Genomic DNA, 57,671 nt, shown 5'->3' with positions numbered 1-57,671 from the left:
ATCTCTTCATGCTGAAACAAAAATGACATACAATCTGGCACTAAAAACGTAACACCCTGAAACGAAATCGTTCGAGGTTGATAGCGTGGTACGGTACCAAATTTGGCCATTAAGCCCAACAATTCGCGCGCTTCTGGAGTGCGAATATGGTGGAACGGGTATTTTAAGAAATATTTTAAGGCAAATAACATAGCTTGGAATGCGTGATTATGGAGTTATAAAAACCTCTTTTTTAAATCAAAACTTATTTTTTCATGACGTACTTAAACGCCTCACAATAGTTTTTAATCACTACGTGAATATTCACCTCATTTTTGATGATATCGCCAGAGCGTAATCCCATTTCCTTGGTTTTTTCTGGATTACTCATCATACTTTCAAGCTTTTGGTACAAATCTTCGGCATCTCCATTTTTGAAGATATAGCCGTTATATCCATCACGAACGAGCTTTTTCTCGGTACCATCTGCCACTGAGCAAATAATTGGTTTATCAAAACACATTGCATCGTTGATAGACAAACCGCCCATTCCTGCCAACACATACACCAATGAAGCATTGAAATATTGCCCCAACTGTGTCATTTCGTACACTGCTCCAGCAAATTCGACACTTTCTTCTATCCCTAAATCTTTGGCTTGTTGTTTGAGATTATCTAGCTCAGGACCCGTACCTACAATGGCTAATTTGGCAATAGGAAACTTTTTGAGCAATTTGGCAAATACGTCCATCAGTAAATCCACACGTTTCCATTTTACTAAGCGTCCAACGTGCAAAAGTCGTAGAGGATTATCTGGCAAAACGGTGTTTACTCCTTCGATTTTCGCTCTTTCGTTGAAGATAATATCCGTATCTGGTGAATTATAAATTACAAAAATCTTCTCCTTAGGCACGCCATAACTTCCAAAAACCTCAATAGCTTCCTCGGTATAATCCACGTGAGCATCTACCATGTTAAAAGCTCTTTTGTAAGTATATTTGAGTAGGCTATACTTCAGTTTGAATGCCAAACTGGAAGGTTTCAATTCCGTTTTCAAGGTTTCGGTTACGGCACCACCTTTGGCATAGTAATCGAGCGCTTCTTGAAATTTTGGGATATTAAAAGGAATCTCTTTCAATATCAATTTGATACCCATGCTACGGATTTTCCAAAGCAATAAAGGATTATAAACAAAAGTCAAGATATATGGCCAAATCGTAACAATTACATCTGGTTTTTCGGCCTCAATTGTTTCCAGAAAATTCTTAAAAAACGGCTTTCCCCAAGCAGTTTTGTACTCTTCCAAAAAGTGTACCTTAAACTCAACACCATCTAAGGTTTGATGCACCCCAGCGCCCACACTTTTCCCTTGGCTTTTAGGAGCAATTACTACAATCTCTTGCCCTTCTACCTGATTGAGGCGATTGAGTACCAAATTATAATAATGGGGCAATCCACCAAATGTGAATAATATCTTCATATTGTTAGCTTTAGCTATTTGATCAATTTTAGTTTACGTAAAATACCCATCACGGTTTTGTTAGCATCTTCGGATATTTTGAAATACAATACGCCTCCTCCAAATACAGCACAAATCAATAAGGAACGTACTGCCACTGTCATCATTATCCCTACCAATCCAGACCCTAACGTAGGAATAAGCGTTGCCAAAAAATAGGTCAATATAAACAACCCTAAAACTTTTACAGTCGCCGAAGTAAATGGTTGCAGTTTGAGTTTGAATAAAATAAAGAAATATTTCGTAGCATTGTATACCACTACCGAAGTTAGCGCTGCCAGCGCTGCGCCATTGAAGCTGTAAATAGGGATTAAAATCAAGTTTGTCACGATAATCAACACTGCCAACAACACATAAAAGGCCAAATCGTAGCGATAGTATTTCGAATTGATTAATATTTCCGAATTCAATCCAGTAGCCATATCAATCACCTTGCTCATACCAAAGAAAAATACCACCCAACGACCTTGCGAATAAATATCTGCTTTGGGTAGAAGTTGAAAAATTTCGTCTACATTACACCAAATCCCAAGAAATAAAAAGCCTCCTACAATAAACAAGACAAGAGAGGATTTTCGGTAAATTTCCTCGATATGTGCCATATCATTTTTCTGCCAAGATTCTGCTAACAAAGGCAAACTGATAGAAGCAATGGCATTGCGAGGAATGGCAATTACAAGGGCTATTCTGGAAGCAATATCAAAAATCGCTGTTGTATTTAACCCTCCATCGTAGGCGGGTAACATGATTTTTTCGACATGTTGAATCAAGGTAAAACTTGCTCCAGCTAATAATACCCACAAACCATATTGGTACATTTCCTTGAATAAGGGACTCTTATAAATGTTCCAATCAATGGTCAAATATAGCTTCCCAAGTATTTTGATATACGCAAACAAAGCAATAATGCCAAGTATGTAGGTTACTACTGTAATACCAATTAATTGTTCGAAAGAAATATAACCTAATCCAAAAAGAATAACTAACAAACCGTTGGACAAACGCAGTCCTAGCTCCCGAATAATAGCAGGTACTACTATACGCAAATGTACTTTTGCATAAGCTTCTAACACCGAAATATAAGCAATACAAAAAGTCAGTGGTAACATATAATAGTAATACTGACTCAGTAGTGGCGACTTGCTTTCGTAAATTCCGTTGAAAACCGATTGTAAACAAAGATATAGAATTGCGAAGATGCCTAAACCTACCAATGGGGTTACCAATAAAAAACCTAAAAAGCCATTATGTCGTTTTTCGTCATCTGCAAAACGATTGAAATAGCGCGTAGCAATATGTGGCACCCCAATTTGGGCAAATGAAGCAAAAACTGTTGTAAAGCTGACCATAGCCGAAGCATACAGACCAAATTGTTCTTGCGTCAAAAATTTATTGTAAATAACAAGGACGTTCAATACCCCCACAGCCGTTCCTACATAGGTAACGATTGAACTTTTTAATCCTTGACGAATAATAATGCCCATAATTTATTGAGTGATTTAGTGAGTAGGTTATTTAGTGATTAAAATGCTTATTTTTAATACATTTATCACTTATTACCACTCTTAAACTTCTTTACAAAACGACCAAATTGGAATTCAAATTTCCTTATTTTACTTTCTCGCTACTAGCTTTTTATTGCTATACGGCCTGTGTAATCTATGCGATTTAACAACAATGAACCGTTGAAATACTCATCAACTGCACGTTTACATCCTTCCCAGTGACCATAATCATCAATGACCAAAACTCCTTTTTGAATCAATAAAGGATACAAATATTTCAACTCATGAGCGGTAGACTCGTACCAGTCTGTATCCAAACGCAACAACGCAATCGGTGCATCAGGCATCGTAGCAGGAATAGTATCTTCTACTTTTCCTTTTACAAAATGTACCAAATCTTGAGGGTATCCTGTCGAACGCATATTGTTTTGAACATCATTTAGGTCGGCCAAGCACCATACCGAATTTTGTTTATTCTCCACATTTTGCTCCATCAATTCCTTGGCCTGTCCACCACGAAAATCCACATCGTCGGCTGTTGGCTCAGACATACCTTCATAGGTGTCATACAAATACAGTGAACGGTTGCTCACGCCCAATTCCTTTAGTGTTAGCGCAATCATCATCGAGCTACCTCCTCTCCAAACACCACATTCCACAAAGCTACCAGCAATATTATTTTTGACTATATAAGTAACAGCGTTATACAAAGCATACATACGTTCGATGCTAGTCATGGTGTAAGGCTGGCAAGCCTTCAAGATTTTTAAGAACGTAGGATCATTGATAAAATCCTCTTCTTTTTGCACTTTGGCAATTTTATAGCCAAACGGTTTTAACAATTTGCTAATCATAAATTTATTGGAGTAAACGGAAATGGATTGCGAGCTCTATCGCTCAGAAAATATGTGAATCTATTGTGTCTATTTTGAAAATAGCCGCCAGATGATTTCTCATGGCGGCTACATACCCACATAAAGCCTACAAAAATAGACAATCTAATCATAAAATGCTACTTTCTAAACCTTCGTAGAAATATCATTTTTCCAATATCTCTCTCAGCGTATCAACTCTTTTCGACATTTCGTAGTAATCCTCCATGTGTTGGCGAGCGCTTCGCCCCATTTGCCCACAGAGTTCTGGATTATTAATTAGCTGAGTCATGTAATTTGCCATTTGTTCCCAATCTCCTTCATTCACTAGGAAACCCGTTTTTTCGTGAACCACAGCATCTTTGATACCTGCATGATAGGTACTTACAATTGGTAATCCAACGGCCGAAGCTTCCAGAATTGATACAGGTGTGCCTTCTGAATCGCCATTTGGCGCAAACATCGAGTGTTGTACAAAAACTCTTGCAGTTTTCAGTAAATCTATAATCTCTGTAGGTCTTTTTACTCCTAGTAATTCAACCTGAGATTCTATTCCCAACTCTTTTATTAAAGCTTTTGCCTCATCCCAAAGCTCCCCCTCTCCTATCATTTTTAGTTTGGCATCTGGCACTGTTTGCAACACCTTATGAAAGGCCTTTATAGTTGAAAAAGGTGATTTTTTAGCCGTAAATCTACCCACTGCCATGAATATCTTATCGTTGTTCTCAGGCTTACCCAAGGAAAACAAACTCGTATTGACAAAACAAGAATTGAATATTACCTTGTCAGGATCTGCTCCAAACTCGATTAACTTATTTCTCATATCTCTAGACACTGCAATTATACCTTTCACCGTCTTGAACATCTGCTGATAGGCAGGCAAATACTTGTCTAATGTCGCTTTGTCGTTTGCATCAAATCCATGAAAGTGTACCACTAATCCAACATTAGCCTTTACACAAGCATCGTTGATTGTTGCGCCCATAGGTCCATATTGAGCCAAGACAACATCTATGTTGTTTTTGGTTAAATATCTGGCTAAGAAAAACGTATAAATTTTATGATATAAACTAGGTAGCACATTCCTCAAACCTCCTCGTACATAAAGAATATTGAAAGGAAAAGGAAGAAAGGATACATCGTTTTTATCAAGAGAGGGATACCAACCTTCATAAATCGTGATTTTAGGTTGCAGCTGTTCTATTTGGTCATGGATAAAAGTTTCACTAAATCGAAACTTATTAGGATATGCAAAGCAAAGGTTCATTATCTATCGGCTATTAAAAATGTACACTCGAAAACAAAAATAGAAGGATAATATTTATCCTTCTATCTTGTTTTAATATTAGTCGTATTAAAACTGGATTTTGAATCTCTTTTATCAATTTAGGAAGTACTAAGTAATCGTGCAGAATGAGAGTTATTTATGTGTTTAGGCACTAGGCAACAGGCGCAAGGCAAAGAGTATTAAAATATTTTTTAGTAACCACAGCCATGCTTTTTTCCAAAGCCCACCGCCGAAAGCCGATACCTGAAAGCCTAAAGCACAATCTTAAATTTTATTTTGCATGATAACTTATAACTGATATACGATTAACAAATAACTTCTTTCTATTTAGTTTGATGAAAGTTGACCTATTTCCTCTGCTGACAAGGCACGTTTATATATTTTCACTTCATCAATGGTACCAATAAATCCTTGTCCAGTATGTCTATTCCCCACATAAAATCTTTGAGTTCCATAGCCATATCCAGCAGATTTTCCCTCTACGGGCAAACTTCCAATTTGCTTTCCATCTATATAGGCCTTAAAGTTATGCCCATCACGAGTAAAAGCTAAATGCACCCACTTTTGGGCAACCATAGAAGACAATGTATCCGGTGTGACTACCAAATTACTACCATCTTCGTTGTAGCTGGTCAAAGCCCAACCCGAAACGCCATAATAATTGTTAGATATATTGACAAGTTGATCTCCTCCCGAAGAACCTATGGACATAGCTGTCCTAATAGTACCTTCTGTTGGAATAGATTCAATCATAGCCCAGAGCGACACCGTAAAATCGTTTTTAATAGCAGGCTTTGGAAATTCAATATAAGAGTTTCCATCAAAGTAATAAGCGCTATTGGCATTGCCATTTTTATCATCTGTCAGTCGAGCACGGTAAATACTGATAGCATTATTGGTTCCTTTCAAATCATTCGTGTTTCCATTAAATGAATAATATGAAATAAAGTCTTTGGGACTTAAATCTGAGTTTTTACACCCAAAAAACATAATAATAATGGAATATAGTGAATAAATTTCATGAACAAGAATGAGATTTAATCTCAGAGCTAAGTACCAATACTACCTTTTCTTCGCTACCAACACGTATGTACAAGCATCTTTATCAATAGTATCTTGCGCTGTAATTTTATCAAAAAAGATAATCTGAGGTTGCATAATAATAGCCAAAAGAGGACGAAGAAATTTGGGAAGTTTAAATAATAACCCGTCCTGAAATAGTTGGAGTCCCATCGCTGCACGACCAATAATACCTTTAAAATACACTACTTCAAAGCCTTCATCTTCTACAATTTTGCGCAGACCTGTTGATGTCCAGCGCCAAAAATCTGTTGGATCAGGGTGAAACATCCAATAACCATGCGTACTCAAAATTAATAGTCCATCATTTTTTAAAACACGATGTGCTTCTTGTAAATACTGCTTGGGATCCACGACGTGTTCAAGTACTTGTGTCGAAAGCACAACATCAAGCTTCTCGTCATCGAGCTGGATAGCGCCTGTTGGAGCAATGTGAATATCTGCAATAGGGTTAAGTTCAAGGTCAATACCCAAATATTGGGCTACAAATGGAGCTACGATTGGCTCATAAGGCTTATTGCCACAGCCGTAATCTGCAAGGGTAAGTTTCTGAGGACTTTTGGCCAAAAACAATTGGACAACCTCCTCGATTTGTGCGCGCAATTTACGCAAGTAATAATAACGAGCGGCCATTCGCCCAAATAATGAGGGATATAGTCTTTCTATTCCAGCTTCTCTTTCAGTCATCATGATTGGTTTCAAAACTCATTGGATAGGGTTTTCTTTCAAAATTTACCTTTCTCTCAATAAGTATAAAAATCGCTTAGTCTATGTTGGTGATTAGATGTTTATCAAAGTCAGAAACGTAGTACTCATGCCTTTCAAAACAATTTGCAAAGCTACTAAATTTTGCTGTTTAAAAGCAAAAAGCTCCCAGTAGAACTGAGAGCTTTGATATTTGTCCAAATTGTATTAATCTTTTTATTTTAAAAATGCCTTCGCTTCGGCTGTTGTCGACTTATACTCTGCCAATTTCAAACATTTCTTTACATATTCTTTGGCTTTATCTTGATTGCCTTCTCTACGAGCAATTTTTGCCAAACTCAAATATGCCAACGCATGATAATCTTTCGTAAATCGCTCATCATAAGGCATTTTAACTCCTTTTAGTAAATATGCTTCTGCTTGGTCGTCTTTATGCTGTCTTTCTAGTTGGATTCCTTTGAAAATCGTTGCGGCACATTGAAACATAATACCTTTTTGCTTTTGAAGTTTGGCCACATAATCGTCGGCTTCATCAAATTTGTTTAAGGCTGTCAATATTTCAGCTCTTTGCATTTGATACAACAAATTGTCTGGAAATTTTTCTATCAACATCGAATTATAATGCAATGCTTTGGCTGGCGTGCCTTCGTATTTCATATATACATAACCCGCGTAAAAAGTCGCTTCGTTTTTCACAAAAATAGTTTTGCGTGTCGCCAAGTCTAGTTGCTGTAAGCCAAGCTTTTTATTTCCATCTGCAAAAAAGAACATGAAAGGCTTAATCAAGGCGTGAGTTTCGGGATATTCAACTCGATAATAGTTGTAGATACCCGAAGAAAACAAAAATTCTGGTTGTTTATCTGTCCACTCTAGGCCTTTTTTCAGATAACTATAAGCCTTTTTGGCTACCCCGACAGCCTTCATAAACTCCTGATTATCGGCATCATAAGCCGCTATATACCCAAGTGTTGCCAATTCAAAAAAGTTGGCTTCTATATCATCATCATCTTTGTCGAGCATTGCTTCTGCCAAAGTACGACTCTGAATCAGGTAGTTTAAATACACTTTTTGCTGTGCTGGATAGTCTTTCAATGGAAAATATTGAAGTTCTGTTTGCAGTGCCATTAAGGTATAAGAAACAGGATGATTAGGATAACGAGCTCTAATTTTCTGGAAGATTTCTGTTGATTCTTTAAAATCATAAGAATACATTTTTTCTAAACCTGCCTGAATTTGGTGACGAACATTAGTATCGTTTAAAATTTGAGCTTTTGAGATGTTGAAAGAGATGCTTAAGAGTAAAAGCAATGTGATAAATTTCTTCATAAGTTTTTGGTTGCGTATTGATGCAAGTAATCAATCTATACTACGACGATAAGGTTAGCAATATATGTGGTAAAGTCTTTTAATACAAATCAAACCGATTTATGTACATTTGTGTTTACTATTCAATTAAGCCAAGGCAATTTGCTTTGAGTCTTAAAAGATTGTTTTGTCTTTATTTTCGACCAGACCCTTGTTCGTCAAACCACAGAGAGAACCACAAGACTTGGGTTATACTCATACTCGGCATATATGATAAGCTATTCACATTTTATACTGAACAACGGACTTAAAGTTTACGTTCACGAAGATCATTCTACTCCCATTGCAGCAGTAAATATTTTGTATAATGTTGGCTCGCGCGATGAAGACGAAAACAAAACGGGCTTTGCTCACTTGTTTGAACACTTGATGTTTGGTGGCTCCAAAAACATTGCGAGTTATGATACCCCACTACAACGTGTGGGTGGCGAAAATAACGCTTTTACTTCGCCAGATATTACCAATTATTATATCACACTTCCTTCAGTGAACCTAGAAACGGCCTTTTGGCTCGAATCAGACCGTATGCTTTCGCTTTCGTTCGATCCAAAAGTTTTAGAAGTGCAACAAAAAGTAGTAATTGAAGAGTTCAAACAACGCTATTTGAATCAGCCTTACGGTGATGTTTGGCTCAAACTTCGTCCTTTGGCATACACTACTCACCCGTACCGTTGGGCTACGATTGGAAAAGAAATTTCGCATATCGAAAATGCAACTATGGACGATGTACGAGAGTTTTTTTACAAACATTATCTACCAAATAATGCCGTAATGGTTGTGGCAGGAAATGTGACATTGGAACAAGTAAAACAATTAGCTAAAAAATGGTTTGAGCCTATTCCAGCAGGTAATGTAACACCACGAAACTTACCTCAGGAACCACGCCAATTGGCAGCTCGTTTTCTGGAAACAAACGCTAAAGTACCTCTAGATGCTGTTTACAAAGTATTCCATACTCCTGCCAGATATGCGGATAATTTTAATGCGGTAGATTTGGCAAGTGATATTTTGGGACGTAGTAAATCATCAAGATTATACAATAAATTGGTGAAAGAAAACCCACTTTTCAACTCTGTAAATGCTTACGTTACGGCATCGCTCGACCCTGGTCTATTGGTTATTCAAGGTAATCTTAATAGCGGTGTTAGTATTGAAGAAGGTGATGCTGCTATTCAAGAAGTATTAAACGACTTTTTATCTCAGCCAATTGATGAAGAAGAATTGACAAAGGTAAAAAATCAGGCTGAGTCAACCTTGGTTTTCTCGGAAGTAGAACTTCTGAACCGTGCTATGAATTTGGCTGTGGCGGCCAATGCAGGCGACCCAGAGTCGGTCAACCAAGAAACAGAAAAAATTCAAGCTGTCAACGCCGAACAATTGTCGACATCAATCAAAGATGTTTTAAGACCAGAAAATTGTTCAACGTTATACTATCGCTCAGAGGCATAAAATATTACATACTGGTAATAAGGGATAATGCTCTTATTACCTTTTTCTTAAATATTAAAACATGAAAATCAGAGTAGGACAAGGATATGATGTTCACCGCCTTGAAGAAGGTCGTGATTTTTGGTTGGGAGGTATCAAGGTTCCTCATACACATGGTGCAGTCGGACACTCAGATGCCGATATTGCTTGTCACGTAATTTGTGATGCACTTTTAGGTGCTGCCAATATGCGTAATATTGGGTATCATTTTTCGGATAAAGACCCACAATGGAAAGGCGTTGATTCCAAAATATTATTGGCACGAGTGATGGAAATGATTCGGGAAGCAGGTTGGGAAGTCAACAACATAGATGTGACTATTATCTTACAAATACCAAAGTTAAACCCTCATATTCCAGAAATGAAAAGAGTATTAGCCGAGGTAATGAAGATTGACGAGGAAGATCTTTCTATCAAGGCTACTACCTCAGAGCATATTGGTTTTGTAGGTCGTGGTGAAGGAATTGCAGCCCAATGTGTAGCGTTAATTAAGAAGTAGTTGTGAATTTGAAGTATCTATTTCGGATATCGGATGTGGGATTTTGGAAGTGTGAGCTTATATGTTTTAAAAAAACGAAGGTCTTTTTCTTTATTTCCGAAATCAGAAATCCCAAATCTGAAATAAAACGTAAGGCTTTAATTATCAAAATTTTACATTCATAACAAGATTAACACTGATAGGCATTAGGCAAAAAGCTTCTATGAATTCATGAGAAATATTTTCGGAAAGCCCAAAGCTGAAAGCCGAACGCTAATTGTCTGAACCCTTATCTCTTAAAATATTGTTAACTAAAAAACTGTTTCTCATGAAATTCTATAAATATCAAGGCGCTGGAAATGATTTTGTCGTAATTGATGACCGCGATAAAAGCTTTCCTGTTTCTCAAGAATTAATAGCTAAAATGTGTCATCGTCGTTTTGGTATCGGTGCCGACGGTTTGATGCTTTTGCAAAGCGATGAGCAATATGACTTCCGCATGGTCTATTTCAATTCTGATGGTACCGAAGGTTCAATGTGTGGCAATGGTGGACGTTGCTTGGTGCGTTTTGCGCATGATTTGGGCGTTATTGGCGACCAAACTACGTTTATTGCCATCGATGGAGAACATGAGGCTTCGGTAAACCCTGATACTATTTCATTGAAAATGATTGATGTAAAAGGTGTTGAAAAAACTGAAAGATACGACTTTATGAACACTGGTTCTCCACACTATGTTGAATATGTGGATAACCTTGCGGAATATGATGTTTATTCACATGGTAAAGGTATTCGTTACGGCGAGCCTTTTGTGAGTAAAGGTGGAACCAATGTCAACTTTGTCGAAGTTACAGGTCCAAATGCTCTTTCGGTACGCACTTATGAGCGTGGCGTTGAAGACGAGACCTATGCTTGTGGAACAGGCGTGACGGCTTGTGCTTTATCTGCAAATCTTCGTTTAGGATTTGAAAATGCCATCGACGTAAAAGTCTTAGGAGGCGATTTAAGAATTGAATTTACCAAGACTGGCGAAGATAGCTTCGAAAATGTTTACCTCATCGGTCCAGCAGTAAAAGTATTTGAAGGAGAATATTAGGAAGTATGAGTGATGAATTGTGAGAGATGAGTCTTCCCAAGTTTTAAGGTTGGGTTTATTCTCCTAATTTTTATCAAAAAGCGGTTGGAAAATATTTTCCAACCGCTTTTTTGATGCTACTATGCTAGATTTTACTCAGTTTGAGTTGACTCATTTTGCTTTATTCACCTCTAAAAACGACATACAAATACCCATCATAGCATTTGCCGTCTTTGAGGATAGACTTTGGTTGAATAGACTCCAATTGATACCCGCCTTTCTCTAGCACTTTTTGCGATGCTTTGTTCGTATCGAACACCCCTGCAAAAATTCGTTGAATCTGTGGGAAGTGTTCAAATGTATAAGCTGTCATTTGCTTGAGTGCCTCTGACATAATTCCTTTTCCCCAATATTCTTCTCCTAGCCAGTAACCTATTTCGGCTTGGCACGCATGAATATCTTGCCCCAAAATTATACCTATACATCCCACTACAGCATCATCGACACATATGGCCAACGAAGTGTAGGGTGGTTTTTGACTTTTGTTAAAATCAATCCACCAAATTGCATCGTCATGTGTATAGGGACTAGGAAAAATATTTCTCAAGTATTTGGCGACATTAGGGTTATTGGCGTATTTTACCAATGCATATTCGTCTCCCTCCCGAAATGCTCTAAGCGTAAATATTGTGGACATACAACTATTAGGGGGTTTCTTTATTTCTTTAACGACTCTACACCTTTCGGAACGATTCTCCTTTTACTAACAAATATTTCAATTACTTTTCGAAAATACATATATTCAGGATTAGTATTTGCTAGACTTTCATGTAATAGCTTGTGATAAAATGCCTAAAAGTAGTTTGCAAAACTCATTTCCCATTATACCATGTCAAAAAATCGTAAACCTGCCAAACCCGTTATTCAGCCCAAGCCTTCAGAAGCAAAACCTGATACCAATATTACTTCTCATACCTCCAAGACTTGGCAATTGTATGTAGGAATTACCCTACTCTTAGTCGTAGTATTTATTGCTTTTGCAGGTGGATTTAATCATCAATTTGTAGACTGGGATGACCATGTATACATCGAAAATAATTATTTGGTAACCCAGCCTTCAGGACATTGGCTAGAAACTTGGCAGAGCCATGTAGCACTCAACTATCACCCACTTACGATTTGGTCATTGATGCTCAACGCCAGTATTTGGGGAAGTACTTCAGCCAAGTCATTTATCGTAACCAATTATCTCCTTCATAGTATCAATGTATTGTTGGTAGGATATTTAGCCTTTTTACTTAGTAAAAAGAATAAAATAGTTGCCTTGTGGGTAGCCCTCATCTACGGAGTTCACCCTATGCGTGTTGAGTCTGTAACGTGGATATCTGAGCGCAAAGACGTCCTCTATGGACTCTTTTTTTGGGCTACTTGCATTGTGTATGTACAGTATTTGCAAACAAACAAAAATGCCAAATTAGTCTGGACATGGGTACTATTTGTTCTATCCTGTCTCTCAAAAGCGCAAGCAGTGGTACTTCCTATGGTTTTGTTATTGTTGGACTATTGGTACGACAGAAAATTTGACCCTAAAGTATTGTTAGAAAAAATACCATTCTTTATGGCATCGTTGCTATTCGGACTAATCGCTACTAATATTCAAGCAGGAGGCGACTTTCATGGAATGATTCATGCCATTGGTGAACAAAAATCAGCCTTGGATTTGAAAGTATTTACCATTGGCGAACGCCTTCAGTTTGCAGGATACGGTTTTATGATGTATTGCTATCATCTATTTTTACCACTACAACTTTCTCCTTTTTATCCTTACGAAAGTACTGGCGCTCACGTGCAATTTTATACTGTAGGACTAGTTTTCACGATTATTGTACTACTATTGGCAGGAGGATTTTACAAAAAAAGTAAAGCTTTCTTCTTTGGAATAGCCTTTTTTACGATAACGGTGGCTCTAGTTTTGCAATTCATTTCAGTGGGTGCAGCTATTATGGCCGATCGGTATACCTATATCCCATATTTTGGTTTGTTATTTGCGGTTGCGCTCGGCTTGGTATATATCCAACAAAAGTCACCACAAATTGGGCAAATCGTATGGACAATAGCCTTTTTATTTGGTGGTTTTTGTTTTGTCCAGACCAAAGCACAAGTGGGTGTTTGGGAAAATACTGGCACCTTGTTTAGTACTATTATTCAGCGCTATCCTGATGATTATCGTGCTTATTATACCCTAGGGAAATATCAAGGCGAAAAAGAAGGAAAATTAGAAGAGTCTATCGCTAATAACCTCAAGGCTATTGAACTAGGCTATAAAGGCGATACTGGTCCTTGGGAAAACTTAGGAACGGCTTACGGAATCAAAGGTGATACGCCTAGAGCATTGCAATATTTTGACGAAGCCATCAAGAGAGGTACTAAGTCAGGCGAGACTTATATGAACCGAGGAATTGCTTATTTTACGCTTCAACAGCCCCAAAAAGCTATTCCCGATTTTGAGAAATCCTTGACCATGCCAAATCGGAAAAAAGCGCAAGCATTGACCATGTTAGGAGCTTCTTATATTTCAATAGGCAACCCCAAGAAAGCACTGGAAGTATTAAATGAACTCATCAAATCAGAACCACAGGTAGATTATTCGGCTTATCTCAATCGAGGTATTGCTCATCAGCAATTAGGACACAATACGGAAGCCGAAGCTGACTATAGAATTGTTTTAGCACAACAACCCAACAATGCTGTAGCGTTACAAAATCTTAAAATAATGGGCAAATAAGAGTGTAGAGTTGTTACTTGTCCTTGCCTAAAGAGTAAAGTTTGTTTATCCCGTGAAATAACTTTACTCTTTTTCTCCCTTTATCTATTGTGATAGTTGTTATCTTTAGCCAATTCAAACTTTCTTCTTGTTGTTGACACTCTCTCCATTAGAATTTTACTCAAACAGATTTAAAGAAATATTTATCTAATTCTTGTTGTAAATCACATTTTGTGTCTTACTTTCCTGAAAAATATTGGTTCTAAGTAACATAAAAGTAGTTAGAAAAGCGTTTTGTCAAGGGAGCAAACACTACATAGATATGAATAAAATATACCTTCTTACACTTTCATTGGTACTCTTGTTGGGAAAGTCAGGATATGGACAGTCATTTTTATCTTTTGGTAAAAATAAATCTAGAAGTACAGAAAGTAAACTCTACGAAAAGCACTCTTCTGTAGCGTTTGGCTTAGGAACTAGTCATTATTATGGTGACTTGGCGCCTTATTATCGTATCATTCCTTCTTTCACTCAAGATATCAGATGGAATATAGGTGCCGAATGGGAGCGCTATCTTTCTCCACGCTGGGGTGTTCGAGTAGGTTTATCATGGGTGCGCATTGCTGGCGATGACAACAAGTTTCAGGGTGTAGCAGGAATGGAAAATTTTTTTATGCGAAATGCCCATTTCAGAAACGATGTAAAAGAATTATCTGTGGTTGGTGTATATCAATTAGCCAAACAAAATCGTAATTATCGTGCTCGTACCAAGCTTATGCCTTATTTGTTTGCAGGTGTTGGGGTATTTCATCATAATCCTATGGCAAAAGCTCCTCAAGGCATTAGTATTCCAGCGGGACAATGGACTAGTCTTCAGCCTCTTGGTACAGAAGGACAAGGATTACCAGGTTACGATTCTCCTTACAAACTTATTTCGATTAGTATTCCTGCGGGTATAGGGATTAATTATAAAGTAAATCAAAGTTGGGATTTTGGAGTAGAGTTTAGTCTAAGATACACACTCACTGATTATCTCGACGACGTGGGTGGACCTTATGTCTTGCCGCAAGATGTTCAAGACCCCAATACCTTGGCATTCAGTCACAGAGAGTTAGAAAGCACATCCATCACTACGGGACGTGACCGTCTACCCGAAATTCGTCAGTGGTTTGTCAATGCAGGTTTGTCAACCTATGCAGACCCCAATTCGCCCATCAATCCAAGAGATGCGGCGGTATTTTACAGTGGTAATTCGCGTAATGCAACAGGAAAAATTAACGACAGTTTTTTAATGACTCGTATCAAGCTAGTTTATCACTTGATACCAGCAGTAAAATGTCCTCCATTGAGATAAAAAGTCTATTTTTTTAGCATAAAGGCGTTTTAGAATTAAAGTTCTAAAACGCCTTTATTTTTGATAAAAATCGTTGATAAAATCTCGAAGATTATGATTTTTAGTTTGTTTTTGAAGCTAAAACGCTTAATTTAGTGTAAGCAATCGGCTCGATGAGCAGAGTACTGTGACCCGAAATGTGAGGTCGGTGTGTTGATTTTAATAGATTTTTCAAGATTAATAGACTATATCCTTCGTAGTGTTATTGTATTTCTGCCTCTTTCCTGTCTAAATGCCTTAATTATTAACCCAAAAACAATCACAATTCAAACCACTATTCATAGAAGTGATGAGTGAAGAGTATCTATCATATAAAAGTTTGTACGAGTCGTTTTTTTGCTTTTCAATAAAATTCTCATTTCTCAAATTTTTATATGTAGTGTATTTCTATATGGTTAATTAGGGTTGTACAAAGGATTTCAAACTATTGTAGACTTGGGATTTCTGATTTCGGAAATAAAGAAATATACCTTTATTTTTTTACAAAATATAGAGGATTATACTTCCGAAATCCAACATCCGATATCCGAAATAAACAGTTTCATATCCCTTCGTACAGTACTATATGGTTAATAACTAATTTCTGTTAACGCTTTTCCACTTTAGTCCCCCAACTGTGTTAATATGTCCGTAGAAGCTGTAGCGATAGACTTAGAATTAGAAAAGAAGGAAATCCTTAAACGGTACAGAAAATTACTCGCAAGTGCCAAACCCTATCTTCGTGATAATGATGCCAAGTTAATCAAACAAGCATTTTTGATGTCGGTCGAAGCGCATAAACACATGCGTCGTAAATCTGGAGAACCTTATATCTACCACCCCATTGCGGTAGCGCAAATTTGTGTGGATGAGATAGGGCTCGGAGCTACGTCGATTATTTGTGCTTTGCTACACGATGTAGTAGAAGATACGGAGGTAACACTCGACGAAATTTCAGAGCAGTTTGGTTCCAAGGTTGCCAAAATCATCGATGGATTAACCAAGATTTCAGGCGTATTCGAACATGGTTCTTCTCAACAAGCAGAGAACTTCAGAAAGATGTTATTGACGCTATCTGATGATATCCGTGTGATTTTAATCAAACTTGCCGATCGTCTGCATAATATGCGTACACTCACAAGCATGGCACGCGATAAGCAACTGAAAATCAGCTCAGAAACATTTTATCTGTATGCTCCTCTTGCACACCGCTTGGGTTTACACGCTATCAAGTCCGAGCTAGAAGACCTTTGTTTAAAATATACTGAACCAGAAGTCTACAAAGAAATTGCGAAAAAGCTCAAAGAAACGAAAGCATCCAGAGAGAAGTTTATTCAAAGCTTTATCCGACCTATTGAGAAAGGGCTTCAGGATATGAATTTCAAACATGTCATAAAAGGACGTCCAAAATCGATTTATTCAATTCATAATAAACTCAAAAAAAGCAATGTACCTTTTGACGAGATATATGATTTGTTTGCTGTTCGAGTTATTTTAGATGTTCCCAAAGAACAAGAAAAAGCAGCTTGTTGGGCGGTATATTCAATGGTAACTGACCATTACAAACCCAACCCCGACCGTTTGAAAGACTGGATTTCCAATCCCAAATCCAATGGTTACGAGTCATTGCATACTACTGTAATGGGTTCAGGTAAAAAAGGTCGTTGGGTAGAAGTACAAATCCGTACTACACGAATGGATGAGATTGCTGAAAAAGGCTTCGCCGCCCACTGGAAATACAAAGGAAATGATACTCGTACCAATAAAGCTTTTGAATCGTGGTTGTCGCAGATTCGCGAAGCCTTAGATTCTTCTGACAAAGCCCAACAATCAGCAGTGGAATTGGTCGATGATATTCGTAGTAGTTTGTATAATGAAGAGGTATTTGTTTATACGCCCAAAGGAAAACTGGTCGTTCTTAAAGACGGTGCCACAGCTTTAGACTTTGCCTTCGAAATCCACACAGAGGTTGGCGCTCGTTGTATTGGAGCTAAGGTCAACAATAAGTTAGTGCCATTGAGTTACAAGCTCAAAACGGGTGATATTATCGAATGTATGACTTCGGCAAAACAAAAACCATCTGAAGATTGGTTAGGTTTTGTGGTAACTACCAAGGCAAAGTCACGCATTAAAGACTATATCAAAGAAGCTAACAAACAGCACGTCATTGTGGGGCGTGATATGGTAGAGCACCGTTTGAAAATTCTTGGTATCAATGTACTCACCTTAGAGGTAACCAACCAGCTAAGAGCATATTTCAATGCCAAAGATGCCAACGACTTATTCTATCGTTTTGGAAAAGGTTATATCCAACTAGACGAACTAAAACGTTGGAAGTCTGACCGAGAATCGCATGAGCGTAAGCAAGCTGCGAAGAGTATTCAGGAGCCTTTAACCAATACCAAAAACTTGGTAAAAGAGCTCAAGAAACTTCATGGCGACCGCAAAGATGCCGATGCTTTATTGATTGGAGAGGATATGGATAAGATTGATTACACATTGGCAAAATGTTGTAATCCAATCGCAGGTGACGATGTATTTGGTTTTGTAACTATCAACGAGGGTATCAAGATTCACCGAACGAGTTGTCCTAATGCCCCCGAATTGTTGTCACGGCATGGCGACCGCGTCCTAAAAGCCGTGTGGGCATCTAAGATAGAAATGTCTTTTGTGGCACATTTGATTATCAAAGGAACCGACCGCATGGGTTTGATGAACGACGTTACGAGAGTAATTTCTCAAGACTTACAAGTCAATATTCAAAACCTTTCTATTGGCGTAAAAGATGGCATTTTTGAGGGTAAAATTGCTTTAATGGTCAATAACACAGCACATCTAGAAAAATTAGTAAGCTCGTTAGATCAAGTAAGTGGCGTTGTGGAAATCGAGAGAGGGGAATAAATAATATTTCGGATTTGAGAAGTTGGATTGCGGATTTAGAAAACCTTAAATCCGCAATCTTATATCCCATATTAGTACTGTATAAAGGATTTCTAACTATTGCAGATTTGGGATTTCTGATTTCGGAAAAAGTAAAATACCTTGATTTTTTCAAAATATAAATAAAAAGGTAGGTTACATTTCCGAAATCCAACATCCAACATGCGATATCCGAAATAGATAGTTCTTACAATCTTTTGTACACTACTAATCTACGATACTGACTAAAGCTTTCTGATAAATTTCCATTTTAATCTGAAATTGAGTTATTTTGTATAAAGAATAGATTTAGTCTAAAATTGAATCTTCATGAATTATTGAGTGTTTAGTTTTTGGACATTGAACCAGCTTTTCATAAACTAATCACCGAAGCCATTAAACAATGCCATCAAACGCTAATTTGGAGGCTGTAAAGAAAATTTTTACAGCATATCTTGAAAATAAAGGGCTGAGAAAAACGCCAGAACGCTTTGCGATTTTGGAAGAGATTTACTCACGTGACGACCATTTTGATGTGGAGGAGCTTTATATTTCGATGAAGAATAAGAAGTATCAGGTTTCGCGTGCAACTGTGTATAATACCTTAGATGTATTAGTAGAATGTGATTTGGTATCCAAACATCAATTTGGTAGAAATATTGCACAATACGAAAAATCTTATGGCCGTCGCCAACACGACCACTTGATTTGTACTGACTGTCACCATGTAACTGAGTTTTGCGATCCACGTGTCCAAACCATTCAGTCGATGGTGGGCGAAATGCTACAATTCAATGTGATGCACCACTCTTTGATTTTTTATGGTTCATGTACCAAAACGGATTGTGAACATAAAAAAGCTCTTCAACAACAGCTTTCTGTTAATGGCGAATCTGACCATTAGAAAAGAATTCTCTGGAGTATCGTAAGTATAATACCTCAGAGAATTCTCAAATTTCCTCTATAGATAAGGGCTTTTCCTAATAAGATTAATTATCTTTGCCTTTCATTTCGTACCGCAGGCAATGGCCTGTAAAATTTCGTAACTCTAAATACGGGCGTAGCCTGTGATACCAAGTAATAAAAATGGCAGTAGATGTATTGTTGGGTTTGCAGTGGGGCGATGAGGGTAAAGGTAAAATCGTTGACGTTTTAGCTCCTAAATATCAAGTTGTTGCCCGCTTTCAAGGTGGCCCTAATGCTGGACACACATTAGAATTCGACGGATTCAAACATGTTTTGCATCAAATTCCTTCGGGAATTTTTCGTCAAGAGGTTCAAAACATCATCGGTAACGGTGTGGTTCTTGACCCAATCATCTTCAAAAAAGAAATCGATGGTCTTGCAAAGTATAATTTGAGCTTGCAACAAAACCTCGAAGTTTCAAAAAAGGCTTCTATTATCCTTCCTACTCACCGCTTGCTAGATGCAGCTTACGAAAAAGCTAAAGGTGACGCTAAAATCGGATCTACTTTAAAAGGTATCGGTCCAACTTACACAGACAAAATTTCTCGTCAAGGTTTGCGTGTTGGAGATATTATCTCTCCAAACTTTAAAGCAAAATATGATGCGCTTGTAGCTCGTCATAAGGGTATTTTGGATGTTTATCAGTTTGAATATGATTTGACTGCTGCTGAACAAGAGTTCTTCGAAGCGGTTGAATTTATGAAACAATTCAACTTGGTAGATTCTGAATACTCTGTGAACAACGCGTTGACAGAAGGAAAAACAATCTTGGCTGAAGGTGCTCAAGGTTCTTTACTTGATGTAGATTTTGGTTCATATCCTTTCGTAACATCTTCAAACACTGTTACTGCTGGTGCTTGTACAGGTTTGGGCGTTGCTCCAAAAAACATTGGTGAGGTTTACGGTATCTTCAAAGCTTATGCTACACGTGTAGGTTCAGGCCCTTTCCCGACGGAATTGCTTGACGAAGTAGGTGAACGTATGCGTCAAGAAGGTCGTGAGTTTGGTTCAACTACAGGTCGTCCTCGTCGTTGTGGCTGGATTGATCTTCCAGCATTGAAATATGCGATGATGATCAATGGCGTTACGCAATTAGTCATGATGAAGGTTGACGTATTGAATATTTTCGAAGAAATCAACATTTGTACGGCTTACAAATTGCCAGATGGTACTATCACTGAGCAATTGCCTTACGATTTAACAGATACACAAGTAGAGCCTATCTACGAAACATTGAAAGGGTGGAACACGTCTTTGGCTGGCTTAAGAACTTTCGAAAGCCTTCCTGCTGAATTGACTGGCTACATTGCTTTCTTGGAAGAAAAATTAGGCTTGCCAATCAACTTTATCTCGACTGGTCCTGACCGTGATGAGTGTGTGTTGAGAGGTGCATTAGCTTAAGCTATTGGCTTTGGGCTTTTAGCAGTCAGCTAATTAACAAATTATAAATGCTGAATTGCGAGTGGTAAATTGTGAGTGTAAAATATTGATAAACAGAATTTTACACTCACAGTTTCCCTCTTACAATTCAGCATTTATGTTTTATATACAAACCATTTTGTTTCTAAAAATGAAATTCATATTCTCAATAATCACTCATACACTCAATCACAAATCACTAAATCAACAATCACTCAATTAGAAATTTAGAAATTTTTATGTAGTTGTAAATACTGCAACAGCATAATGGTTTTTCCGTCTTTGATTTCTCCTGTTTTCACCATATTAATTGCTTGCTCAAAAGGTAACTCTAGTACATCAATTTCTTCATCTTCAACTCCCCCTCCTTCATTTGCAACGTCTTCTTGTGAATATTCAGCAATAAAGAAATATAAAATTTCAGTTACCGAACCAGGACTCATGTAGGCTTCAAAAACTTTTTCTACTTCCGAAATACGATAACCCGTTTCTTCCTCAGTTTCTCGCTTGATAGCTGTTTCTGGTTCATCTTGGTCGAGCAAGCCTGCACAAGTTTCAATAAGCATTCCGTCTTTGTTGCCGTTAACATAGGTCGGAATTCTAAACTGTCGGGTCAAAATCACCGTTTTTTTCTGACTATTATACAAAAGAATGGTAGCGCCATTGCCTCGGTCATAAACTTCACGAGATTGTGTTTCTATTTTACCATCTTTGCGCTGATATTCAAAAGTGTATTTTTTTAAAATGTACCAATTGTCAGACAAAAGCTTTTCGTCGATAATTTTGATGGATGAAGTCATAAAATCGATTTGATTATTTTTGATTGAAAATGATTATTTTTGATTAATCGTTCAAAACAACTAAATTTTCCATGAATTACCAACTCCGCAAACAGCTTATTTTACAAACGGTCGAAGAAAAAGGCTCAGTGGAAGTCAAAGACTTAGCCGATTTGTTACAAATTTCTGAGATTACAGTACGAAGAGACCTAGCGACTTTGTCTGAGCAAGGTCTTTTATATCGCACACATGGCGGAGCGATGAAAATGAGTTTGGTACAAACACCCACGAGTTTTGCCAACAAGTCCACCAGCCGCATGGCGGAGAAGGACTATATCTGCCAAAAAGCTAGTCAATTAATACAAGAAGGTGATGTGATATTTCTAGATTGTGGCAGTACGGTGTCCCGTTTGTGTCAGTATATCAAACATAAACGCATCAAAGTCATCACTAATTCATTGCCAATTGTGTATGAGCTAATGGGGACTGAGGTATCTGTCAATCTTATCGGTGGAGAGCTAGATGCCGAGCGACAAGCTATTCATGGAACAATTGCCTTAGAGCATATCGCTCGTTATCAGGCCAATAAGGCATTTTTAGGGATCGATGGCATATCATTGGCGAGAGGCTTGAGTGCTGCCTCCGAAAAGGAAGCGAGCATTGCAACAGCCCTTGCCCAGCACGCCCAAGAAGTCATTTTGTTATGCGATGCCTCCAAGCTTGAAAAAGAAGCCTATCTACAATTTGCCTCCTTCGATATGCTCGATGTATTGATTACTGATGCCTCAGCGGATAAGGCTTTATTGGCACAATATGAGCAAAAAGGCTTGAAAATTATTGGTTAGTATCTCAAGAAGTAGAGCTTTTCTAAAAAGCTATTCCGATATTTGTATATTGATTAGAGATATACCCACATTCTCTAGTCCCATCACTTTTTCTCGAGTCATATGGATAAATCTTTTTTACAATATCTTTTTTCAGAAGACATTATTTACAAAATTCCTGCTGATGCAGCCAATAAACAAGACCTTGCTGCTCCTGTTGTAAAAGTACCTGAAGAGATTCAACCAGAAAAAGTACAAAAAACTGTAGCTCCGCCAACACCTGCTCCTGTAGCAAGTGTGCCAGACTTTATTCCATATAATCCTAAAAATCAAGTATTAATTTTGGTCGATAATATCAATCAAGAAGAAATGGAGCTTTTGGGGAAAATCTTGGGAGCAGTTCAATTGCAAATCAACCAAGTAGACTTATTAGACTTATCAAAAGTGGGCGATACAAGTTTAAAGAATATTTTGACTCAAAAATCACTTCGACAACTACTTACTTTTGGCGTATCATTATTCAGAATACAATTAGAAATTCCACTCACACCCTATCAGATTAGAGAAGTGCAGGGCGTAAGATTTTTGTATTCGGATGCTTTAGGAGAAATAAAAGACGACGTAACACGCAAAAAAGCCCTCTGGTCAGCCATGAAAGCATTTTTTGCTTAACAATAAAAGCGTTTTGAGCGAAAAATATCTCACTCAAAACGCTTCATTTTTACAACATTTTACCATTCCATTCGTGGCATTGGACTTACATCCTGACCACAAAATTCACCTTTTTCAGCTTTGAAATGCGCTGCCATCGCAATCATCCCAGCGTTGTCGGTACAGTATTGAAATTGAGGAATATAGACATTCCAACCCAGTTCATCTCCTAGTCGCTGTAACTCAGCACGCAAGCCTGAATTGGCCGAAACGCCACCTGCAATGGCAATATCCTTAATTTTATATTGCTTAGCCGCTTTTTTGAGTTTTTGAAGCAAAATTTTAATTAAAGTATGTTGCATCGAAGCACAAATATCCTTGATGTTTTCCTCAACGAAATTTGGGTTCTTGGCAGTTTCTTTCTGTAAAAAGTACAAAAATGCCGTTTTGATTCCAGAGAAAGAATAATTCAAGCCTTGCATTTCGACAGTCGGAAATTCAAAACGTAATGGATTACCTTCTTTGGCATACTTATCGATAAGTGGTCCACCTGGATACGGCAAATTCAATAGTTTTGCGGTTTTGTCGAAAGCCTCACCAACAGCATCGTCTTGGGTTTCGCCAATAATTTCCATGTCGAGAGCCGAACGAACAAACACAATTTGTGTATGACCACCGCTAACGGTCAGACAAAGGAATGGAAACTGAGGCTTTGGCTCATCAATAAAATGTGCCAAAACGTGCGCTTGCATGTGGTGTACATCAATCAACGGAATATTCAAACCGAGTGCCAATGCTTTGGCAAAAGAAGTACCCACTAATAAAGAGCCCAAAAGCCCTGGTCCACGTGTAAAAGCTATGGCATTTAGGTCAGATTTTGTTATCTTCGCTGTGGCTAAAGCTTCGGCTACTACAGGCACAATATGTTGCTGATGGGCACGGCTGGCAAGTTCGGGAACAACGCCGCCCCATTTTTGATGTATGGCTTGGCTTGCGACAATATTGGAATGAAGTTTGCCATCAATAATAACGGCTGCTGAACTGTCGTCGCAAGAGGATTCTATCGCTAAAATGGTCATGTTTCAAAATTTTTCACAAAGATAACCAATCATTCTTAAAGCTGGTTAACATTGACAAATAGGTAGCTTAGCAACCAAGTCAAGTAAACATCTTTAAACTTAATATACGGCTTTTGCTTCTGTTTCGTTTTAAAAGCATAACACCCAAATCTATCTCTTAGTTTGATTCTGCGGAATATTCCGTTGATACACATACCCAACCCCGATTACCGTTTCGAGTTAAATGATTTTCAATGCACTCAAAATATCCACAAAAACAGTCCTTTATGCTTTAGTAGGGGTCATGATTTTGGTTGTATTATTGGTATCAGTATTGAAAACTTCCTATGTGCAAACGAAACTTGCACAATATTTTGCTCCCAAAATTTCGATAGCCTTAGGTTATCCTATCGAGTTAGACAAAGTAACAATTCACTTTTTTGATGAAGCCACCCTCGAAGGCGTACGTGTAAAAGATTATCAGGGCTACCAGATGATTGATATTGAAAAACTCGATGTAGATTTTCAATTAAAAAGTTTGGTACAAGATAGTACCCAAAACGTCCTCGATTATGTTCGTTTGTTTCGCCCAAAGGTAGTTTTGGTAATTGATAAAAAAGGCGATTTGAATATTGATGAATTCATTCGTCGTATCAACAAACTTACAGCCTCCAAAGAACCTAGACCCAAAAATCACAAGCCTTCGCCTTTTATTATTCGAGAGGCAAATATTCAGGATGGTATTTTTACCCTAAATGATGAATCTGAACCTTATTTGAATAGTCGCAAGTCTTTCGATCATTATCACTTTACGCTTCATGAGTTGGAAGCGCACCTCAATGATTTTACCCTGATTCGAGATACAGTAAGTTTCAAAACGACTTTGAAAGGATATGATCGTTTTTCAAATACAAGAATCAAAGAGTTAACGACCAATTTCTTGATTTCGGATACGCAAATGCGTTTTGATAATCTATTACTAAAGTTGAATAACTCAACGGTCAAAAACCAAATTTTGATGTCTTTCAAATCTCAAAAAGACTTCAAGCATTGGAACTCCAAAGTCAGAATGCGAGCCAATTTTGATTCAACATTTGTGACCTCAGATGATTTGGGGAGGTTTGTCAACGATATGTATGAATTCAAAGACGCTTATCATCTGAATGGGAAATTTGATGGTATCGTTAATGATTTTAAACTACAAAATTTTGATTTGTACTTTGGCAAAAAATCAAAATTGCGGGGTGATTTTACCTTTAAAGGGCTACCATCTATCTCAAAAGCCCACATGCAATTAGCGATGAAACAATCGCATGTGCAGGTAGAAGATTTACAAAACTATATTGGTCCTGACCCTGTAAAAGCGATTAAGAAGTTTGGCTATGTCAACTTTGATGGGACTTTTGTGGGAACAGTTTCCCAGTTTAAAACTACAGGTTTACTTGAATCAGAGTTAGGTAAATTAGACGTAGATGTGAGCATGGTGCTCAAACCTGAGTCTGCTAAATCAACTTATTCGGGATTAGTCAAAGCTCAAGAGTTTAAGATAGGAACTTTGTTGGAAGAGACCTTGCTTGGGAATGTCTCGCTCAATGGCAAAATTGAAGGTCATGGCTTTAGTTGGAAAGACGCCGAGCTTCAATTTGATGGCGATATCAATAGCTTGCAGTTTAATAAATATGACTACAAAAATGTGTATGTCAAAGGCAAACTAGCCAAGCAACTTTTTGATGGTCGGGTGATTGTGAATGATACCAACTTGGTTTTTAACCTTTATGGAAAAGTAGATTTAAGAAATCAAAAAGAACAAGTTGACCTTTTTGGAAAACTTTCAAAAGCTAATTTACGAAATCTATTTTTCACCAAAGACGATTGGCGTATTTCCACCTATCTGGATGTCGAATTTGATGGAATCAATGTCGATAAATTGAAAGGCGGAGCTTTGTTGTATCATACAGTATTGGGGTATAATACGCGTAATTTGTATGTAGATACGGTAAGATTTACCTCAAAAATATTGCCTCAAGAACGCCTATGGTCTTTAGAGTCGCCGCAGGCAGATGTTGCCTTCAAAGGAAAGTTTTTACCTTCAAAAGCAACACAAGATTTGATGCAATTAGTCAAGGAATATTCGCTCTATTTTGTGGGTAATGAGCAAGAGCGAAATGACTATTATGCTAAAAAACCTTATTTCGTTCCGCTCAATTATGAAATAGATTATTTGCTGACACTGAAGGACTTCTATCCTTTTATGGCCTTGGTATATCCTGAAGGTAAGATTTCTAAAAACACCCAATTTAAAGGTACTTTTGGCATAGGCTCGACCTCTACTTTTTCTTTAGAATCTAAAATTGACACCTTGATTTTGGGCAAAAACTATCAATTCTATGGTAGTCATATTGACCTCAATTCTTCTAAGTTTTATAACTCTCCAGCGGTATTAGCCTCGGTAGTATTGAATTCCCAAAAGCAAAAAATCAGTATTCTTGAACCTACCGAAAAGTTTGATTTAGAGGCATCTTGGGGAGATGATAATAGCATTCGTTTTACGAGTAAAATTCGTCAGCAAAATACTACCAACGAGGCTACACTCAACGGAACCTTGGGCTTTATGCAGGAAGGTATATCACTACGATTCAACAAATCAGAGTTTAAAGTGTTGGACAAACGTTGGCAGATTAATCCCGAAAACTTGGTAACCATTGTGGGGAAAGATTTGGGCGCTAAAAACTTCATGATTGCCAATGATGACCAATATATCGCCTTAGATGGAAAAATATCGGAAGACTCGACCGAGGCCATGAATTTTAAGGCCAAAAACTTTAGTTTGGAAACCTTAGCTCCTGTCGTAGCACTGAATGTTAGCGGCACGGTCGATGCCGATGTGACACTCAAAGAAGTGTATAAACATATCAATGCTGACTCGCAACTGAGAATAGAAGGACTTACCCTTGATAATTTTCTGATTGGCAATTTTGAAGGTTCTGGTATTTACGACCAGGAGGCACATATTGTTCGTTTGGACTATGATCTCGAACGTCTGAATAATCATATCTTGAAATTTCAGGGAACGTATGACCCCATGCAGGAAACCAATTCTCTCAATTTGACTGCCAACCTAAACCAGACAAGTTTACAGATTCTGGAGCCATTTACCAAAGGAGTATTCTCTAATTTGAAAGGAACAGCCAGCGGCGATTTGAAGATTACAGGCAACCTTCGTCACCCTATTTTTAACGGTGTAATTGATGTCAAAAAAGGCTCTTTGTTTTTTGACTATCTAAAAACCACCCTGAACTTCGAGGATAAAATCCACTTTGACGTCGATGAAATTTTTGCTAAGAAAATGACAGTTTATGACGACGAAGGTAATAAAGCGTCGCTAATAGGCGGGGTATATTATGATGGTAGCAACAATTTCTCACTGGGTTTGAACTTGAATTTATCTCGTTTCAAATTACTAAATACCACCAAGAGAGACAACAACCTTTACTACGGAACAGGCTATGCAAGTGGCAAGGTATCAATAGATGGCCCGTTCAACAATATTATCATTGACGCCAATTTGATTAGCGATAGAGGGACTCGATTGTATATTCCGTTGGACAACGCTCAAGATGCTGGAAGTCAGGAAGAAATAGAATTTTTAGTAGCCAAAAATCCAGACGATACTAAGAACGAGAAGAAGAAAAAAGAAGATACATCGAGTCGTATTCGAATGGATTTCAAATTTGAATTTACGCCTGATGCCTACGGAGAAGTTCAATTTGATAAGCAAACAGGCGACATCATGCGTGCCTATGGGGCAGGTAAAATCAACTTGAAAATTGATACCAAAGGCGACTTTAGTATGACTGGTGACTATGCCCTTGATAGAGGAGATTATACTTTTACATTCCAGAATATCATCAATAAAAAATTCTCTATTCAAAGAGGAAGTCGCATCAGTTGGTCTGGCAATCCGTATGAAGCCATGCTTGATATTAGAGCAGCCTATACGCAAAATGTCAACTATTTGGGTTCTGTTATTGATACAGTTTCAACTGGCTCATCGACCTACAAAAATCGTCCAGAATTTACTCGTCGATATCCTGTCGATGTCATTATTCAGTTGCGAGACAGGTTATTACAACCAGCTATCAGTTTCGATTTGAAATTACATGATTATCCACAAAACCCAGAATTTAATTCAGGTGTAACGGCATTCCAAAACCGTATTCGTACCGACGAACAAGAGCTCAACCGTCAGGTAAGTAATGTACTGCTATTAGGACAAATGGTATCTAATTCGGCAGCGGCTTTTGCTTCGGTCAATTTGGTGAATAACCTAATGGAATTAGCTTCTAATCAGTTGAGTAATGTATTTTCAAAAATTGATCAAAACCTCAATGTTGACCTAACTTTCAACGGAAGTGGCTTGAATCAAGACTTAATCAATAATCTCCAGTTACGTTTTTCATACAACTTCAACGATAGATTTAGAATCACTCGAAGTGGCGGTTTTACTACCGCATTAAACCAAACCAATGCCCTATCATTGATTGGAGACTGGTCGCTGGAATGGTTTATTCAGCGTGATGGCAGTTTGCGTTTGAAGACCTACAATCGCAATGTACAAACCTCTATATTGGGCTCTTTAAATACCCAATATCAGACCTTCACCTCAGGAGGAATGTCAATCCTTTATTCAAAAAGCTTTAATTACTTGTTCCCCAACAAATACAAAAAACCAGTCAAAGAAACAGCAGAATAGCGTTTTAGGATTGCGGAATGGGGATTTGGGATTGCGGAAATAGGGCGGTTTTGCTTACAGCTTCCACACCCAATATCCGAAATCCCAAATCCAATATCCAAATCTATCCCAAATATCTCTCACGTATAATTGATAAGTGATGGGCTTCGTGACCTGCAATAGCCCAAGCATAAGCACGTGCAGACACCGCAAAGCCATTGGCATTTCCCATGCGTGAAGCCACCTCCTCGGTCATGGAGCGGTAAAGAGCAATCGACGACTCACGAACTAGGCGATATTGCTCCAATAAGTCCTCGAAAGGTTGAGATTCGAAATTGGCAGCCTCCATATATTCATTTTCATCAAAGCCTGGCAAAGGTTTTTTTTCGCCACGAGCAATACACACAGAACGATAAGAAAAAATACGTTCAGTGTCGGTGATATGTCCCAATAATTCCTGAATTGACCACTTTCCTTCGGCATATCGGTATTTTTGTTGCTCTGCCGACAAATTTTTCATCAAAAAAAGTACTTCTTCTTTCTGCTTGGTAAGCATCTCGATAACATCCTGACTATCAGAATACTCGATATATCTTGAGAAATACTTATGCTGAGGATACTCAGATTTTTCGGCCTGTCTCATATTTTTTTTTGCTTTTTTTTCACAAAAGTATTGACTTCTTAAAAAAAGCACTAATTTTGCATCACAATTCAGCAACGCAATCGCAAAAAGCAAAAATTGTACAAAGGTTTGGTAGTTCAGTTGGTTAGAATACATGCCTGTCACGCATGGGGTCGCGGGTTCGAGTCCCGTCCAGACCGCAAAAGCTCAGAAATTTCTTTCTGAGCTTTTTTTGTGTTTAATTCTAACCAAAAAAATCCTTTCTTCTATAAAATATTCATAACTTCAACCTTTTTAAGGTTTATAAATTAGTTCTCAAGCTATTATTCATTCGAGTCCAAATTTTCACCAAATGTTAGTAGTTTTGCGTTTATACAAAATAATTTTCACACCATGCAATCTAATTCTAAAAAAATGACCCTTGGAATTATTCTATTAGTACTAGGCTTTATATCGATTAGTGTTGGGATTATTTTTATTAAAAAGTCAAATCAATTAGAACCCACTCCTACTGTTAGTACTACTCCCACAACAACTCCTGAAATAGTGGAAGCTCCCAAAAAGGATGATTCGGAAAAAGAAAAAGGAGAAGCTTTTGAAAAATTTGTTGTGCAGAAATTCTCTAAAACCTATTTTTCTGTAAAAGAATGGCGTAGCGACAAATTTGTGAGTGGACACTATGCAGAAAGTACTTCCTACCCAGACTTAACTATGGAGTTTAAGCTACGAGAGCAAAAAGAACTATTTGCGGTAGAATGTAAATATCGTAGCGATTATTTTAAGGAGGGTGTAGAATGGTGTAAAGAGCATCAGCTTAAAAACTATCAAAAATTTGCCCAAGAGAATAAAATGCCTGTTTTTGTTGTCATTGGCATTGGAAACTCAGCGCATTCTCCAGCAGATTTGTATTGTATTCCTCTCAAAGCATTGAAAGAAACCTTTGTGTCGAAGAGTTTTTTACAAAGCTATCAAAAACATAATTTTCAAGAAACTAACTTTTTCTACGATTCTCAACATAATACCTTGAAGTAAACCATGAGTCCAATAGCCCAACTACACAAAGAAATTTATGACTTCTTGATGGAATATCATCAGGTGAATCCAACCTTTAAGTTTGCTCCTCGTACACGATCCATTGCCAATGGGAGAGGTTATCAGGATGGTTACTGGTTTAATGGAAATGATGATTATCTATTCATCGGACTTTATAGCCCTAATGATAGCGTCAATAAAACTCGTACGATTGGTATTTTTATTCAGTTAAGGCAATCTCTCATACAAAAAGCCTACCTACTGATTACCTACAGAGATGTCGCACAGATACCTGATATACCATTTTATAACAAATTGGTTGAGCGTCTTCAACAAAACTCAACGCTTCATCAGGAACGAGAAAACAAATATCAATTACATTTCGAGAATCCCAGAGATTGGCAAACTTGGCTATCAAGCTTCCTTGAAAACCAAAAACCTACTATTGATCAATTTATCAGAGAACAGGGGCGTGAAAATGACTTCTTTATCAATCAAGAATGGTTTAATGAACATACAAGTACCATTAGAAATATTCAAAACAGTGTATCCATACCATTCAATTCATCAGTAACTACGGAAAGAATCATAAATCAAGCGCCTCAGAATATGCCCCATTACCCTCTCAACCAAGTCCTCTACGGACCTCCTGGGACTGGTAAAACATATCAGACGGTTGCTTTGGCTTATAAAATTGTGCATCAACTGCCATTGGATGAGGACATTGACTACACACTAGCTAGAGCTTGGTACAAACAAGAATTGGCCAAAAATCATGACCGTCAGGTGGAGTTGATTACCTTTCACCAAAATTATAGCTATGAGGACTTTATCGCAGGCATCAAACCTGCCCTCAATGACGACTCCCTTGGCTTTAGAGAACATAAAGGGATTTTCTTTGAAGTATGCCAGAGGGCATTGAAGAATCTTCAACAAGCCACTCTAGTAGATTATCAAGAAACACCTACCTTTCAGGAGGTATTTGATACCTTTATTACAGACCTTATACAGAACGATAGACCTGTTGAAGTAGGTTTAAAGCGTGGTGGTAATTTCTCCATTACTAAAGTTAACCCCAAAAATATAGAGTTTAAAAAACAAAACGGAACTTCAGAACATACGCTGAGTATTCAAACTATAGAAGAGATATATCTCAATAAACGAGAGTATTTGACAGGTTTATCTACATACTACAATCCCTTAGTTGAAAAACTAAGAGAAATTGCAACTGGATTAACAAGGACAGTTCCTGCTCAACCGCTCAAAAACTACGTCTTAATCATCGACGAAATCAACCGTGCCAATATTTCAAGGGTTTTTGGAGAGCTTATTACGTTATTGGAAGAAGATAAACGTTGGGGAAATGATTTTGAAACAGAGGTTTTGCTTCCTGACGGCTTTACCAAATTTACTGTACCCAAAAATCTATACATAATCGGCACCATGAATACCGCGGATAAATCTATTGCTTTGCTAGATATTGCCCTCCGCCGACGCTTTGAATTTATTCCTTTATACCCCGATGCATCAAAGGTTAAGGATGAATATCAATTATTTTTCAATAGCTTAAATCAGCGTATCAAAGATAAAAAGGGGATAGATTCTTGTATTGGACATGCCTACTTTATGCCTCCTCAAGATCGTAGTTTTGATTTTGTTAAAGCAATGAATCAAAAGGTTATTCCATTGCTTATGGAGTATTTTTACAATGCCCGAACTACTCAAAACGATGTAAAACAGTTGCTTGAGGATGCCTTAAGTGTATCTGGTTTACCTTTACGGATTGAAGAAAACATGTTCCAAATTAAGATTGTAGCTTCATAAATTCAAAGTCTTTACTACTTTTATGAGAATAGATACATTTGAATTTGGCAATACCTTTTGCATTCCTGATAACTACGTTGGGGGCTTAAAGAACTATTTGAGTGAGGTTTGGAAAAATCGCCTAAAATACCAATCCTTCGAAAATGTAGAAGATGATACCAGCGGCGCAAAAGAGTATGAAAGGATTTTTCATTTTGATGGTAATCAATTGCGTGCTAAAAACTATATAGGCTTTATCCAGTATCAAGATCTTCGAATCAATATTTACCCTAAAATTGTTGCTCAGCAACCTCACAAAGAGGAGATAATTCCGAAGGTTTTATATTGGTTATCGTATAGTAATCGCCTACAATTTCCTTTTTCAGAAATTTCGTTAGAACAACAGCCATTTGATGATTGGCTGGAAGCTTATATCTATTTATTTGCGCAACACGCACGTGAGGTTTTAAGTACTCAGCCCTATCATACCTATCAGGAAGTAGTGGAGGAAACAAGTTTTCTAAGAGGAGGTTTAGCTATTTCGGAATATATTCAATCTAATTTGTCCACTGGTCGACACCAGTATTTTCAGAGCAGACATGAGCCATTCCTGTATGATAATTTGTTTAATCGTATTGTCAAATATGTAGTTAAGCTGTTACTTTCGATTACACAAAATACTAACAATCAACATACGCTTCATGAACTACTGTTTATCCTCGATGAAGTTACGGATACCGAATGTCGGGCACAAGATTGCGACAAAGTAGCGCTCAATCCACTTTTTCAGGATTTAGGACTAGTACTCTCTATGGCAAAAATGTTTTTGGAATCGAGTAGTATCCATCATTCAAACGACCAACATACGATGGCGTTATTACTTCCGATGGAGGTAATTTATGAGGATTTTTTGAGTGGATTTATTAAAAAGAATTTTCCATTTCGTAACCCTATTTCTCAGAAAATGGGATTCTTGGCGAGCAATGAGCTATCTCAGCCAGTGTTTGCTACCAAGCAAGACCTAGTGTTATCTTTCCCCAAGGTAATTGTGGACACTAAGTACAAAATCCGTCAAAAGCAGGATGTAAAGCGAGGTGTATCTCAAATTGACTTGTATCAAATGGTTGCTTATGCCATTCGTAGCAGTGTTGAGAATCTAGTTTTACTTTACCCCAAAGCATGGAATTTGGATAGCTCTATAGATACTTTTACCATTGAAGATACCTTAGCTTTTCCATCCCGAAAAATTAAAATCAAGGCCGTGGATGTGGATATTTGTGTGGATGATGCTCAAATTAATGCTCAACTAGCGAATATTTTGAGTGTAGACTAAAGTCAGTATATTTTAATCTTTCCACAAAATCCCTAAACATATCAAAATACATTTTAATTTTGCTAAATAGAAATAGACTTGCTTCTGTTTCTATTTAGCGTTTTAGGACACTAATGTCTTTTTTATTACCAATACCACCATCTTATTTATGACTGTAGGAATTTTATTTTTGATTCTTGGGGCGATTGTTTTTGTGTTTTTAAAAAATGAAAATTCTACCAATAATACCAAGCCCTACGATGATTATGAAACCGATTACTCTTCTACTATCGACTATTCGCCTGAACATGAGAAGGGAGAAGCCTTTGAGAAATACGTAGTTCAAAAATTTTCAAGAAACCTTTTTAAGGTAAAAGAATGGCGTGGCGATAAGTTTGTGAATGGGCAATATGCCGAAACTACTACCTATCCCGACCTTACCTTAGAATTTAACTTCCGCGACGTCACTCAGACTTTTGCGGTTGAGTGCAAATACAGAAGCGACTATTATCGCAATGGTATTGAATGGTGTAAGCCCTACCAGCTCGAAAATTACAGACATTATGCTCAGCGTTTCCGTATGCCCGTTTTTGTGGTCATTGGCGTTGGGTATTCTCCTTATGAACCCGACGAATTATATGTGATTCCGCTCAAGGCTTTGCATCAGACATTTGTATCGAGGTCATTTTTGAAACATTATCAGAAATATAATTTTCAAGAGTCTAACTTCTATTTTGATCCTCAATCCCTCTCTTTACGCTGATTTGATATACTTTTTGACATCTTTTGCTTGGTCTTTAGATGGTTCTCTTAAATTTGTAGTTTGCCTTATTGGTAGAATATTTTTTTGAATCATTTACAAACCCAATATTAAATCGTATGCCTTATTTGATACTCGATTTAGAAATGTCAGGCCAAGAAGCTGGCTATCATGACATCATTCAGATTGGCGCTCTTTTAGCAGATAATGATTGGAAGGTACTTTCCAAATTTGAGACGCTCGTATATCCAGATAACGAAGAAACATTTTCGAGTTATTCTGAAAAAGTTCATGGAATTTCATTAGAAGATTTAGAAGATGCCCCTTCCTCGTACGATGCCCTAGAGGATTTTGAGGCGTGGATTCGTAAGACGCTTCGCCGCGATAGCCATGAGCGTCTGCATGATGTAGTAATTTGTGGACAAAGTGTCATCAACGATATTAATTTTCTCAAAGCTACCTACGATGACCTCAACATTGATTGGCCATTTTCCTTCAAATTAGTTGACTTGATGAGTATTTCGGTATTGATGTTTCAGGTATTTGAAAACAACAAAATGGCAACACCCAAGTCATATAGCCTCAAGTCTGTTGCTGACTACTTTGGCATCCACCGTAAAGACACCACGCACAATGCCCTAGAGGATGCCGATATGACCTATCAGTGTTTTAAAAAGTATTTTGAGTTGGCAAAACGCCTTCAAATACAAGACTAAATCACGATTTATTGATGCATTTAGTCAGTCGATGTATTTTTTTACAAAAAATTTCAAATTTTTTCATCTTCATTTTATTCAGATAATGAGAGAGTTATAGCAACCATTACAAAAAACTTTTCAGAAAGTGCTTGAAGTGAGTTTGCATTGTAAGAAATAAGTGCTAATTTTGCATCAACAAAACGGTTTGGTAGTTCAGTTGGTTAGAATACATGCCTGTCACGCATGGGGTCGCGGGTTCGAGTCCCGTCCAGACCGCCGATTAAAAGTCTCATAATCAATAGATTGTGAGACTTTTTTGTTTATACTGGTTTAAACCATAATTTTCGGTTTAAACATAGTTTAAACTTTTAATAAAAAAAGCTCTCTTTTAAGCATGTAGCTAAAAAGAGAGCTTTTTTTATTTTTTTGTAGGCTTTATATACTTATCATAAGTTTCTTGATCCATCGGTAGCAAATAATCCTTTCCAAAAACCTTTTTCCACTCTACAATTTCATCGTATTTATAATCCAATTCCTCTCCATCTCCATAGCTCATTATGTTACCTCGTTGTGTTTCTAAATCTGTTTTAACAATGGCTTTACCCACCGTGACATAGAGATAGCGATTGTCTATTATATCTACTTGCGTTGGTACTTTATTTAACCATAAAGTTTGAATCAATTTACCTGTGGTAACTTCGTATGTTTTTACTTGATGTTTCGTAATGATACATAGGCTTTTACAGTTTTCGGAAAAATTGACCTCACTTATATTTGTTTCATCTTTTAAATAGTCTGGACATTTTCCCGTTTCTACAGAGCAGACTTTGGAGTTATAATCCCCATCTCTTGTGATGAGCCATTTACTATCTGGAGAAAAAGTAGTGTTGCGAATTGTATTTCCATCTTTTAATAAGTCATAATATTTTCCTGTTGCTACTGACCAGAATTTGGAATTATCTTTCCCATCTGTAGTGATGAGCCATTTACTATCTGGAGATAAAGTAGCGTAGTAAATCGTTTTTTCATCTTTTAAAAAGTCTGGATATTTTCCTGTTTCTACTGACCAGAACTTGTACTTAAAATTATCATCTCTTGTGATAAGCCATTGACTATCCCCAGAAAAACTAGCGTAGCGAATATTTTTTTCATCTTTTAAAAAGTCTGGATATTTTCCTGTTGCTACTGACCAGAATTTGTATTTATCATTCACATCTGTAGTGATGAGCCATTTACTATCACCAGAAAAACTAGCGTCGCGAATATTTTTTTCATCTTTTAAAAAGTCTGGATATTTTCCTGTTTCTACTGACCAGACTTTGTAATTTAAATTATCACCTCCTGTGATGAGCCATTGACTATCTTGCGAAAAAGTAGCGTAGCGAATATTTTTTTCATCTTTTAAAAAGTCATAATATTTTCCTGTTTGTACTGACCAGACTTTGGAATAACCATTATCATCTGTAGTGATGAGCCATTTACTATCCCCAGAAAAACTAGCGTAGCGAATATTTTTTTCATCTTTTAAAAAGCCATAATATTTTCCTGTTGCTAGTGACCAGAATTTGTATTTATCATTCACATCTCTTGTGATGAGCCATTTACTATCACTAGAAAAACTAGCATCGCGAATATTTTTTTCATCTTTTAAAAAGTCTGGATATTTTCCTGTTTCTACTGACCAGACTTTGGAATTAAAATTATCATCTATAGTGATGAGCCATTTATTATCACTAGAAAAACTAGCGTCGCGAATATTTTTTTCATCTTTTAAAAAGTCATAATATTTTCCTGTTGCTACTGACCAGAATTTGGAATTATAATTATCATCTCTTGTGATGAGCCATTTATTATCACCAGAAAAAGTAGCGTCGCTAATATTTTTTTCATTTTTTAAAAAGTCATAATATTTTCCTGTTTCTACTGACCAGACTTTGGAATTTTCTTTATCATCTGTAGTGATGAGCCATTTACTATCACCGGAAAAAGTAGCGTAGCGAATATTTTTTTCATCTTTTAAGAAGTCTGGATATTTTCCTGTTTCTACTGACCAGACTTTGGAATTAAAATTATCATCTATAGTGATGAGCCATTTATTATCACCAGAAAAGCTAGCGTCGCTAATATTTTTTTCATCTTTTAAAAAGTCATAATATTTTCCTGTTGCTAGTGACCAGAATTTGTAATTATAATTATCATCTGTAGTGATGAGCCATTGACTATCAGAAGAAAAAGTAGCGTAGCGAATATTTTTTTCATCTTTTAAAAAGTCTGGATATTTTCCTGTTTCTACCGACCAGACTTTGGAATTATCATTATCATCTCTTGTGATGAGCCATTGACTATCAGAAGAAAAAGTAGCGTAGCGAATATTTTTTTCATCTTTTAAAAAGTCATAATATTTTCCTGTTTCTACTGACCAGACTTTGGAATTATCATAATCATCTGTAGTGACGAGCCATTGACTATCTTGCGAAAAAGTACCGTAGCGAATATTTTTTTCATTTTTAAAAAATTCATAATATTTTCCTGTTTCTACTGACCAGACTTTGGAATAACCATTCACATCTCTTGTGATCAGCCATTTACTATCTTGCGAAAAAGTAGCGTCGCTAATAATTTTTTCATTTTTTAAAAAGTCATAATATTTTCCCGTTTCTACAGACCAGACTTTGGAATTACCATTCACATCTCTTGTGATGAGCCATTGACTATCTTGCGAAAAAGTAGCGTAGCGAATATTTTTTTCATCTTTTAAAAAGTCTGGATATTTTCCCGTTTCTACAGACCAGACTTTGGAATTATCATTCCCATCTTTTATGATGAGCCATTTACTATCGGGGGAAAAAGTAGATTCAGAACTTTGAATATCCTCAAACCTTTTTTTCTCCCTCCATTGATGGTAATTACTTTGGTTGAAAATAGTCGCATTGGCTTGCTTGATAGTTTTAATGATTTTTTCATCTTTAGCTTTAGGTAAAGATTTTTCTAATAACTTCATACCTTGGATAGGATTTATCTTTCCTGCTTCAGAAGACCAATATAGTGCTGTTGCATTATCGGTGGCTATTTGGGCTTCTTTAGTCTTTTGCAAGGCTTTCTTTTCTGCTAAAATTGCTTTCGTCTTTTCTCCCTCTATGGCTTTAAATACTTTTAAGCGTAAATTGCGTATTTGTTCGCGTTTTGAACTGTAATCTTTTTGTTTATCATTCAAATAGTTTTCAGCATCTTCTAAGCTTGTAAAAAGTTTCTGGTATTCTTTACTAGTTGTAGTCTTTAAAGAAGCTTTCACTTGACTTATGATACATTCATAAGTATCGCAAGGGGTAGTTTTTTGTTTTTGACAAAATGCTGTTTGTATAATGAATAAGCAAAAGACTATTGATAGATATCTTTTCATCTTAATTATTTTTAGAACACTTAGATTTATTCCATTTTAGTAAAGTTTTTTGTAAATCTTTACCTATTTCATTTTTATAGATAGTGTCGTATTGACTACGTTTTTCAAAAGCCCTAAGGCTGTCAAGCATTACACCATCAGGACAATTTTGCCCATTTATCAAAATATCTTCAATGCGTTTTAACAATAGCCTATCTTCAGTTACTTTTTTGTCAAGTTCAGCCTTTCTTTGTTTGTTAAGTGCATTTACAGCATTTTCTTTTTCTTCTTTAATTTGAAAGTACTGAAATCCAGCGTAAAGCGATGCAATAACAACACTTAGCTGGAGCGCTATCAGTAAAACTCTCTGCCGTAAAATTCTGTGTCTATTTACTTTTACATATAACTTCGTTTTTTCATCAAAATCAGCATCATCCTCTAAATCATCATATTGCTTTAAAACAACCCTATCTATTTCTATCTTATTTTCACGATTAAACTTTAGGGTGTTTTTCAGATTTTTAATGAGTAAATCACGTCCTTGACGTTTACTATCAATAATTTTAGCAAGAATATCATGCGCTAATTCATAGCAGTCTTTCTCTAAAATCAATAGTCGAGAAGCTTCTAAGTGTTTTAATACCTCTTGGAGCTGCAATATAGATATCGATTTACCTATTTCTTTTTTTAGGGAATCTAGTGTTCGAGGTCTTTTGGTGCTATCCTCGGTCACAAATAAATCTAGTAATACTTTAACAGACTTTTCTGAAAGACCATGTAAACTAGTAATTTCTTTCTGCTGATCCGTTAGGTACACATCCAACACATTTTGAATATCTTTAATGGCGTCCACATGCTCTTTTCGGATAATAATCGTTTGATCTATTAATGCTGATTTTGTAGCTTCTTTCCATAATTTTTCAAGATACACCTGTAAATAAGCTAATTGACCGTTGGCTTGTCCTTCGACTAATTTTTCACAAATCGTATCGGTCAAATTCACTGGATCGGTTTGAATTTTAAACTCTCTGAAAGTACCTGTAATTACCTGTTCTATTTTACTTTTATTCATGGGTTCAACCCGTAGTCTAAAATCAAAAAGATTAGGAAGATACTGCTCTGATTCATAAAGTAAGCCTAAAAACTCCTCTCGAATAATGATGATAATTTTACAAGTATTAGTACTCTGGAGTCGATTAAGCATTTTAAATAGGCTAGATAATTCATCTTTATACCCTTTTTGTTTATCGCTCAAGGTAAATACTTCTTCAAATTGGTCTAGAAACAGGTATACAGGTCGATAATAGCGACGATTGATGATTGAAAGATGATCCTCAATAATACTACTTTCAAGTTTTGAGATATTCCCAAGCTGTTCTGTTAATGAGGTTATAAAGTTCTCACCTCTTCTAATAAACAAAGGTATCCAATCTGGACCGCTCAGCTTTTTACTAAGACCCGACTGTATCAAACTTGTTTTTCCTGTACCCGATGAGCCATATACCATAATGAGGTTAGTCATGTTGGTTAGTTCATACAATCGATTTATCTCTTGATCACGTCCCCAAAAGGAGTCTTTTTTGTCGGCACCATAAGGAGCTAAAAACTGAAAGGGACTTTGAGTTTGGCTCATCTTATTGTGGGTTAAATAGATTATTGAAATGTGTTATTTGTTCTTGCAAATCTCTGAAAACTGCCTTCATTTCTTTAGTATTCTCAATGGCTCTTCGATCTTCCATTTTGTAAAGAGAGCGATAAATGAGTTTATTTTCAGCATAAGCATCTAAAAATGAAATATTTGAAATGGGTGCCTTCTCATAAATCACATTAGGGTCAATAATAAAAGGCGAAACATTTAAATACAGCTCTTGGTGTAACTGCTCGTTTATATCTCTGAGTTCTACATCCTTGAGGATAAGTATCGAAAAATTATCAGGGATTTCGTTGTGTAAATTTAGATTAGTTAAGTTCGCAGGATTTTCTTGGCGTTCGCCCTTCCATTCATAAACTGATAGTTTATAATCATACTGAGCCTTGGGTTTCGATCTGTTTTTAAAAACTACAATATTTTTCACGGATACAAATTTGTATTTTGTCAGAAACAAACAACAGCCTAAAAGCTCTACCAATTTTTGTTCAGCTAAAAGGCTTTTTTGTTCTAAAACTGCTGCATTAGGATTGGCTTTTTGATAAAAAAGTGAAAGCTCTTCAAAAAACTGCCCCAAAGCTGATAGCGTTTTATGCTTAGCAGTAAGATCTTCTATTTCTTCTATAAAGAAAGGAATGCCTGTAGTTTGTTTAAACTCGATTGCTTTAATAATCCATTCTATTTTGTTAAAACGAGCGGGTTGATTAAAGAAGAATGGATTATTTTCTTTGGTATAATTAATAGACTTATCTATAAAACAGTCTCTTAATTCTGCTAAGGCAATACTGAGTAAGATTTCTTGTACAGCAGTATAAAAGCCAACCATTTTTCCGATTCGCTCTATAGTGGGTTGGTCAAAATACTCCCCTGAATCAGTAATGCCTTCAACTCTACTGGCACATAGATTATGGATTTGTTTACTGATAAAAGGAGGAAACTTGGCTAATATATCTCCCTGAGCATCTTCAAAACTTTCATAGCCAGCGATATTATCATCCCATTCACTAAGTTTTTCGTATAGAAACTCCTTTAAGTAACTATTAGGGATGTAATTTAATTGGCTATGGCTAATTGCTGATAGCTTCCATGTCAGATACTCTGCCGTTAGCACTATCAGCAACCAAGTATTTGTTGGAGTTTTGGGAATATCGTCATCTAAAAAGCGGGTCTCTCTGGTAATTGAAGTGGTGGAATATGCCTGTGCTTTCTCAATGGCTGTTTGAAAAGCATTGGCTATATCAGCTCCATTAATTAACTCTTGAAGAAAGGTTGTAGAAAACCAAGTAGCAGTCTGATCATTGACTGGTGCTTGGGTACCTACAAAAATAGGAATAGAGAAAACTTTGAAATACTCAAAATGTGCGCCTGTACAACAGCCATTCAGTAATACCCAAATTAGATTAGGACAACGACCTAGCTGACTTGCTAAACCAATAGCCGACATACCATGACCAATAGTATCAATAGCCTGTTCATTGGCATGACCACTATACATAAAACCCACCACACGACTTGCAGTTTCGTCTATAGCATTTTGAATATCCTCAATTTTTGCCTCGTATAGATAGCGTATTTGAAACTTACCACTAATGTTATTGAAGGCAGCGTTACACCTTTTAATCTCCTCACTCAAATAATGAAGAGGAGAACTAGAGCTATTAGCAAAAGCAAGTATTATAACAGGTCTTGTATCTATCATTTGCATACGAATTAATCTTTTATCCCATATTTTTTCTTGAGCTCCTCATCCAAAGGTAGAAGGTATTTGTCTCCAAAAGCCTTCATCCATTCTACAATTTCATCGTATTCATAATCCAATTCCTCACCATCTCCATAGCTCATTATGTTACCTTGCTGTGTTTGTAAGTCTGTTTTAACAATAGCTGCACCAACCGCAACATGGAGAAAGTGATTGTCTATAATGTCTATATCGGAAGGAATCCTATTAAGCCATAAAGTTTGTATCAATTTGCCTGTGGTGACCTCGTATGTTTTTACTTTGTGGCTTTCGTCCTGTATGATAGTCAAATATTTGGTGTTTTTAGAAAACGCCACTTCCACAATTTTTTTTTCATCTTTTAAAAAGTCTGGATATTTTCCTATTTCTACTGACCAGACTTTGTAATCATCATTCCAATCTCTTGTGATGAGCCATTTACTATCTGGAGAAAAAGTAGCCTCGCGAATATTTTTTTCATCTTTTAAAAAGTCATAATATTTCCCTGTTTCTACTGACCAGACTTGGTAATTCCCATTCTCATCTCTTGTGATGAGCCATTGACTATCCCCAGAAAAAGTAGCCCTATAAATATTTTTTTCATCTTTTAAAAAGTCATAATATTTCCCTGTTTGTACTGACCAGACTTTGTAATTCCTATTCTCATCTCTTGTGATGAGCCATTGACTATCTGGAGAAAAAGTAGCCTCGCGAATATTTTTTTCATCTTTTAAAAAGTCATAATATCTCCCTGTTTTTACTGACCAGACTTTGTAATGCCTATTCTCATCTCTTGTGATGAGCCATTGACTATCTGGAGAAAAAGTAGCTTCATTTGTCTCTGCATATCTTCTTTTTTCTTGAAATTGATGGTAATTACTTTGGTTAAAAATGGTTTTGTTGGCTTCTTTAATGATGTTAATGCTATTGGTATCATTTGCCCAAGGCATTACTTTTTCTATAAGTCTTAAACCTTGTATAGGGTTCACTTTACCTGCCTCCGAAGCCACAAACAATGCTTTAGCATTGTTTGTGGCTTTTTGGGCTTCTTTAGCTTTTTGTTCAGCATTCTTTTGGGCTAATAATGCTCTATAAGCCGATTTCTTAGCACTATCCTCTGCTATTTTAGCCCTTTTTGCATTATTAATTGCTTGTAGTTTATCTTTTTCAGCTTGTATTCTTAAATTTTCAATTTTCTTAAATAAGCTAATAATTTTTCCTTTTACCTCCGTCTCTTTAGCTGGGCTACAATCCCTTGCAGCTATTTGGGCGGAGTATAGTTTACGGATCGCATCGCCATAATTAGGATTTTTTTGATTTTCGATTTTTGTCGCTTCGGTCATTAGTTTTTGAGCTATGCTACAAGAAGATTGGCTTTGGGCAAAACAGCTCAAATGAATGTACAGAATGCTAATAAGTAAAAAGATGTATTTCATGTTATTTGCTAGTTAAAAGCCATTTTAACTCACTTTTTAAAACTAAGTTAGTATCTAAAGTATATGCTTCTTTTATTTTACCTTTAGCTAATAAAGTGTCCTTACTTTCAAGAAAAGTTTGAGCATCTATTAGTAATTGGTTGGCACGGGTTTGATTATATTTTTTTAAGCTATTTTCAGCATTATTCTTTTCCTCATCAACTAATAGGTAAGCAATGACAAACACCGCTATAATTATTCCTATCAATACAATCACTCCAGTTAAAAGACTTCTGAGTCGCAAATTCTTTTTTTCTAGCTCTTCTTTTTCTTTAGCATTCTCCTTTCGGCTATTTTCAATAAATAAAAACACGGCTGTCTTCTCTTCACTGTGTGAGAGTGTATCATCAATGGCATTCTTGAAACGGTCGTACAGGGCAACACTTTGTTCACTCAAAAAACCGCCGTTTTCTTTTTTGTAGAAAAAATAACTGGTTTGTAGGTTTTGTACTAAACTTTTGATGAGTCGTTGTTCTGCATCTCGTTTGTTATTAATGATTACCGCAAGTGTATCGTGGGCTAATTCATAATAAATTTCATTTTTACGGATAATACGAACGCTTTCTAATTGTTGTACTAACGTTTTTTCAAATGCAGTTAACTTATCTTCAGCTATAGGGCGTTTAGTGCCGTCTTCGGTTACAAATCTATCTAGCAAAAGCCTAAGTTGCTTTTGCTTTTCATCATTCTTGTCAGCAATAGACGCTAACTGATTGTCTAAGAATTTTTCTAAAACAGCCTCAATTTTCCCTACTTTGCTTACTGTTGCGTCTGAAATAGTTACTTGCTGGTTATCATATTCTGCTTCTTGCCAAAGACGGTCGAGATATACCTGTAAAAAGGCAAGTTGGCTACTGATTTTACCATCTAAAAGGTTTTGGGTGATGGTATCAATAAGATTGTCTTGGCTTACTTTTACATCAAAACTATTGAGGGTATGAGTCGTTACTTGCTTGAGCTTAGCAACTGTCATGGGCTCTATCCTTAATCGAAAATCAAATAGATTAGGGACAAACTTCTCATATTCATACAATTCTCCTAAAAACTCTTCCCGAATAATGATGATGATTTTACAAGGAAGGTTTTGTTTTTGTAACTCTTGAATAGTTTTAAAAAAGCTTTCTCGTTCTTCCTTGTTATTACTGGCAATAGTAAATAGTTCTTCAAACTGGTCGAATATCAAATAAACAGGACGAGAAAAGGTAATAAATACCTGATACACCAATTCTGGGAGTTTATAGGCATCTAAAATAGCGGCATCTTCAATATCAACTAAAGTGTCTTTGAGAGCCTTCAAAAGACTTTCGTTGATATTATTTCCTCGTCTAATGTAGAAAGGATGCCAGTCTGCACCGTCATAAAACTTAGCCAAGCCACATTGAGCCAGACTCGTTTTACCAGTACCAGACATTCCATAAAGCAGATTTAAGGTCGTATTTCGTAATTGTTGGAACAATTTCTTTTCCTCAACCTCCCTTCCAACGAAAATATCGGTATCGTTGGCTGTATAAGCATCCAAGAATTTAAAAGGACTTTTTGCTTCCATTATGCTAGTAGATTAAAGAAATGTTCCCACTCGTTTTGGATTTCACTGAAAGCAATATTTTCAAATTCAACATCTTGTTCAAAGCTCTTATTTTCTTGATAAATAAGGCTTTTTCCTTCATTCTCTTTATTACTATAGATGAGGTAGCGGAACGAAAACTCGTCGTTATGAGGTTTATGACCCATTAATGCCATGATGTTAGATATATTCGCTTTAGGTGAAAATAAGACCTCATCTATAAGAAAAGGACTGAGATTGATATACGGACATCTGTTGTCTAATTCAGTTTCTTTATGTAAAATAATAGAGGCATTATCAAGATAATAGTCTGTAAATACCTCACTATCACGAGCGGGTTCTACTCCCATGCCCCATCTTTGGAAAAACACTTCATGTCTGTACTTTGCTGTTTCATATCTTTTACGATTAAGTTGAATATTATCAATCGAGGTAAGATGATAGTTTGTTAGAAACATACATTTTTGAAAAATTCCTACGATTCTTAATTCTGCTAATTCGACTAAGCTTTCTGCTTGTGTATTGCTCATAGTAGGGATTGTAGTAGCAAGCTTTTCAAAGAAGCCTAGCAATTCTTCCAGACGTGTATCTTCTTCTGTAATTAAGCTCGCTAATTCACTTATAAATAAAGGCTTTGGACTCAGGCGAATCACGTGTAAAAGACTTATCAACACCTCCGTTCGTCCAAGTGTTTGATTAGTAATCGCAGTGAATACTGTTTTTTTACTATCGGGGTTTAACACATCAGGGGTACTTTGAAGTAATGCGTATAGTTCGGCTTGAGAAAAAGCTACTAAAATATCTAAAAAGGTCAGCGCTGTTCTTGTAAGCTCTCCCAGACGATTACGATCTATTTTATTGTAGAAGATTGTACCTTGAGCCTTGTCATTAGAGCTTTGAGATGATTCCAAGCGTTGTAGCCTTTTACTGATAGGTAAAGGAAAACTTTGATAGATAAACGGCTTATAGGGGTGAATAGATAAAATATTACCCCTATCGTTAGTATAGCGTTTTCTTACATCGGGGTTGGTACTACTTAATTCTCTGATCAAGCTTTTGAAAAGTCGGATATTAGGTTCGTACTTATTCTGAGAACCTATTTGAATACTTTCTAATACACGAATGGGGGCATCATTGATGGTGTATAGCCCCCATGTCCCTAAATCCTGAGGTTGTTCGTCCAAAAAACGATTGATAGGAACAATTGGTTGTTTTGTATTTGTATTGATTAAGGCAATCGCCAAAGAAAAAGCATCAGCAATTAAATGCCCATAAGTAAGTAACTGTTGAAAGAAATGGATGTTAAACTCCTTAGCAATTTCATCCCCAACACTTGCCGAAGTTGCTACTATGGCAGGAGTCGTCATATTAGTTTTCTTGAATGATTCTTGTATCAAGAAAACTTGTTTTTCGGTAGAGCAACCATTTAGCACAACACATTGCAAGTTTCTACACTCAGCCAAAAGATTTGCCAAGCCGTGTGCGTAGGTAGTTTCTTCTTCTGTGACAAGGCGGTCTCCAGCCGCATGACCACTATAACTGAACAGATAGAGTCGTTCTCGGTTCGTTTCTATTTTCAGTAAATCAACGATTTCTTCCCTAGTCGTTGGATATACGACTTCAATATCACAACCGTATAACTGAAGGTCGTCAATTACTTTTTTTATCCCTAATTCTTCCTTCTTTAAGCTTGAAAGAGGATTTAGAGGATTGTTTGCAAAGGATATTATAAAAAGTGGTAAGTCTGCCATAAGCTAAGTTAGTTAACAAGGGTAACACTAGCATTGAAAAGGATTATACTTCGAGCCATTGATATAGTATTTCTTTACTTTGAGGTTCGTCAAAATAAAAAATGTGTGGACAACCCACCTCTTGGGAGGTTACTTGAGGCTGTCTGTTAGAATTAACTTTCATAATATCTTTGGTGTACACTGCAATGTCATGCTGTTTTCCTTCATGAAATAGATTTCCTACGCCCAGCACTAATCGTTTGCATAGTTTGTCGAACCAGGAGTCTTCTTCACTGTTAGGGTTATACAGGTCAATATTACCCGCTAAAATATAATAGGGTACGTGAGGGTCATTTTGAATATACAGCGAATTAATTAAATCGGAATTGCGTTTCATTTGCTCTAAAGTGACAGTTAGCATACTACTCTTTTTTAATGCCACAATCAATCCTCCAGCCCATGCTAAATAAGGAGCTACCAAAGCAGAACTCAATCCAAGGGTAAGGACATCAGTCGTCATAGAAATATATGAAGGAGCATTGCCAAATAATGACCCTCCATTGGGAGTACCAGCCATAATCAGCTTTTTCACAAGACTGGCTTTTCCGAGCTTTTCTATCAACACTCTCGATACTAATCCACCCATAGAATGAGTAACAATCGTTAGTTTTTTATCAGTATTTCCATCAATACCATGTTCACTAAGTACAATGGCAAGGTTTTCTGCTATTTTCTCAATGGGTGTATTCAAGCATTCATAATCAAATGTCAGAACTAAATCATATTTCGCTTTACTATCTTCAGTTGGCTTAACCAGCCTTTGAGCAAAAGGAATCATTCCCTCGGTATCGCCAATAATGCCGTGGATAAACAGTACTATGTTCTTTGCTTCTGTAATTTTTTGAGATAAATTAAGGTTTGTCCTTACTGGCTTGGTCTGCTCATAATCAACCCAGTTCAAAGCAAAATAACTTTCTGGAGCAGTTTTAAAAACCAGTTTCATTAAACAGAACTTAATCGCTCTTCCTAAGCTTTTTGTTCTCTTTTCGCCTGTATTTATTTCTGGCAATCGCTCAATATATACCTCACTTTCATTGTTGCCCAAAGCTTTGCTTGAACCAATTACCACAACTTGGTCTCCATTTACCATCACTGGGAGGACTATTTCATTTGGCAATATTTCTTGATTTTGAATTGCCAGAATTAAGGGGTTATCAGCATTTACTTCGCCTTCTATCTCTTCTAACTCTATTTGTTGTTTTTGTTCAACGGACTTCGATTGAGGGGATAAATTTAGAATAGCAAGGCTATTGATAGTGATAGAACTTTTAAGCAAAGACTCATTGCCAATTTCTCTTGAAGGATGATACAAAGATGATAGAGAAACCTTTGCTTGAAAAGATTGATGTGCTTTGAATATTAATGAACCATCAGCCAAAACAATATCTTCTTTTCCAATAGTAGCATTGTTTTTAACTAACCTTAGCTTTAGGTCTTTAGCCATCCAGTCAAAAGAAGGGTTTGTCTCAGGATCAAATTCATCTAAGAATTTACCACTTCTAATTTGTGAATCTTCAATAGATTTTGTTTGTGAATAATCTTTATTAATCGAAAAGTTCTCCTGTATAAAAAAAGACAAATCTATTTCTTTTGTACTTACTATTAACTTAAACAAGCAATTGCTCTCATTATCAGCATATTGTTCTTTATAAAAGCCCAGTCGCTTCTCAACAATTACCCCAGTTTCGTTAGCTGGAATAGTTGAGTTGCCCAATTCTATAATACCATAAAGAGGGGAAACAAAGATTACTTTGAAATAAAGCTCAACCTTAGCATTATTTGCTACTGAAAGAGTGTAATGTTTGGGTATCACTTCACCACTTTCATTTTGGTCTAAAATCAACTGAATATCATCTCCAACAAAAGATTGCTCCTCAACAGCCAAAGAGAACTCAATTTCTTCTTTTCTCAACCTTGATTTTGGGTTATTTAATTGTTTAATATTTTCCCAACGAACAATATCTCGTAAAACCTGATTTATTTCAAATAAATGCTCTTTTTCTATAATGATTTTTTGTGAAGTTCTGTGAATTACTTGAACGAGATTACCTGATTGTAAAACCCAATAATCGGCAAACGCTTTTTCTACACACAAATATTCAGATAAAACAGAAAGGTCGTCTATTGGAACGCCGCTGTAAATAGTCGCATATTTTTTGTTCCCATCAATTAGCACGCCTACATACTGTTGTTGATTATCCAATGTTGCCTCTGGTATAACAATAGAATCAAGCATTTGTACACCTGTTATTTTTCCTTTTGTAAACAAATGCTTTTCGGTAAATGAAGTAGTATTGGATGAAAAAATCCAGATAGTAGCAGGCGTATTATATTCAATGGCCAATCCATGAATATTTCCTCTTTGAGCCCTCCATGAACGACTTTCTGAATCGTACGTTATAGGAAATGTATCGACTCTATCAGTCTCTGTACCAGTCAAAAATAAAACATGAGGGTTGAAACCTCCCAGAAACTCTACATTAGGATGCTGACGGGATTCCTTTTCCCTCACGTAAACGGCTATTCGATTAAACAAATCTGAATATGAAAGTGACTGGACATCTTTTAAACAGTTTTGCAAAGTTAAGGTAAATAATCCTCTATTAGCTGACGTTTCGTAGGCTCGCTCGTTTTCTTGACAAGCGGCTAACAAAATATGCTTAGACAGAGGAACATCTATTTTTCCAGTACTTTGTAATTGTTTTGAATAAAAACCGTCAATATACTGCTCTAATCCACGTCGAGAACCTTCTTTTTCTACTTGCTTTACACGTACTAAATCTATGGAATCTCTCGTTCCAGAACCTGCATGACAACAATCCAAACAAACAACAATATGTGGGTTTTGTTTAGCAACCTCGCTGATGAGTACTGCCAATTCTTTATCCGCTAAGTCAAATCCTCCTGCGAGTCGGCTGTCATAACATACAAGTGTTTCATTTTTGTGGGTTGGGAACTCTTTCCAAAATTCTTGGGGTGCATTCTCTCTTGAACCGTGTCCAGAGTAGTAAAAAAGGACAGAGTCATTAATCGTAGCTTGACAAAGATGTGTACGAAAAGCATCAATAATATTTTGTCTGGTAGCTTGTTCGTTAGTTAGAGAAACAATTTGAGGAGATAGTCTTTGAAAAGAATTATTCAAGAGCTTATTCATCTCTTCAACATCGTTGACACAACCTTGTAAAGGCGACACACCTACAGGATAATTATTAATACCAACTAGAAGGGCATATAGTTTTCCTTCAGTATTAAGCGTTTCATAGTCCATGAAGAGTACGGGGTAAAGTATTTCAACTTCTTTAATTTATGCTGTTTTGTTGAAAAAATATACTTTAAGTACTCAATATTTATTATTCGGTCAATATCAAATTAACGACAAAATAATACCCATGTATAAAATCCAGCTACTTTGAACTTAACAGGCTTTTATACATGGGTTTATTACACAATTGAATAAATATAATTACTCCTTAACGTCCATATTTTGCTCTTTTCTAGGAGAAAAGTTAGCCCAAATTAACAGTCCTAAACCTGCAATTATTATCAACATGACTATCAAAGTATTCCTAAATTGTGATTTCTTAGTTGGAGAAGAACATGTAATATCTGCAACACCTTTAGTTACGATCCCAGAAAGCTCTTCGCCCACATTTTCAAACGGATTAGAAATTATTTCAAACATAATTACGAGAGTTTAACGGTGTCTAATAAGATGGTGTAAATATCCTCAATCTGGGTAATCGTTTTACTTACGGTCTCGCCATAGATATTTCTGTATTCGAGAGTCTGACCTTTACGCAGTTGAAATGCGTTTTGCAATAACTCATTTTCATAAAAATCGACTTTCCTTTTAAAATGATGAAGGTCGGCTTTTTGTTGAGATAACAATGTCTGCAACTCAGAGTTGTTGTTTGATTTTGTATGCTGCTTTCGGGTTGATATGATAGTGTCTACATACTCGCTCAAAGTCATTCCCATTTGCTGAGCCTCTTGTGCCAATTCTATTTTAGTTCGAGCTTCACACTTGAAGCCTAAGGTTACTTTGTTGGTAGCATATTGGAGTCCTTCCAACTGTAATGCTCTCCCTGTTCTAATTTCGTTCATTGCTTAATGTTAGATTAATCGTTATTAACTTACTGGTTTAAAAATAATTAACCCTCGAAAACCACCTTTGGGTTAACGAGGGTTAATATGCGTTAATTCGAATTAATTGAAGTTAATTCATGCTGTTTACTCGAGTCAGTCAGGGGGCTCCCCTAGATGGTTTATGATTAACTCCACTTGCTTAGGGGTAAATATCCTCTGATTTTCAATCAGAACAAGATTTGAGATTAATCCAAGCCATTTATTAAAAGTAGGTAGACTTACCTTATATTTTCGAGCTAACTCCGTTCTATTCATCGGAGGAAACTTATTTGTATCAGACATAATATTGAGAGCTTTTATACGCTCGCATTCGCAGACCCATATATATGACTTTGCGAGTGCGAACATGTTAAAATGGAATAATTAATTTGTAATGTGCACTCTTCCCCACTGTAAATCGTTCAATAAATCCCTTGTCATCTAGTTCCTTGAGCCTATCCTCAACTATCCTTGAACCACAGTCAAAAGCCTCCGTAATCATCTCAATCAACTCTTTTTTACTTTTGGGATCTTTCAAGTTGTCTGTAAGCCAATTTTGAATATCTGCTATCTGTGCCTTACTTTTCTTCATTGCTAGCTTTTCATTAATAAAGTCACTGCTAGCAAGGACTAACCCTTTTGATTCTTCTGAATACTGTACGTAAATTGGGTCTAACCTCTTAGTATTTCTTGAGTGTAAGAACTTTAAACGTATCAAGTCTGTATCGTTTCCTTGATTATCTTTTTCAAAGCCTATTTGTATAACTTGTGAAGCCTTATTATTCAATTCCGTACCTAGATGTCCACGGCCTTTGTCGTTACCTGCTGAGGGATTTTCATGAATTACACAAAGAAAAGTAACATTATAGGTATTAATGGTTTCATTGAGCATGTCAACAAGTCTAAGGCTTTCTCTTACATCATTAAAGTTCTCAACGCAGTCAGTCACGACATCGAACACAATGAAGAGATTATATATCTCATATCGTGTTCTAAACCTTTTGATATACTCATTTAACGTATCAAACCTTTCACTTCGAGGAATATCAATTAACGATATGTAATCTAAATTTTCGGGTTTATCTTCTATAGAATAGCCTGAAAGTAGCTTGATTTTTTGAATAGCATAAGGAAATTGGTCATTGATATTACGTTCTGTATCGACATATAGCACAACTGATTTCTGCATTGCATTTCGTTTCATACCTAAAAACCGATGGCCTGATTGGGTAATATCTCTTTGTAACATCAATCCACAAAAAATCTCCGTTAACCTTGATTTGTGTACACCCTTTTTACCTTGAATAATATTTATCGTGTTAGGAAAAATAATACCTGTTTCATTATACGTAATGATGGGAGAACTAAATGCAATCGTTTTACAACTATTAGATTGTATCTTTTCCTGTGTTGCCAGAATCTTTGCAAGGTTATCTTTTTCATGAACTACTCCGCTAATCTGTTCAGGATTGAGGCATTGCTTATATTTATCAATATTCATTATTTTCTTCATTTAGGGTTGTAAAACATCGACTTAGAAGTAGATTAATGACATTATCTTGCAAATCATTACGCTCCCTTAACTCCTGATTTTGAAGTAGTAGCACTTGTTTTTCACACGTTAGTTTCGATAAAAGTGAAGCGATTTGTGCCGTTTCTTCAAGATACGCCCTCTTTAGAAGTTGTACCATATCCAATAGACCAATGATTTGATTGATTTCTGTCTCTAAATTTTTAATTCTCATAGAGACATCTTCCTTCATTTCATCAAAAAGCATTTTTCTTAGCTTTTCCAGATATTTACATTTAGCATCAAGTAGTTTTTCTACATGAAAAAAGCTTTGAGCAAATGCTTCCTCCCAATACAAAACAAAAGCTTTAGTATCTCCTTGCTTATGAGGATTATTCATCGTAAGCCTCCTTTCTTACCAAAACCCTCTTCTTCGATTTCCTTTCGAGTTTTCTTTTTACCAGACTCGACCCACTGGATAAGGTCTGCTTTGAAGAAAAGAATCTTCTTACCAATTTTTTGAAAAGGAATTTTCCTAGCGGAAGTAAATTGATACAGTGTTGATTTCGGAATATTTAAAAATGAAGAAGCTTCATCTATCGACAAAGGCTTGTCGGCTGTTCCTAAAGATTTTGGTGTTTGCTCAGCAATGACTTGGCGAACGGAATGTTGAATTAGAGATACTAATTCTTCTGGAGTTACTAAGATTAATTTGGATGATATTTCCATTTGTGTCATCTACTCAGGGGGATTGTTCGTTGTCCCTTTCGATGACACAAAGTTTTATTGGTTTTTTGTGGTTGTTTATAGAGTTGTAGGGCTACTTTAAAAAGTTGTAGCCCCCTAAGTCACTCTATCTAACTGTTTATCAATATATTAATCTTTTCAGAATTTTTTGGGTTACAACTTTGTCGGAATCTTCATATTCCTTCAAATTCATCTTTACCTTTAAGTTTTGTTTGCTATAGCCCGTAAGTACTTGAATAGCTTTATAGATATTTTCTTTAGACTGATAACTCTCATCCTTAAAAATCACCCTTTCTTTTCTTAGCAAGTTAAATAGTAGAGCTGTTTGAGTTAGTGAAAGACTTGTGATATTATCACCTGCAATTCGTTCCTTAATTTTCGGCAATACAATTTCAACTTTTTTCCCATCCTTTTCATCCTCATCTTGTGTGGCTCCAATTAATTGGTATTCAGATTGAGGTATTAACTTCAAATACTCCTGTCTTAAAATATGATTTAACTTAATTGCATAGTAAATAGAGAATATATCGCTGACAATCTTAATAATAATTTGAGCAACTGGTACTTCTCCTCTTTTCACACGCATGAATCTATTAAAAAGCTCATGAAGCCTTGGTCGAGAAACAATAAAGTTTCTCACTTTTTGCGGAGTCAAATTTTCGAATACATCAAAAGAAGGAAATGTATCAGGTATTTCGTTGACTAATGATAGATAAAACTTATCCGTTTCATTTAATTCTATCCATCTTGAGGTATTCTCAAATCCAAATCTAAGTTTATCAAGTTTCATTATAAGTCCCCCAAAAGTCTCATCACCTAACTCTTCAAGTATATCGAAATACTCATGTTCACTAAAAAGAATCTCATGTTCATCAAGCTTTGATTCGATAAACTTTTTCTTTTGCTCGATAGTGACACAACGCTCCAATCTTCTAATTAATTGATTTTTATCTTGCTCAAACCATAACTCTTGTAACTTGAATTCAGCCTTGAAAAAAACTTGAAAGAACTCGATTAATTTGATAGATGCTAATGTATCTATAGCCTGCTCTGGAGAGGCTACCCCTTCAAACTTATTAGTAAAGTACGACTGTACATATTCTGCATCAAATACCTTTGCAATTTGTGTAATCATTTTTCTTCTTTATTTGGTCGATATTTTTAGTACTTCAAATGTCTTGACATAGCTAGGTTAAAAAGGGTTCTATGCTTGCGAATTTGATTCTTGATGGCATCTTCTCCCATTATCTTGCTTGCTCTTCTGATATATGATAGATAATTACTCCGAAAATCCTTTTCTTTTTCAATCGATTCTATTCTATACTCACCAACCTCATTCACTTTAAGCGTTTTGAAGCGTCTTTTAATAATAGTTTTATTAAGGTTTGTATTGATATATAGCTTATATAATCGTTTCCTAAAAACAACGGGATTCCTTCCTTCGTTCTCTGCGATTTTAATGGCTAATCTACTCTTCCTTTTCACTGTTGAAATCATTCTTCTATAAAATTTAGCCAGATTAGTTGATTTTATAAGTGTTTGATTTCCGTAAAATTCAAAACCTAAATAAACAAATGGAGCTTCCATTGTACAGACATGCTTTGATAATTTGATGGCAGTAAGACGTGGGGCTTGTTTCCCAAAGGCTCTGTGAGTGAACAAAAACTTTTCGGTTTTTTCAGTGCTAATTTTAACCAAACTATCTTTGATTGATTCAGTTACAAAATGCTCAATCTCATCTACATTTTCCTTTTTACATATCACTACAATGTCATCAGAATACCGTCTGTAATAGCCACCTAACTCTCTGGTTACTTTTTGTAAGACTAATTTATCAAACTCAAGAAGATATAAATTTGCTAAAATTGCACTAATGGGTAATCCTTGAGGAATCCCTGTTGGAGTGTTATCTTCACCTTTTCTAAATGGGAAACGATGAAGTCTAATTTCCTTATTCTTTACCTTATTTCTAAATTCTTCTGGAGATTCAAAAAAGGCATTAAAACCTTGTTTATTCCTAATCTTTGCCAGCTTTTTTTCATCAAAAGGAGCTTTTCGCCCTCCCGAATTATTACGGATACGGAGGTCATCTAACATGATGTAAGAAAATCGAGTCGAGGCTTTAAAGACGTTGTAATGGTCTTTAGGAAGTGTAGTTTCATTAATTAATTTAGCCCAAGCTTCTTTTAGTTTTACGTGATTAAGACTTGAAAAAAAACTTTTTATATCAAAGGCTAAAACCATACAATCTTCATTCTTACTTCGTGCTTTAATTTCTTCAAAAACTTCATGAGCAAAGTGAATAGTACTTTTATGCTTACTATCTTTTTCTTCTGAAATCTTAATTTTTCGATATGCCAAAACACATTTTGAAAGCTCTTCATCTTTGGCTAATTCTTCCTCATATTTATCTTGTAAGACATTTGCATAATAACCAAAAATTAGTGCATCCATGTGGGTTGCGTAGTGCAATGGGCGGCTTTTGATATGCTTTTGATACTTACCCTTGCTATCCTGATAGCTATGACATTTTTCCTTTTTTCGTTGGTCTAATACCGTTAGTTCAGGATTGGGCTTATATCTCCTTTCATCTATAGATGCATGGATAAGGGGAAAGAAAGCATACTTTGCAATATAGCTAGGATTACAAATTTTTGATAGGAGCTTTTGGGTATTACTATGTACATCTATTTGACGTGTAATATGTAAATATCCTCTGTTTTTAAGCCAATCGGGAGTTTTTATTCGCATCTTATAGATAGGGTATTACTAATAGAAAATTAAACCTTAATAGTTAACAAGAGAGGTGTAACAGATAATTTTCAGACATAACACTCCGAAGAGTAAGACCAGTACCCAAATTCTTGAGTCACACTTAGTTTCAATAATATAAATTTGCTTAAATCTTTCAGTATTATGTTATTACTTATATTCAAGTGCATATTTATATGTATAGATGTAAATGAAATATGTACAACTGCTTCCAAATTATTTGGTGGCAGTTGGATAAATCATTACAATCCATTTCCTGTATAATCTACATATACAGTAAAATTAAACTACATCAGATAGCTTAATCTTTATAGTCCATTCCAGTTGTCTGAATCTTTCAAGTTTTCCTATCAAGGCTTGTGCAAATATACATATTTTCAGTATGTTTGTGCACAACTTATACTACCTTATGGAACACCTTTTCAATCTCGGTGACATTGTTGCCCTAAAGTCACACCCTTATACTTCTGAACTACAAAATATCCTTATTTCAGGAGAACCTCAACTTGTTTCGCCATTAATGATAATTGTCGAAATTATTAAAGATTCTCAAGATGTATTTGATGAATTTACAGGAGTCAACCTTCAATTGAAGGGTAAAACGGCTAACTGCAAATGTGTTTGGTATTCATCTAAATCAGCACAATTTGAGGAAGCATGGCTCTCCTCAAAGCTTTTAAAATTAGTAAAACGAAGAGGTAAAGCTATTGCTAAAAGCGATGTCATTGATTCATTAGTAACGCTTTCTACTGCACAAATGGAATTGGCAAAAGTAAAAAGCTCTCTAAATATTGAAAATGAAAATAAAAGAACTAATCTTAACCCACTTCTAAGTTTTGTTAGTCCGTTGATGCAAGTTATCGGTGTTCCTAAAAATGATAAAAAAGAGGCTTTGTTCGACGTTAAAACAGGAAATAAGAAAAAAGAAATTTCTGAGCAATTGGTAAAATGTAAATGGTTCAATCCTTCTTCAGATAAAATGTCTGAAGTATTGATACCCATTGAAGCCCTTAGTATAGTTCCCTCTATTAGCGAAGCTATGCTTAATGAGTATGCCCAATATGTTAGAAGTAAACAACATCTCACATTAACAATCGAAGGTAGTTCATATCAAACAATATTTTTACCACAAAAAATTAAATGTTCACATGGTATCTATTTTATTGTTGGATATGACTATATCAAAAATAAAACTCGTGAATTTCCTATTTTGAAACTTAGTAATATTACTCTAGTTAGTCCATTTGTAGTACAAGCTCCCAATTTTAAAGATACTGAGCTGAATACATTGGGATTTGAGGAGCAAAACAAAAGGGTTATTACAAAGGGAATACAAGAGAAAAAATATTTAAGAATAAGATACAAGGATAAGAACAATAACTTAACAATACGTACTATCAAAAATTACGAAATAAAAGAAATCCCTCCGCTAGGAACTCTCACTAATGTTAAACCAATAGAGTATTTAACTGGTTTTTGTGAGTTAAGAAAAGATGAAAGACATTTCCAACTTGAAAGAATACAATCAGTGGAAATCTTAAATATTAGCTATCCAACATCTGATAATAACCAGAATTAACAACTCTAATCTAATTTTGTAATTCTACCTTGTATCTCATCACTTAGTAGAATTACAAAATTTATCTACTTACTTCTTCATATCTTCTTCAATCAACCGTTTCAGTTCATCCACTTTAGGAAGCTCAATTAGGTATTTTGATACAAATATTTCATTATCTAACCCACCAATAGTATATTCTACAAATGTATCATTTTTGTTTGCACATAAGATGATGCCAATAGGAGGGTTGTCATATTCACCCATTTCATTATTTTTATAGTAGTTCAAATAAAAATTCATTTGCCCACCATCCGCATG

Annotated in this window: 45 protein-coding genes and 2 tRNA genes (2 of these 47 cut by a window edge); 19 read left to right on the top strand and 28 right to left on the bottom strand. The window is 36.2% G+C overall.

Annotated features, from left to right (window positions below; genetic code table 11):
- The 8 genes from BWI92_RS09210 to BWI92_RS09175 form a co-directional block, all read right to left on the bottom strand.
- Nucleotides 1-191, bottom strand: the start of a protein-coding gene (locus tag BWI92_RS09210; RefSeq protein WP_095162290.1) for an FkbM family methyltransferase. Its footprint begins 619 nt before the window's first position; the window shows 191 of its 810 coding nt (coding positions 1-191); it begins with the start codon at nt 189-191; the stop codon falls past the left edge of the window.
- Between the two features lie 53 nt (nt 192-244).
- Nucleotides 245-1,459, bottom strand: a complete 1,215-nt coding sequence (locus tag BWI92_RS09205) for a glycosyltransferase family 4 protein (protein WP_095162288.1) — start codon at nt 1,457-1,459, stop codon at nt 245-247.
- A 14-nt stretch (nt 1,460-1,473) separates the two neighbouring features.
- On the bottom strand, nt 1,474-2,982 hold the full coding sequence (locus BWI92_RS09200; RefSeq protein WP_095162286.1) for a lipopolysaccharide biosynthesis protein: 1,509 nt from the start codon (nt 2,980-2,982) through the stop codon (nt 1,474-1,476).
- A 143-nt stretch (nt 2,983-3,125) separates the two neighbouring features.
- Nucleotides 3,126-3,857 (bottom strand): TylF/MycF/NovP-related O-methyltransferase, encoded by a 732-nt coding sequence (locus BWI92_RS09195; RefSeq protein ID WP_095162284.1) that lies wholly within the window; start codon nt 3,855-3,857, stop codon nt 3,126-3,128.
- Nucleotides 3,858-4,041: 184 nt separating this feature from the next.
- A complete protein-coding gene (locus BWI92_RS09190; RefSeq protein WP_095162282.1) occupies nt 4,042-5,142 on the bottom strand; it encodes a glycosyltransferase in 1,101 nt (366 codons plus the stop codon).
- Nucleotides 5,143-5,490: 348 nt separating this feature from the next.
- Nucleotides 5,491-6,153 (bottom strand): LamG domain-containing protein, encoded by a 663-nt coding sequence (locus BWI92_RS09185; protein WP_095162280.1) that lies wholly within the window; start codon nt 6,151-6,153, stop codon nt 5,491-5,493.
- 72 nt (nt 6,154-6,225) lie between these two features.
- Nucleotides 6,226-6,933 (bottom strand): class I SAM-dependent methyltransferase, encoded by a 708-nt coding sequence (locus tag BWI92_RS09180; RefSeq protein ID WP_095162278.1) that lies wholly within the window; start codon nt 6,931-6,933, stop codon nt 6,226-6,228.
- Nucleotides 6,934-7,164: 231 nt separating this feature from the next.
- Complete coding sequence (locus tag BWI92_RS09175) at nt 7,165-8,274, bottom strand: lipopolysaccharide assembly protein LapB (protein WP_095162276.1); 1,110 nt, start codon at nt 8,272-8,274, stop codon at nt 7,165-7,167.
- A 249-nt stretch (nt 8,275-8,523) separates the two neighbouring features.
- Between BWI92_RS09175 and BWI92_RS09170 the strand changes: the two genes are divergently transcribed.
- The 3 genes from BWI92_RS09170 (at nt 8,524) to dapF (ending at nt 11,375) form a co-directional block, all read left to right on the top strand.
- A complete protein-coding gene (locus BWI92_RS09170) occupies nt 8,524-9,762 on the top strand; it encodes a pitrilysin family protein (RefSeq protein ID WP_095162274.1) in 1,239 nt (412 codons plus the stop codon).
- Between the two features lie 61 nt (nt 9,763-9,823).
- Nucleotides 9,824-10,300 (top strand): 2-C-methyl-D-erythritol 2,4-cyclodiphosphate synthase, encoded by a 477-nt coding sequence (ispF, locus tag BWI92_RS09165; protein WP_095162272.1) that lies wholly within the window; start codon nt 9,824-9,826, stop codon nt 10,298-10,300.
- A 307-nt stretch (nt 10,301-10,607) separates the two neighbouring features.
- Entirely contained in the window at nt 10,608-11,375 is a 768-nt protein-coding gene (dapF, locus tag BWI92_RS09160; RefSeq protein WP_095162270.1) for a diaminopimelate epimerase, read from the top strand.
- Between the two features lie 160 nt (nt 11,376-11,535).
- Here the strand turns inward: dapF and BWI92_RS09155 are convergent, their stop codons facing one another.
- Entirely contained in the window at nt 11,536-12,051 is a 516-nt protein-coding gene (locus BWI92_RS09155; protein ID WP_095162268.1) for a GNAT family N-acetyltransferase, read from the bottom strand.
- Between the two features lie 192 nt (nt 12,052-12,243).
- Here BWI92_RS09155 and BWI92_RS09150 point away from each other — a divergent pair, with 192 nt between their 5' ends.
- From BWI92_RS09150 to BWI92_RS09130, 5 genes are all read left to right on the top strand, one after another.
- Entirely contained in the window at nt 12,244-14,139 is a 1,896-nt protein-coding gene (locus tag BWI92_RS09150) for a tetratricopeptide repeat protein (RefSeq protein ID WP_095162266.1), read from the top strand.
- A gap of 301 nt (nt 14,140-14,440) precedes the next feature.
- Nucleotides 14,441-15,472, top strand: coding sequence for a DUF6089 family protein (locus BWI92_RS09145; RefSeq protein ID WP_095162263.1), 1,032 nt, complete (start codon nt 14,441-14,443; stop codon nt 15,470-15,472).
- Nucleotides 15,473-16,135: 663 nt separating this feature from the next.
- Nucleotides 16,136-18,391 carry a bifunctional (p)ppGpp synthetase/guanosine-3',5'-bis(diphosphate) 3'-pyrophosphohydrolase gene (locus BWI92_RS09140; RefSeq protein WP_095162261.1) on the top strand — a complete coding sequence of 752 codons (2,256 nt, stop codon included), beginning with the start codon at nt 16,136-16,138 and terminating at the stop codon, nt 18,389-18,391.
- Nucleotides 18,392-18,812: 421 nt separating this feature from the next.
- Nucleotides 18,813-19,313 (top strand): Fur family transcriptional regulator, encoded by a 501-nt coding sequence (locus BWI92_RS09135; RefSeq protein ID WP_095162259.1) that lies wholly within the window; start codon nt 18,813-18,815, stop codon nt 19,311-19,313.
- A 182-nt stretch (nt 19,314-19,495) separates the two neighbouring features.
- Nucleotides 19,496-20,776, top strand: coding sequence for an adenylosuccinate synthase (locus tag BWI92_RS09130; RefSeq protein WP_095162257.1), 1,281 nt, complete (start codon nt 19,496-19,498; stop codon nt 20,774-20,776).
- Between the two features lie 245 nt (nt 20,777-21,021).
- Here BWI92_RS09130 and nudK read toward each other — a convergent pair whose 3' ends face one another.
- A complete protein-coding gene (gene nudK / locus BWI92_RS09125) occupies nt 21,022-21,594 on the bottom strand; it encodes a GDP-mannose pyrophosphatase NudK (protein ID WP_095162255.1) in 573 nt (190 codons plus the stop codon).
- A gap of 71 nt (nt 21,595-21,665) precedes the next feature.
- Between nudK and BWI92_RS09120 the strand changes: the two genes are divergently transcribed.
- Complete coding sequence (locus tag BWI92_RS09120; RefSeq protein ID WP_095162253.1) at nt 21,666-22,418, top strand: DeoR/GlpR family DNA-binding transcription regulator; 753 nt, start codon at nt 21,666-21,668, stop codon at nt 22,416-22,418.
- Between the two features lie 102 nt (nt 22,419-22,520).
- The gene (locus tag BWI92_RS09115; RefSeq protein ID WP_095162251.1) at nt 22,521-23,069 is read left to right on the top strand and encodes a hypothetical protein; all 549 of its coding nucleotides are present in this window, start codon (nt 22,521-22,523) and stop codon (nt 23,067-23,069) included.
- A gap of 59 nt (nt 23,070-23,128) precedes the next feature.
- Here the strand turns inward: BWI92_RS09115 and tsaD are convergent, their stop codons facing one another.
- Nucleotides 23,129-24,127, bottom strand: coding sequence for a tRNA (adenosine(37)-N6)-threonylcarbamoyltransferase complex transferase subunit TsaD (tsaD, locus tag BWI92_RS09110; RefSeq protein ID WP_095162249.1), 999 nt, complete (start codon nt 24,125-24,127; stop codon nt 23,129-23,131).
- A gap of 328 nt (nt 24,128-24,455) precedes the next feature.
- Between tsaD and BWI92_RS09105 the strand changes: the two genes are divergently transcribed.
- Nucleotides 24,456-28,859, top strand: a complete 4,404-nt coding sequence (locus BWI92_RS09105) for a translocation/assembly module TamB domain-containing protein (protein ID WP_176464385.1) — start codon at nt 24,456-24,458, stop codon at nt 28,857-28,859.
- 103 nt (nt 28,860-28,962) lie between these two features.
- Here the strand turns inward: BWI92_RS09105 and BWI92_RS09100 are convergent, their stop codons facing one another.
- The gene (locus BWI92_RS09100; RefSeq protein ID WP_176464384.1) at nt 28,963-29,481 is read right to left on the bottom strand and encodes a DinB family protein; all 519 of its coding nucleotides are present in this window, start codon (nt 29,479-29,481) and stop codon (nt 28,963-28,965) included.
- A gap of 105 nt (nt 29,482-29,586) precedes the next feature.
- Between BWI92_RS09100 and BWI92_RS09095 the strand changes: the two genes are divergently transcribed.
- The 7 genes from BWI92_RS09095 to BWI92_RS09065 all read left to right on the top strand — a co-directional run bounded on the left by BWI92_RS09095 (nt 29,587) and on the right by BWI92_RS09065 (nt 35,341).
- Nucleotides 29,587-29,660: transfer RNA gene (locus tag BWI92_RS09095), tRNA-Asp, on the top strand.
- Nucleotides 29,661-29,853: 193 nt separating this feature from the next.
- The gene (locus BWI92_RS09090; RefSeq protein WP_095162240.1) at nt 29,854-30,492 is read left to right on the top strand and encodes a hypothetical protein; all 639 of its coding nucleotides are present in this window, start codon (nt 29,854-29,856) and stop codon (nt 30,490-30,492) included.
- A 3-nt stretch (nt 30,493-30,495) separates the two neighbouring features.
- Nucleotides 30,496-32,316, top strand: coding sequence for an McrB family protein (locus tag BWI92_RS09085; protein WP_095162239.1), 1,821 nt, complete (start codon nt 30,496-30,498; stop codon nt 32,314-32,316).
- Between the two features lie 22 nt (nt 32,317-32,338).
- Nucleotides 32,339-33,628 carry an McrC family protein gene (locus BWI92_RS09080; protein WP_095162237.1) on the top strand — a complete coding sequence of 430 codons (1,290 nt, stop codon included), beginning with the start codon at nt 32,339-32,341 and terminating at the stop codon, nt 33,626-33,628.
- Nucleotides 33,629-33,776: 148 nt separating this feature from the next.
- Nucleotides 33,777-34,370, top strand: coding sequence for a hypothetical protein (locus tag BWI92_RS09075; protein WP_095162235.1), 594 nt, complete (start codon nt 33,777-33,779; stop codon nt 34,368-34,370).
- 116 nt (nt 34,371-34,486) lie between these two features.
- A complete protein-coding gene (locus BWI92_RS09070) occupies nt 34,487-35,083 on the top strand; it encodes a PolC-type DNA polymerase III (protein ID WP_095162233.1) in 597 nt (198 codons plus the stop codon).
- A 184-nt stretch (nt 35,084-35,267) separates the two neighbouring features.
- Nucleotides 35,268-35,341 (top strand) — tRNA-Asp (locus BWI92_RS09065).
- 142 nt (nt 35,342-35,483) lie between these two features.
- Here the strand turns inward: BWI92_RS09065 and BWI92_RS09060 are convergent.
- The 15 genes from BWI92_RS09060 to BWI92_RS08990 form a co-directional block, all read right to left on the bottom strand.
- Nucleotides 35,484-38,357, bottom strand: a complete 2,874-nt coding sequence (locus tag BWI92_RS09060) for a WD40 repeat domain-containing protein (protein WP_141234733.1) — start codon at nt 38,355-38,357, stop codon at nt 35,484-35,486.
- Between the two features lie 109 nt (nt 38,358-38,466).
- A complete protein-coding gene (locus tag BWI92_RS09055; RefSeq protein WP_095162229.1) occupies nt 38,467-40,077 on the bottom strand; it encodes an ATP-binding protein in 1,611 nt (536 codons plus the stop codon).
- Between the two features lies 1 nt (nt 40,078).
- The gene (locus BWI92_RS09050; protein ID WP_095162228.1) at nt 40,079-41,797 is read right to left on the bottom strand and encodes a hypothetical protein; all 1,719 of its coding nucleotides are present in this window, start codon (nt 41,795-41,797) and stop codon (nt 40,079-40,081) included.
- A gap of 5 nt (nt 41,798-41,802) precedes the next feature.
- On the bottom strand, nt 41,803-43,245 hold the full coding sequence (locus BWI92_RS09045; protein ID WP_141234731.1) for a hypothetical protein: 1,443 nt from the start codon (nt 43,243-43,245) through the stop codon (nt 41,803-41,805).
- 1 nt (nt 43,246) lies between these two features.
- On the bottom strand, nt 43,247-44,830 hold the full coding sequence (locus BWI92_RS09040) for an ATP-binding protein (RefSeq protein ID WP_095162218.1): 1,584 nt from the start codon (nt 44,828-44,830) through the stop codon (nt 43,247-43,249).
- Nucleotides 44,830-46,599: a hypothetical protein gene (locus BWI92_RS09035; RefSeq protein WP_095162210.1), complete on the bottom strand. Its 1,770-nt coding sequence runs from the start codon at nt 46,597-46,599 to the stop codon at nt 44,830-44,832. Before BWI92_RS09035 ends, BWI92_RS09040 begins: the two co-directional genes overlap by 1 nt.
- Nucleotides 46,600-46,642: 43 nt before the next feature.
- Nucleotides 46,643-49,906 carry a caspase family protein gene (locus BWI92_RS09030; protein WP_095162206.1) on the bottom strand — a complete coding sequence of 1,088 codons (3,264 nt, stop codon included), beginning with the start codon at nt 49,904-49,906 and terminating at the stop codon, nt 46,643-46,645.
- A 195-nt stretch (nt 49,907-50,101) separates the two neighbouring features.
- Entirely contained in the window at nt 50,102-50,320 is a 219-nt protein-coding gene (locus BWI92_RS09025; protein WP_095162196.1) for a hypothetical protein, read from the bottom strand.
- Nucleotides 50,321-50,322: 2 nt separating this feature from the next.
- Entirely contained in the window at nt 50,323-50,742 is a 420-nt protein-coding gene (locus tag BWI92_RS09020) for a hypothetical protein (protein WP_095162191.1), read from the bottom strand.
- Nucleotides 50,743-50,877: 135 nt separating this feature from the next.
- Complete coding sequence (locus BWI92_RS28825; RefSeq protein ID WP_374754582.1) at nt 50,878-51,039, bottom strand: DUF4248 domain-containing protein; 162 nt, start codon at nt 51,037-51,039, stop codon at nt 50,878-50,880.
- Nucleotides 51,040-51,133: 94 nt separating this feature from the next.
- Nucleotides 51,134-52,264 (bottom strand): hypothetical protein, encoded by a 1,131-nt coding sequence (locus BWI92_RS09010; protein WP_141234730.1) that lies wholly within the window; start codon nt 52,262-52,264, stop codon nt 51,134-51,136.
- Complete coding sequence (locus BWI92_RS09005; protein WP_095162168.1) at nt 52,254-52,673, bottom strand: hypothetical protein; 420 nt, start codon at nt 52,671-52,673, stop codon at nt 52,254-52,256. The genes BWI92_RS09010 and BWI92_RS09005 overlap by 11 nt, the downstream gene beginning before the upstream one ends.
- The gene (locus BWI92_RS09000; protein ID WP_176464383.1) at nt 52,670-53,002 is read right to left on the bottom strand and encodes a helix-turn-helix domain-containing protein; all 333 of its coding nucleotides are present in this window, start codon (nt 53,000-53,002) and stop codon (nt 52,670-52,672) included. The genes BWI92_RS09005 and BWI92_RS09000 overlap by 4 nt, the downstream gene beginning before the upstream one ends.
- Before the next feature lie 139 nt (nt 53,003-53,141).
- A complete protein-coding gene (locus tag BWI92_RS08995; RefSeq protein WP_095162156.1) occupies nt 53,142-54,155 on the bottom strand; it encodes a hypothetical protein in 1,014 nt (337 codons plus the stop codon).
- A gap of 26 nt (nt 54,156-54,181) precedes the next feature.
- On the bottom strand, nt 54,182-55,771 hold the full coding sequence (locus tag BWI92_RS08990; RefSeq protein WP_095162149.1) for a reverse transcriptase/maturase family protein: 1,590 nt from the start codon (nt 55,769-55,771) through the stop codon (nt 54,182-54,184).
- A gap of 430 nt (nt 55,772-56,201) precedes the next feature.
- Here BWI92_RS08990 and BWI92_RS08985 point away from each other — a divergent pair, with 430 nt between their 5' ends.
- Nucleotides 56,202-57,371: a WYL domain-containing protein gene (locus BWI92_RS08985; RefSeq protein ID WP_176464382.1), complete on the top strand. Its 1,170-nt coding sequence runs from the start codon at nt 56,202-56,204 to the stop codon at nt 57,369-57,371.
- A gap of 69 nt (nt 57,372-57,440) precedes the next feature.
- On the opposite strand, the gene BWI92_RS08980 is transcribed toward BWI92_RS08985, so the two are convergent.
- On the bottom strand, nt 57,441-57,671 hold the final stretch of the coding sequence (locus BWI92_RS08980) for a YhcG family protein (RefSeq protein WP_095162118.1). 864 nt of this gene lie beyond the right edge of the window; only the last 231 of its 1,095 coding nucleotides appear in the window; the start codon falls outside the window, past its right edge — the gene reads right to left on this strand; the stop codon is at nt 57,441-57,443.

Source organism: Flectobacillus sp. BAB-3569 (genome assembly GCF_002270355.1).
GTDB lineage: Bacteria > Bacteroidota > Bacteroidia > Cytophagales > Spirosomataceae > Flectobacillus > Flectobacillus roseus.
Note: the sequence above shows the minus strand (reverse complement) of the source record. Positions and strands in the feature narration are given on the sequence as shown.

Excerpts from the sequence above, each read along its gene's own strand:
- BWI92_RS09000 (WP_176464383.1), bottom strand. The coding sequence starts at position 53,002 with ATGGAAATATCATCCAAATTAATCTTAGTAACTCCAGAAGAATTAGTA.
- BWI92_RS09200 (WP_095162286.1), bottom strand. The coding sequence starts at position 2,982 with ATGGGCATTATTATTCGTCAAGGATTAAAAAGTTCAATCGTTACCTAT.
- BWI92_RS09175 (WP_095162276.1), bottom strand. The coding sequence starts at position 8,274 with ATGAAGAAATTTATCACATTGCTTTTACTCTTAAGCATCTCTTTCAAC.
- BWI92_RS09035 (WP_095162210.1), bottom strand. The coding sequence starts at position 46,599 with ATGGCAGACTTACCACTTTTTATAATATCCTTTGCAAACAATCCTCTA.
- BWI92_RS09010 (WP_141234730.1), bottom strand. The coding sequence starts at position 52,264 with ATGAATATTGATAAATATAAGCAATGCCTCAATCCTGAACAGATTAGC.
- BWI92_RS08995 (WP_095162156.1), bottom strand. The coding sequence starts at position 54,155 with ATGATTACACAAATTGCAAAGGTATTTGATGCAGAATATGTACAGTCG.
- BWI92_RS08985 (WP_176464382.1), top strand. The coding sequence starts at position 56,202 with ATGGAACACCTTTTCAATCTCGGTGACATTGTTGCCCTAAAGTCACAC.
- nudK (WP_095162255.1), bottom strand. The coding sequence starts at position 21,594 with ATGACTTCATCCATCAAAATTATCGACGAAAAGCTTTTGTCTGACAAT.
- BWI92_RS09120 (WP_095162253.1), top strand. The coding sequence starts at position 21,666 with ATGAATTACCAACTCCGCAAACAGCTTATTTTACAAACGGTCGAAGAA.
- BWI92_RS09085 (WP_095162239.1), top strand. The coding sequence starts at position 30,496 with ATGAGTCCAATAGCCCAACTACACAAAGAAATTTATGACTTCTTGATG.
- BWI92_RS09185 (WP_095162280.1), bottom strand. The coding sequence starts at position 6,153 with ATGTTTTTTGGGTGTAAAAACTCAGATTTAAGTCCCAAAGACTTTATT.
- BWI92_RS08990 (WP_095162149.1), bottom strand. The coding sequence starts at position 55,771 with ATGCGAATAAAAACTCCCGATTGGCTTAAAAACAGAGGATATTTACAT.
- BWI92_RS09130 (WP_095162257.1), top strand. The coding sequence starts at position 19,496 with ATGGCAGTAGATGTATTGTTGGGTTTGCAGTGGGGCGATGAGGGTAAA.
- BWI92_RS09080 (WP_095162237.1), top strand. The coding sequence starts at position 32,339 with ATGAGAATAGATACATTTGAATTTGGCAATACCTTTTGCATTCCTGAT.
- BWI92_RS09070 (WP_095162233.1), top strand. The coding sequence starts at position 34,487 with ATGCCTTATTTGATACTCGATTTAGAAATGTCAGGCCAAGAAGCTGGC.
- BWI92_RS09005 (WP_095162168.1), bottom strand. The coding sequence starts at position 52,673 with ATGAATAATCCTCATAAGCAAGGAGATACTAAAGCTTTTGTTTTGTAT.
- BWI92_RS09145 (WP_095162263.1), top strand. The coding sequence starts at position 14,441 with ATGAATAAAATATACCTTCTTACACTTTCATTGGTACTCTTGTTGGGA.
- BWI92_RS09025 (WP_095162196.1), bottom strand. The coding sequence starts at position 50,320 with ATGTTTGAAATAATTTCTAATCCGTTTGAAAATGTGGGCGAAGAGCTT.
- BWI92_RS09205 (WP_095162288.1), bottom strand. The coding sequence starts at position 1,459 with ATGAAGATATTATTCACATTTGGTGGATTGCCCCATTATTATAATTTG.
- BWI92_RS09045 (WP_141234731.1), bottom strand. The coding sequence starts at position 43,245 with ATGAAATACATCTTTTTACTTATTAGCATTCTGTACATTCATTTGAGC.
- BWI92_RS09090 (WP_095162240.1), top strand. The coding sequence starts at position 29,854 with ATGCAATCTAATTCTAAAAAAATGACCCTTGGAATTATTCTATTAGTA.
- BWI92_RS09030 (WP_095162206.1), bottom strand. The coding sequence starts at position 49,906 with ATGGACTATGAAACGCTTAATACTGAAGGAAAACTATATGCCCTTCTA.
- BWI92_RS09195 (WP_095162284.1), bottom strand. The coding sequence starts at position 3,857 with ATGATTAGCAAATTGTTAAAACCGTTTGGCTATAAAATTGCCAAAGTG.
- BWI92_RS09020 (WP_095162191.1), bottom strand. The coding sequence starts at position 50,742 with ATGAACGAAATTAGAACAGGGAGAGCATTACAGTTGGAAGGACTCCAA.
- BWI92_RS28825 (WP_374754582.1), bottom strand. The coding sequence starts at position 51,039 with ATGAATAGAACGGAGTTAGCTCGAAAATATAAGGTAAGTCTACCTACT.
- BWI92_RS09050 (WP_095162228.1), bottom strand. The coding sequence starts at position 41,797 with ATGCAAATGATAGATACAAGACCTGTTATAATACTTGCTTTTGCTAAT.
- BWI92_RS09075 (WP_095162235.1), top strand. The coding sequence starts at position 33,777 with ATGACTGTAGGAATTTTATTTTTGATTCTTGGGGCGATTGTTTTTGTG.
- BWI92_RS09115 (WP_095162251.1), top strand. The coding sequence starts at position 22,521 with ATGGATAAATCTTTTTTACAATATCTTTTTTCAGAAGACATTATTTAC.
- BWI92_RS09150 (WP_095162266.1), top strand. The coding sequence starts at position 12,244 with ATGTCAAAAAATCGTAAACCTGCCAAACCCGTTATTCAGCCCAAGCCT.
- ispF (WP_095162272.1), top strand. The coding sequence starts at position 9,824 with ATGAAAATCAGAGTAGGACAAGGATATGATGTTCACCGCCTTGAAGAA.
- BWI92_RS09040 (WP_095162218.1), bottom strand. The coding sequence starts at position 44,830 with ATGGAAGCAAAAAGTCCTTTTAAATTCTTGGATGCTTATACAGCCAAC.
- tsaD (WP_095162249.1), bottom strand. The coding sequence starts at position 24,127 with ATGACCATTTTAGCGATAGAATCCTCTTGCGACGACAGTTCAGCAGCC.
- BWI92_RS09190 (WP_095162282.1), bottom strand. The coding sequence starts at position 5,142 with ATGAACCTTTGCTTTGCATATCCTAATAAGTTTCGATTTAGTGAAACT.
- BWI92_RS09140 (WP_095162261.1), top strand. The coding sequence starts at position 16,136 with ATGTCCGTAGAAGCTGTAGCGATAGACTTAGAATTAGAAAAGAAGGAA.
- BWI92_RS09170 (WP_095162274.1), top strand. The coding sequence starts at position 8,524 with ATGATAAGCTATTCACATTTTATACTGAACAACGGACTTAAAGTTTAC.
- BWI92_RS09155 (WP_095162268.1), bottom strand. The coding sequence starts at position 12,051 with ATGTCCACAATATTTACGCTTAGAGCATTTCGGGAGGGAGACGAATAT.
- BWI92_RS09180 (WP_095162278.1), bottom strand. The coding sequence starts at position 6,933 with ATGATGACTGAAAGAGAAGCTGGAATAGAAAGACTATATCCCTCATTA.
- BWI92_RS09055 (WP_095162229.1), bottom strand. The coding sequence starts at position 40,077 with ATGAGCCAAACTCAAAGTCCCTTTCAGTTTTTAGCTCCTTATGGTGCC.
- BWI92_RS09135 (WP_095162259.1), top strand. The coding sequence starts at position 18,813 with ATGCCATCAAACGCTAATTTGGAGGCTGTAAAGAAAATTTTTACAGCA.
- dapF (WP_095162270.1), top strand. The coding sequence starts at position 10,608 with ATGAAATTCTATAAATATCAAGGCGCTGGAAATGATTTTGTCGTAATT.
- BWI92_RS09100 (WP_176464384.1), bottom strand. The coding sequence starts at position 29,481 with ATGAGACAGGCCGAAAAATCTGAGTATCCTCAGCATAAGTATTTCTCA.